The sequence below is a fragment of the Flavobacterium sp. genome (assembly GCF_027484945.1).
Classification (GTDB): domain Bacteria; phylum Bacteroidota; class Bacteroidia; order Flavobacteriales; family Flavobacteriaceae; genus Flavobacterium.
Map to the genome: position 1 here is coordinate 57672 of NZ_JAIXRZ010000063.1, position 54266 is coordinate 111937.

A 54266-nucleotide genomic window follows, 5' to 3' on the forward strand; every position below is an offset into this window, starting at 1 on the left:
GAATAGTTTGAAGAATTTGATTGTTAAGTTTTTTTATATAGTATCTCGAGTTTACAGTTCAAATGCAACAATACTTTTTGCTGAAAAGTTACAATTTTTGGCGTTTTCAAAGCATAAAATAACCCGATCGTATATTGAACTCCTAAAAAAAGATCAACCCAATTTGGTCTTTTTTACTCACCAACGGCCGTCGTATTTAGCACCATTTTTATATGCTGCCCAACGCGTGAAAATTCCAACGTGTTCATTTATTTTTAGTTGGGATAATTTGGCTTCCAAAGGGCGAATGTTGGGAACATTTGATTATTTTTTAGTTTGGAGTCAATTGATGAAAGATGAATTGATTCAATTTTATCCCAATACCAATCCTGATGGCGTGAAAATTGTAGGTACACCTCAATTTGAGCCCTATTTTTTATCCCAATACCAAACGGATCGCGCTTCTTTTTTAAATCGATTTCAGTTGGATGAGTCAAAAAAAATTATCTGTTTCAGCTGCGCCGATAAATCAATCGGTGGAAATGACCCACTTGTAATTCAAATGATAGCTGAAGCGATTCGACAAGAAAAATTAGCCGTGAGCGCCCAATTGATAGTACGCACCTCACCAGCAGAAGAGCCTACGCGTTTTGAAGCTATTCGGAAGGACTATCCCGAAATTAGATGGAATTATCCCCATTGGATACAAACCCGCTCGAATCATGATCAGATGTGGTCGCAACGGATACCAGCGGTTGAAGATATTTTTGATTTACGGGCAATTATTGAACATTCCGATATTAATGTCAATATGTTGTCTACTATGAGTTTGGACTTTATGCTTTTCGGCAAGCCGGTAATTAATACGGTAATGGGTACTGAAACAAACGGACTGTACAATGACAGTCGCTTTTTGAAATATGCCCACATCAAAACCGTTTTAGATTGTCAAGCAACCCAAATCGCAAGAAATGAAACAGATTTAATTGCAGCGCTCAACCGGTATCTTTCTCATCCCGAATATGATGCAGCGGCTCGTGAAAAGTTGATTGAAATTGAAGTTTGCAAACCAATTGCGGGCATAAGCAAACGCATAACCGATGAATTATTACAATGGATGTAGTACGAAAGCAATTTTTTAATAAATGCTGCATTCAAGTAATTAAGCCAATTATTACCTTTTAGTAAATGAAAAAAATAGCGGTACTTTGTAACTACCGATTACTACCAGAGCGTGTTGGAGGTATGGACCATTTTTTTTGGTTGTTTGATGCCCAATGTAAGACGGCGGGCTATCAGATCGATTGGTTTTTTCCTACAATCTCAAGACATCAGGGGTATGCAAATTTGGATTTGTTTTCTAGTCAAGAGGGTAATGTAGAAATGTATTTTTTAAATCATTTCGCTCAAAATAATTACACTCACGTATTTACCCATTTCATTGAGATTAGCACTTCGTTTTTTAAACGTTTCAAGTCGACGTATGATGCTAAAGTAATTGCGGTCGATCACAATCCGCGACCAGTGGGAGGGTATTCGCTAAAAAAAAGAATTGAAAAACGATTAAAAGGTTGGCTTTATTCAGGCGCTATTGATCAGTTTATTGGTGTTTCGGAATATTCACGTCAACAACTAATCAAAGAATTAGGAAATCAAATACAATCCCGAACCCATGTAATTTTTAATGGATTACCTACAGCACAATTGGTCAAACGTACAGACACGCATTTTCGTGGATCATTTATTGTCGCTTGTCATTTGCGAAAGGATAAGGGGATTCAAGACCTAATTGAAGCCATTCGTATTGTAGTTCATCGTTTACCCCAAGTTCCATTTTCAATTGAAATTTATGGCGAGGGTTACTATGGTGATTCATTGAAGCAAATGGTGCTAGACTATCAATTAGAAAACTATATAACGTTTAAGGGAAGTGTGTCCCATTTGTATGCTTTATATGCACAATATGATTATTTAATTCATCCTTCTCATGGTGAAACCTTTTGTTATTCGGTTGTAGAGGCCTTATTATGCCGCCTACCGGTTATTACAACAAAAAATCAGGGAAATGTACTCGGATTGGTTGAAGAACCAATCAACGGATTTTTGTATGACGTTGGAAATGTAGATCAATTGGCTACCCTTTTACAAAACCTAATTGCCAATCAGAAAGTTTTAGATAATTCGGTAACTTACAACACTAAAGTTGATGCATTGACATTGGCGCAAATGGTTCATCATTATTTCCAATTAACGCAATGAAAATAGGCTTCCTTACAATAGAATATCCCCATCCAAAAATTGGAAATTCAGGTGGAATTGGAACGGCAATTTACAGTTTGGTGCGCGGTCTTCAAGCCCTAGGCCATCAAATTACAATTATTGTTTACGGTCAACCTCAGGATTTGATTTTTGAAGATGAGGGGATTTTGTTTTATGTGGTAAAAAACAAGGAAGTCAAAGGATTGTCTATGTATTTGACTCAAAAAAAATTGCAACGTCTTCTCAATACGTTGTATTACGAAAAGCAAATAGAAGTCTTAGAAGTCCCCGATTGGCAGGGTGTAACCGCATATGTAAATACCCAGTGCCCAATAGTTATGCGTCTGCACGGGAGCGATACCTATTTTTGTGCTCTCGAAAATAGAAAACTAAAATGGCGCAATCAGCTTTATGAAAAGTTAGCGTATAAAAAAGCGACTGGAATTATTGCGGTGAGTGATTATACAGGAAATAAGTCCAATCAAGTATTTGGTCGTTCACGTCAATATCGGGTTGTTCCTAATGGAATCAATTTAGAAAATTTTACTCCTTCTACTACCTCAGATCCGCATACGATTTTGTATTTTGGGACCTTAATACGTAAAAAGGGATTATTAGAATTACCTTTAATTTTTAATAAAATCCATGAAAAACATCCAGAGGCTCAGTTAGTATTGGTAGGTAAAGATGCTGCAGATGTTCTAACAGGCAATCGATCGGTTTGGAAAATGATGCAGCCTCTGTTTACAGCAAGTGCCTTGCGTAAAGTACAATATGTAGGCGCTGTTCCTTATGATGAAATGCGTCAATGGATTGCTAAAGCAACGGTTTGTGTTTTTCCTACTTTTGCCGAAGCCTTACCCGTTTCGTGGTTGGAAGCTATGGCCGTTCAAAAGCCTTTAGTGGCCTCAAATATCGGTTGGGCCTCAGAGATTATTACACATGGTATTGACGGTTTTTTGGTGCATCCTACCCATCATCAAGAATATGCCGACATGGTGGTTCAACTTTTGGAAAATCCCGCATTAGCAAAAACGATGGCTCTTGAAGCCCGAACTACGATTGAAAAGAGGTTTCGTATTGAAAAAGTGGCCGCTCAATGGGTTGCAACGTATCAAGAGTTACTGTAATAATAACTGTTGAAATATATAAAAATCGTTTCATAACCCAATAGCCTATAATTTTCTATTGGTTTTATAGCGCTCAAAAATTATCTTTGCTACTATTCCTTTAGAAATGAAAGAAAATAAATCATCCGAGATTAAATTTAAAGAACATTGCACTCCTTCGGGTGAAGTGATACTCTACAGGGGTACACCTAACTTAGAAAGATTAAACCATTTGGCCGAAGGGTATGGCGATATTTGGCATTCTTCTTTTGAACAGGGATATAAAAATGCATTCCAGGACATAGTTTATCAAACCGTTGTATTTTTTTGGTATATCAATGATTTTGATGGACTCGATGCGTGTGTCAGTTGGCGTATTAATCCCAATTGTTTTGCTATTCGTAAATCTGTTTGGGAGGCATTAGGAGGCTTTGATTCCGATTATTCCAATTTACAATTGGCTGCCTTGGATTTTGGGTTTAATGCCCTTCGTAATCAAGGAGCTATCCCTATGTATGTGAAAGGTTTGTATACTGAAACGGCTAAGGATGCCCTATTAATTTCGCGCCAGGAACGGTATGATTTTTACATCAAAAATTTCAAAATTGATCATGCGGTATTTATGGCGTACCGAAAAGGTTGGTGGAATCCGTTGGAATGGACTGCATTGTTGAAAGCCCAATCTAAATTCAAATTGCGTAAAAATTTGCCTTCAATTCCACCGCGTGATCTCAAACCTATTCAAGGGAAACCTACCGTAAGTTATATTATCCCAACCATGTTACGTCAGGATTATACACTTACATTATTGGATGATTTGAAAAAGCAATCCTACCTGCCATCGCAAGTGGTGGTCGTTGATGCCACTCCATCCGAATCGCGTGATGAATCATTGTATAACCCCAGCGCTTACCCTTTTGAAGTAGTTTTTAAATGGCAAACAACCCAAGGAAGTTGTCGCGCACGTAACGAAGCTATTGCTTTGTGTACCGGTGAATTTATCGTTTTTGGCGATGATGATATTCGGATTCCTTCTGATTTTATTGAAAATCATATTCGACTATTACAAACCTATCAAGCCGGTGCGGCCAATGGTTTGGACATTCGTGCGGATCATCAACAACAAAATTTAACAGATCTTGTTCAAAAATTGAACAACTACGAGGGCAACCGATGGATGGTTGGTTTATCAAGTAATTTTAGTAATGCCAATTCGTGTGTGCGTCGTGAATATGTGATGCAACTAGAAGGCAATGACATCAATTATGATGGAGGCTATGGTGAAGATAGTGACTTCGGGATTTCATTAACTAAAATTGGTGTTCCGGTTTTATTCAATCCTTTTTCAACCAATTTGCACTTAAAACCACCTCAAGGAGGTTACCGATTTTGGGGAAAACAAGCCAAAATCATGGGAAAAAAACGCAAAAAACAACCCTGGGAATTGGATGTTCCTGTGAAATGGATTCGACCTGTGCCAAGTCCGACCATCATGTACCAAATCCTAAAGCAATTTAATTCGGAACAATTTACGGAATACAAGTATAAATATTTTTCCATGTATTTGTTTAAAAAGGGGAGTAAATGGGAAATTCCATTGAAATTACTTAAGTTGCCCTACCGTATTTTACAATTCAAGAAATCAGTTTTTTACGCAAAAAAATTAAATGCATTAGGAAAACGGACGCAATAAATGATTAGTTCAGCATACATTCAACACCAATTAGAGCAATTGCCGGTTACCATAAATTGTATTGGCGCTCATAAATGTGTGCTAACTTCAGCTACGATTCCGCATCGTTTTACTTTGGTGCTTACATTTGACCAACCATTGATGCGTTTTCGAAATCACAATTACCAATGGATTTCTAGTAAAAAAGAGGGAAGTATACCAGAATTTGCCAATAAAATCCTCCAACTCGAAGACGGAACATTTGTACAAAGTTCAACAAACCAAGGAGTTTGGGAGTGGTTCAATGCTACGCCAAATAAATTGTATTGGCATTTTCATCCCGAAGATGCCGAGGCATTAACGGTATATACCGATTCAAAAAATTTTAAATCCCGAGAGGGAGCAAAGTCGGTTCCTTTAGCTAGTTTGCCCGCTTTGTTGTTTTCCAAAACGGGAGCATTAGAATTGAGTCGTACCCCATTACCATTTGTGGGAGTCGTTTGTTTTACGGATCATTGCGACTATGATACGGCTGAAAATTTGAAAATGCAACGTGAGTTTTTCAAATCCAAAGGGATTAAGGTTACCAAAGGTTTTTTTCTTCATCATTTTTCCAAACGAAAAGATAATGCTTCGTGGCAATACCAATCAGATGAATTGTTGAATTGGGCTAATGATGGGCATGAGTTGGCTTATCATTCGTTGTCGCAATCCATAAAAAACGACTCGGAAAGCAAAAATGACTTTCTCAATTTTAAGGCTCCATTGCCTACTATTTCGGTTTGGATTGATCATGGGTTTCAGCCCTACAATTGGTCGATGTATCGAAATTCATTATATGCAACATCCGAATTTCAAAACGTGATGGAGCACAATTCGATATCTCTTTTTTGGAATTATAATGATAGCGGTAGAGTTTCTAATGGGGTTATAAATCAGCTGGATTGTCAGCAGTTTACCTTTGCTGCATTTCAACAATCTATTCGACCGTTGTCATTTAAAAAGCGCTGGGAAAATAGACTTAAAAATGTAGTTTTTTATGCCGATAATTCCAAACGCCGAATCCGCTTTTATATTGACGCATTGGCTGCATTGCGTCAATTTAAGCAAAGTAAAAAGCCACAACACTTGGTTCGGTTTATTTTCTGTTTTACTCCGATTATTTTCAAACTACTTCAATTTTATTTTGGAGGTAAACAACGGGTTAACCAACCGTATCCGTTAGCTCGATTTGCCCCCGTTTTTTTTAAGCATCAATTAGGTAATCATACGTATACGGTTTTCCAATCTCTTGAACTTGTGGATTTTGCCCAAGGCTTAAGTAAAGATAACTTAGCTAAACTCCAGGATGATGCGGGTATACTCATAGCCCACACCTATTTTTCTGTAGCCATGAAGCATCATGACGGTCGTTTTTTGGAAAATGAAACCACTGTTGCGCCAATTCCAGCTCAAAATTTCAACCATTTAGCAATACTGATTCAGGCGCAAAAACTATGGAACCCTACGATAAGTGAGTTGGCAGCGGCCTGGGAAAAGTTTTCTGCGGTTACATTGGATAGCGATACGCAGGGCACTATTTTTGTAACTAACGGCTTTGATATGCCCGTGCGCGTAATCTCATGATAGTCTACCAATTTTCAAATTCGTCTGCTGATTTAGCCGCTTGGGATACCTTTTTGCAATCCCATCCCCGAGGGTTGTACAATCAATATTCCGATTGGGTTCAATCGTATGCATCGTATGGATTTCGAACGGGTTTTGTTTTTTTGAAAGATGGTGATATATTGGTGGGTGGTGCCGGATATGTAGTTGCTCAATTTTCTTTTTTTAAATTTATGGTCGTCCCATGCGGTCCCGTTTTACTGCCAGGTTACGAAATGGAAATTGACCCGTGCATTCAAAAATTGCATCAAAAAGCAAAAGAAACTGGATGTTGTTATTTTCAAATCAGTTTGCCTTTATGCAAGGAACATAATGCGCAAGATATCTTTTCGTTGCACTCATTACCACCTTCTAGTTTTTTTTATCAAGGTAAAGAAGGGACCCGATTTAAATTTATTATTCCGTTGTATGGAATGCGTCCGATAGCATTAGAAGAACCTACTTTTGCGGGTATTCGTAAAGGTTATTCAAAAAACCATTTGCGCAATGTAGTGAAAGGTGAAAAATTCGGATTACAATTTCGATGGATTTCCCATGAGGAGCAGCAATTGTTGGCTGCAGCCTATGCATGTTTTGAGCAAAATGCAAAAGATAAGGGCTATCCCATTCGTAGTTTTGACGCCATTGGCGATACTTTGACTACTTATTTAGCAAAAGGATTGGCTCGTATTGGGGTATGCTTTTTGGGAAAAACTTTAGTTGGTGCGCTCTATGTTATGGAATGCGGCGGTCGGTATATTTATATCAATGGAGGTGTGTTTAAAGAACACCAAGATAAAGGAGTGTCCCATTTTATGCACGATTGGGTAATTCGGGAGGCCCATCAAAAAGGGCATTTGCATTATGATATTTCCGTTGGCGGTAGTGCAGGGGTTATTCGATTTAAAGAAGGATTTGGCAGCCGATTAATTGCCTTTGAATCGCCGCGCTATTGGGTTTTAAACCGACCAGTTTTTGCTTTGTATCGTCTTTTTGAAAAAAGTATAAAAAAGCATAAGCGATTGGTAGCACAGTTCCTTTATTTGTTAAAAAAGAAAAAATAATTCCTTTTTAAGTATTGTTGAATTGGGTTATATTTGTTATTTGATAACCTAATTAAGTCGGAATGAAAACCAAAGAACAAATTCTGGAAACCAACGTCAAGCAAAAGGAATTCTATAATCATAAGAAGAAAAATTTTGCCACCCGAATTTGGTCTTCAATTCGAGAAAAAACCTTAAAAAAAATCCGTAAAAATATTGGGATATTAGATGAATCCTATGCATTGCATAAACAATGGTTTGGTGATTTGTCGCAAAAGAAAGTACTTGATTTAGGTTGTTATGCAGGAAATAGCTTATCCATGCATTTAGCGCGTAATGCAAAACAATATATTGGCGTTGATTTGAGTGATGTTGCTATCGAAAAATTAAATCAACGTTTGGTTGAAATTCCTACTGCTCAAGCTTTGGCAGTTGATTTTCTTTCGGATGAATTTGAAGAAAAAGATTTTGATATTATCTACGCCTACGGTGTGTTGCACCATTTCCCAAATGTTGATGTTTTGATTGCCAAACTTCAAGAAAAACTAGCGCCCGAAGGTGTGGTTATCAGTTATGACCCGTTGGAAACCAGTTTGCCCATAAAATTGATCCGAATGCTCTACCGTCCCTTTCAATCGGATGCTGCATGGGAATGGCCATTTACGCGTAAAACATTTTACAAATACGATAAAGCATTTCAAATAGAGGAGCGTCGTGGATTATTAGGGAAATCAAAATGGTTTTTTCTACTTGGATTTTTACCTATGTCTGAGGAGAAACGCTTGGAAATTGGCAAACGTTGGCACCGAAATGACTGGGAGTTGTCGGCTACTTCAACTTCGCGTTTGTTTTCTTGTATGCATGTAACCATGTTGATGCGTAAACGAAACTAAATGAAAATCGATAATAAATCTTTTTGGGAGAAAAGCACCATTATTGCAACTCAGGAAGTCTTGCAACAAGCTTCTGATTTTGAGTTGTATCTCTTTGACGAAGCCAAAAAACGCACTCCTTCTACTATACAAAATATAAAGATATTTGGTTGTGGAACCGGTCGTGAGATTCATCCAGCGGCAACTTTTTTTAATCCTCAGTATATTTTGGCTTCGGATATTTCAGAAAATATGATTCTAAAATGTCAGGAGAATTTAGAAAAATGGGGGATTGCTGCTATTACCGAAACCGTTGTTGCTGATGCAGTTGTTCTTAATCAACCTCGAGAATCGTTTCAGTTAGTAACCCTTTTAAACAGTATGCTCACCTATGTTCCTCAGCACGAATCGCGTCTACAAATTATGCGAAATGCTCATGAACTTTTGGTGCCTGGAGGTCAGTTTATAGGAGTGGTTCATCATCAAATTGGAAGCCCAATGAAAACAGTATATTTTCGTTTACGTTCGTTATTTCGTCCATTTTTAGGGGTAAAGGTTGGTAATCGTATGACCGGATTTAATGGGTTTCAAGTTCCAGGATATTATTATGCAGTTGCAGATTTAAAAAAGGATCTTTTAGTCTCGGGATTTAAAGAGGTGGTTATTCTATCATTGGAAGAATTTTATCACCAAAAAGGACAGCCCTACAATCGAAAAACAGGATACAATAACTTAATTTTTATAGCAACTAAACCCGAGTAAATCGAAATGGTTTGGAACAAATTTTGAATTACTAAGTCAAACGCCGTATGGCAATAGCACGACCAAATTTTACGTTAATTATATGCACCTATATGCGCCCGGTGCCGCTAGTTACTTTACTCGATTCTGTAGTAAAGCAAACCTGGTATCCGGATGAAATAATTATCGTTGATGGTTCTTTAAATACGGCAACTGAAGCGGCTTTAGAATCTAAGCACTATAAAAATTTACAGTATTACCGTGTCGATGCATCCAATCGAGGATTAACCAAACAGCGGAATTATGGTATTCAAAAGGTTAGTGCTGAAGCAACGATTGTTTGTTTTCTTGATGATGATACGGTGGTAGAACCCGATTATTTTGAGCAATTGGTTGCAACCTATTCGGTTTTTCCCGATGCTTTGGGTGTAGGTGGTTTTATTGTCAATGTGGGGCCGTGGACAAAAGTTAGTCCCGGATACGTCCCTAAAGAGAATGAATATTATTTTGATGGTTGGAAGCGCAATGATAGTAGTCGATTTGTCATTCGGAAGAAACTAGGACTCATGACTACAAATTCGCCCTGTTTTATGCCCCCCGAGTCCCATGGCCGAAGTGTTGCTTTTTTACCGCCTTCGGGCAAGATTTATGCCGTTGAGCAATTTATGGGTGGTGTATCTTCTTTTCGCAAATCGGTTTTAGATACCCATAAATTTTCTACTTTTTTTGAGGGATATGGTCTTTATGAAGATGCCGAGTATACGCTGCGACTGTCTAATTTAGGTCCGTTATATTTAAATACCAATGCGCGGTTGTACCATTATCATGATACTTCGGGACGTCCAAATTTTTTCAAGTATGGTAAAATGGTTATTCGAAATGGTTGGTTTGTTTGGCGAACAAAATATCCGCATCCTACTTTCAAGGCCCGATTGAAATGGAATACAATTGCTTTTTTATTAACAGCAATACGCGGGATAAATATAATTACAGCAACCGATAAGAAAAGCGCATTTTGGGAAACTTTAGGTCGTATAGCGGGCTGGTGGAGTTTAGTTTATAACCAACCTAAAATGCCAAAATCATGACTTTTTGTATCGTTTCTCATGTAAACCACACAGCTAAAGATGGTCGGTATTATGGATATGGGCCGTATATCAAAGAGATGAATATATGGCTGAAATATACCGATAGTGTTATTGTGGTTGCTCCCTTGAACGAACAAAAATTAGATGCAATACAATTAGCCTATGATCACCCCAACATCACTTTTATTTCGGTTCCTCATTTTTCATTTACCTCATTCAGAAATAGTTGGAAAGCACTAATTGTCATCCCGTTTATTTTTATTAAAATTCTTCAAGCTTATCGAAAAGCAGATCATTTGCATTTGCGTTGTCCGGGTAATATGGGGTTGTTGGGTGCCTTGGCTCAATTATTTTTTCCAAAAAAAGTTAAAACCGCTAAATATGCTGGAAATTGGGATCCGAATGCCAAACAACCGCTTACGTATAAATGGCAAAAGGCACTCTTGGCTAATTCTTTTTTAACCAAGCGTATGCAGGTATTGGTCTATGGTGATTGGCCCAATCAAAGCAAGAATATTAAATCATTTTTTACCGCCAGTTATCCTGAAAGCGAACCATGGCCTGCGCATAACAAAACCCTTTCAAACCCGATGCAACTGATTTTTGTAGGAAGTTTAGTGCAGGGAAAAAATCCTCTATATGCTGTAAAAATTTTGGAATTCATTTCTGCCTTGGGGTATAATGCAAAATTGAATATCTACGGTGAAGGAATTTTACGAGGAGAATTAGCCGATTATATTATACAAAACGACTTAGACCAGCAGGTTTATTTACAGGGTAATGTTGATGCAGCTTCGCTAAAGGCGGTATATGAACAATCCCATTTTTTACTGCTACCCTCTCAAAGTGAAGGTTGGCCCAAAGTTGTAGCCGAGGCAATGTTCTGGGGTTGCATACCTGCGGCGACAGCTGTATCTTGCGTTTCAAATATGTTGGATCACGAAAACCGGGGAATTATACTTTCCATGGATCTCAATCGCGATGCTGAGAAAATTGTGGCAATCTGGAATAATTCATCACATTATCAACAAATTCGCACACATGGCATTGAATGGTCACGGAGATATACCACCACGGCATTTGAAGATGCCATAAAAAAATTAATGCAAGTATGATGCGTGTAGCCCAAATTATTGATTCATTGGATATAGGTGGTGCCGAAAAAATGGCAGTCAATTATGCTAACGCATTGTATGATACGTTATCGTTTTCAGCGCTTGTGACAACGCGTAAGGAAGGTCCGTTAAAAGCGCATTTGCATCCGAATGTTTCCTATTTTTATATGCAGCGTTCTTCCAAATTGGATTTGCGAGCAATTATGCGTTTGCGTTCCTTTTGTAAAAAACATAAAATCAATTATTTGCAAGCGCACAGCAGTTCGTTTTTTACCGCTTTTTTATTAAAGTTGACCCTGCCTTCAATTCAAATAATTTGGCACGACCATAATGGAATGAGTGAATTTATCGGTTCTCAAAAAACACGTGTAATTTGGTTGTGTTCTCATTTTTTTAGGGGTATTGTTGTAGTGAATTTTAAATTGAAAGATTGGGCTGAGCGCACATTGAGTTGCAAAAATGTTCGGTATTTACCCAACTTCACAACGCTTGATTTTTCAGATTTGGGTGCGCTAGAATTAAAAGGTACTTCGGGTAAGCGTATTGTTTGCTTGGCTAATTTACGGTTTCAAAAAAATCATTTTCTACTTTTGGAAGTGGCCGAAAAAATGCAAATTTCCCATGCCGATTGGACGTTTCATTTGATTGGGAAAGATTTTGAAGATGCCTATTCAGATCAAGTGAAAGCAGCAATAAAGGATAAACAATTAGAGCACTCGGTTTTTTTATATGGTTCCCAACAACATGTTGCACCTATTTTAAAACAAGCTACAATTGCTGTTCTCACTTCGCAATCAGAAGGTTTGCCGGTGGCCTTGTTGGAATATGGATTAATGCAGTTACCTTTGGTGAGTACAGCAATTGGTGAAATTCCGTTAATTATTCAATCGGGTGAAAATGGGTTTTTAGTGCCTAATTATGATGCGACTACTTTTTATCAACGGTTGGTCGAATTGGTGGATAATCCCGAACTTCGCAAACAATTTGGGAACCAATTACAAAAAACAATAGAAACCAAACATTCAGAACAAGCCATAGTGAATCAGTTTTTAAATTGGATTAAATCAATTTGATGGAAAACAAAGTAAAAAATTATCTTTTTCTCATCCTTTTCCATGTGCTTCTGGGAGTGGTTATTTATATGGTACCCTTGCTTTCAAAAGCCTATGGGATTTTAATTTTTTTGGTTAGTCTTTACTTTATTATAAAAACCCGTAATAGAAATAATGAAGTGCTTTATGCAGCTGCTTATGTGGTAGGGAGTGAGGTTTTTTTGCGAATGACCGATGGAAATCCTAACCACGAATTTTCTAAGTATTCGGTGATTATATTTATGATAATGGGTATGATTTATAGTGGATTTTCAAAAAATGCTGTCCCGTATTGGATATTTTTGATCTTACTAATTCCAGGAATTGTAATTGCCACGCAATCATTGGGTTATGCTGTTGCCAACGTTCGTAAAACGATTTTGTTTAATATTTCTGGCCCGCTAACATTGGGAATTGCTTCCTTGTATTGTTATTATAGGCGCCTTACCATATTTGAACTTAATAATATTTTACTCCTTATGGGATTACCTATTATTTCGTGTTCTATATATTTAATTCTCTATACACCCGATTTAAAGGAAATTTTGACAACTACTGTTTCCAATAGTGAAACTTCTGGAGGGTTCGGTCCAAATCAGGTTTCAACAGCGCTTGGATTAGGGATGTTTATTTTCTTTACGCGCGTATTTGTGGCTTCAAAAAACAAATTGTTTTTTTTCTTAAATATTCTATTGGCCATTACGATTAGTTATCGGGGTTTAATTACATTTTCACGAGGTGGAATGGTAACGGGAGCTTTGATGATTGCGTTGTTTATGATGGTGGCGTATATGCGCTCCAATAAAATTGTTCGCACACAGTTAATTCAATTGGTAGCCGTTTTGTTGGTCGCTTTTTCATTAATTTGGGTATATGCCGAGACGGAAACCAGCGGATTGATTGGTAAACGATATGCCAACAAGGATGCATTAGGTCGTGAAAAGGAAAGTAAATTTACCGGTCGTGAAGCGTTGGCAGCGGGTGAGGTTGAAATGTTTTTAGAAAATCCTTTTTTTGGAGTAGGAGCTGGAAAAGGGACAGAAATACGAACGGAACAAATGGGCTATTTGGTTGCTTCTCACGATGAATTAACCCGCATGTTGGCCGAACATGGAATGCTAGGGATTTTGGCATTACTAATTTTATTGTTTACTCCAATTATATTGTATTTAGATAACAAGCAACATTTGTATCTTTTTTGTTTTATAGCGTTTTGGTTTTTAACCATAAACCATGCAGCAATGCGAACGGCTGCTCCTTCGTTTGTCTATGCATTGGCACTACTAAAAATTCGATTTACCGATGAAGAAGAGGTTGTTATACGTAGGAAATAAACTTTCTAAGCACGGTAATACGGCTACTTCGGTAGAAACCTTGGGCGCTTTTTTAGAGCAAGAGGGTTATACCGTTTATTATGCCTCATCAATAAAGAACAAAGTTTTTCGGTTACTTCACATGATTTTTGCAACGCTTTATTATAGCAAAAAAGTAGACTATGTAATGATCGATACCTACAGTACTCAAAATTTTTGGTTCGCCTATATCGTTTCTCAATTATGCCGTTGGACAAAGGTGCCTTATATTTCAAAATTACACGGTGGAGATCTCCCTCGACGCCTTAAGAAAAGTACAAAACGCTGCAATCAATTGTTCAAAAATGCTCGTATTATTACGGCTCCGTCGGATTATTTGTATGAATCATTTTTACCCTATTATCCCGAAAATTTATTGTTAATTCCCAATTCAATCGATTTAGAAAAGTATCCATTTCAACTGCGAAGTGTAAGCGGTCCTCGGTTGTTGTGGGTGCGTTCTTTTTCAAAAATTTATAATCCCAAAATGGCTATTGATGTATATGCGCTTTTAAAGAAAGATTTTCCAAACGCCGAATTATGCATGATTGGTCCAGATAAAGAAAATTCTATTGAGAAGTATATAAAGTACAGCCAAGATTTAGGACTTGATGTTACATTTACCGGTAAGTTATCAAAAGAAGAATGGATTGCGCGCGCCGCAGATTTTGATGTTTTTATCAATACAACCCATTTTGATAACACGCCTGTAAGTGTAATTGAAGCTATGGCATTAGGGTTGCCCGTAGTTTCTACCAATGTAGGCGGTATTCCCTTTTTAATTGAAAATCGAAAACAGGGTTTGTTAGTTGAAGATTCGGATACTCTAGGGATGGTCAATGCCATTCGTCAGTTGCTTAATGATCCCCATTTAGTTCTTACTATCCAAAAAAATGCGCGCGCCAAAGTTGCCCATTATGATTGGCAAGTAATCAAAAATTTTTGGGTTGCGCTTTTAAGTTAAGGACTGTTAAAAAAATTGTTAAATTGCATCGGAATTAACCATGTGATGAATAGCAACAAAAAAATACACTTCGAAGTATCTGAACGTAAAATTCTTTTACGCATTTTTGATGTGTTCCTTGTGCTTTTATCCCTCTATTGTGTGAGTTCGCTCCTGGATTTTAATTATTTTACTTTTTCAGAGAATAATTGGTATTGGATTATTGTTCTGGGTGTGTATATCAATGTATTTGGGACTGTTTTTGAAATGTATAATTTACAAGTCGCAAGTAGTCAGCATCAAATTATACGAAGTATTGTACTAACGACCTCTGTTACCGTTTTGTTTTATTTACTTACCCCTATTTATACACCGGTATTGCCCTCGAGTCGGATTCAAATTATCATTTTCTTTATTACAATTTTTGCAACATTAGTACTTTGGCGGCTGCTGTATGTTAAATTTTTAGCCTCTCATCGATTTGTTAAAAAAGCAATTTTAGTTTGTGATCAAGACCAATTGGACGAACTCATTTCTGGAATTGAAAATGTTGATCCCCATTATAAATTTATTGCTTTTGTGAACTCAGATGCTGCCCAAATTGCAAACCCAACAAATATTACTATTGAACCTATTCATACTGATGATTTGGAGAAATTTGTTCGTAAAAACTCCATTTCTGAATTGGTTATTGCCTCACAAAAAACAGATGGAATTACGGTCAATTTATACAATCAACTGATACATATGCTCGAAAACGGTATTACGATTCGTGAATATACCCAAGTATATGAAGACAGCACCAAACGAATTCCCGTTCAATACGTTTCGCGCGATTTTTACCGGTATTTTCCCTTTAGTCGCAGTAATCAAAATCATTTGTATTTGTTGTATTCGCGTATTTTTGATCTACTTTTTTCCATTTTTGGATTACTTTTAGGGCTCTTATTTTTACCAATAATACTTATCGGAAATGCCATTGGTAATCGTGGTCCCTTGTTTTATAGCCAAGAGCGTGTTGGGAAAAATGGTGAAACCTTTCGTATTTACAAGTTTCGAACCATGGTTAAGAATGCTGAAATGAATGGGGCAGTGTTTACTAGTTTAAATGATACACGAATAACGCTCTTTGGAAAATTCATGCGTAAAACCCGATTGGATGAATTTCCTCAATTTATCAATATTTTAAAAGGGGATATGGGCATAATCGGTCCACGTCCAGAGCGCCCTGTTTTTGTTCAGCAAATCGCTGAAAATATGCCTTTTTATGAAACGCGGCATGTGGTTAAGCCTGGACTTACCGGTTGGGCTCAAGTTAATTATACTTATGGCGATTCTATTGATGATAGTTTGGTTAAATTACAATACGACTTGTATTATATAAAACACCGAAGTATTTTCTTGGATATCAATATTTTACTTAAAACTGCAAGTACCGTTTTATTTTACAGAGGGCAATAAATGTGCGCGTTCTTGACGAAGTAAATGGCGCAGCATAAATAAATGCGCACCTAGAAACGGCAATAGAAGTAACAAATGGGGTTTGTTAAATAATAGAATACCATAAACAAGTAATGCGACTAGACTTGTAATGATTAGTAAGCTTCGAACGCGTCCTTTTTTAAGAAAAGGCAAAATCAAAAATAAGGGATTGAATAATAATACATTATAATTCCATAATACTTCTTGATGTTGGGAATACAATCCAACACAACATAAAAATGCACCCAAAGTTCCTATTGTCAATCCATATACCATATATACATATCTATTTCGCGAAAATGCAATGGCAACAAGAAAGAGCACTACAAACCAAGGGCTATTAACAAAAGAATAATCGTTTGGAATCGGTTGGCCCGTTACCCATGTTTTTTCTTGTACTACAAGAGGTTTTCCTTGCCATTGGGTTTGCTTTAAGCTGTGTGATAATTCAACCGGTAAAAACATCTTTTCAGCCGCTTGATCGGTTTTTGCTCCAAATAGTATGTTGATTCCCAGTTTGAAATAAAAATGATTGTCAAAATAAGGATACAACAGTTGACGGTACGAAATTGAGGTATCATCTACTTTTTTAAGGAGGGGCTTTCCTAAAATTGTATTGATTTTTTCATAAACCATTGTGGTGCAATTTCGGTCGATGAATTTGTAGGTATAATAGCGCTCATCAGAATATAAAGAGCCGTTTAAAGCTTCAAATAATTCCTGAACTTTGGCTTGTGGAAGTGCTAACGTTTGTTCAATTACCGTTCGCTCGGTCATTTGATACTCCATTAAAAAATCTTGAAATGAACAAGCCGCAACAAAATACTGTAAATCACCCTTTACAAACTTTAGATAAAAATTAGGCGTTTGAAAGTCAAACATCCCATAATTATAAACAATATCTAATTGATTGATAGAATCGTGAACCCGAATTGCAGTATGTCCAAACGTGGTGTATAATTCATCCCCGCGATCACAAGTTAAAATACTTACTTTTGCATTTTTTGAAAGGGGTGTCATTTGCGACCAACATAGAATAGGGAAGAGCAGAAAGAATAGCTTTTTTGCCATATTATCGGAATACACTAAAATCAACTTTTATCGAAAAAATATTGGAATACAATGCCGCACTTTGATCGCCTAAATCGGTTAAAGCATAGTCCACCTCTATCCCTTTGTATTTAAAGCCAATACCAATATTGGGCTGAAATCCTAATCGTGTACCGCCGTCAATTTGGGTAATTCTTTGGAAATTTCCAAAACCAGCACGTACGAAGACTAAATCGGTATAATTATATTCAGCACCCAAAGCAGGATCTATACTTATAAAGTCGGTAGCTAGAAAATCATTGGTTTTGGCAAATTGCATGTTTAGATTACCCGAGAAACGTAAATAGGTTTCATTATGCAAATCAAATTCGCGCGATACCCCAAATTGAGCTTTTGGGGCTGTAATTTCTGTGCTTTCGGGTAAATCTTGATTTTGTCCGGGTATCGCTCCTTTTATCGAATTGTATTCTTCTTCATTTATCGCCCAAACGTTGTAAGTGGTTGTGATATCGCGAACCATTAGACCTAACTTCCAATTGTCGCGATCCCATTGAATACCAGCATCAAAGCCGAAACCCCAAGAATTGGCAAACTTTCCAATAATACGGCGTATAACTTTCGCGTTGACCCCATATTGAAATCCTGGAATTTTTAGTTTTCGGCCGTAGGACAAGGTTAAGGCGTAATCTGCAGTTGAAAATTTTTGTATGCGGTTGTAGTCAATATTCCCTTCGCTGTCAATTAATTGAGTCGTATTTAGGATATCGTCAACACCAAAACGCATCAATGAAATTCCCCAAGCACTTTCGGTATCAATCGGTTGGGCATAAGCCGCAAAATCATATTGGGCAATATTTGCAAAATAGTTGGCATGCATAAAAGAGGCTTGTCCGTCTTCCAAATGGACCAATCCAGCAGGATTCCAGTAAACAGCATTGACATCATTGGTATGTGCTACCATTGCATTGGCCATGCCAAATGCGGCTGCATCAACTCCAATATTCATAAATTCATTGGAATATTTACGCACCGATTGGGCCGATAGTTGTCCTATCGTTAAACCTATACAAAAGAGGACTACTTTTTTCAAAGTCAATTTTTTTTCAAAAATAGCAATTTAGAAAGGATTTCAAGCATTTAGCTTTTGAAAAACTCTGTTTTAAACGTGTTTATTCATTCACTTATTGTGCTAACTTTGTGATTTAAATTTTTATTCATGTCGGTAAAAAAACACATTCCCAATTTGCTTACACTTTTAAACCTTTTTTGTGGTTGTGTTGCAATCGTTTTTGTCGCGAATTTCAATTTTGAGTATGCCTTTTATTGGGTATGTCTCGGTATTTTTTTCGATTTTTTCGACGGTTTTTTTGCAAGAAAATTTGGAGTTGCTGGCCCCTTAGGAGTCCAATTGGATTCGCTTGCCGATATGGTTACTTGTGGTGTTGTTCCGGGATATGCAATGGTACTTTTGTTAAGCGGACAGCAATTTGCCATGCCTGTAGTGAATTATTTGCCTTATTTGGGTTTTTTGATAACGCTGGGCGCCTGCTATCGGTTGGCCAATTTTAATATTGACACCCGCCAAAGCGATTCGTTTATTGGGCTGCCGACACCTGCAAATGCTTTGTTTATTATGAGTTTACCCTTGGTTGCTAAAGACGCATTTTGGGGTCAATTTTTAGTGCAACCATCAGTGTTATTAGGTATAACCGTTTTGAGTACCTATGTAATGAATGCTGAAATTCCTTTATTTTCATTAAAAATCAAAAACTTTAGTGTGTCCAAATACAAGTTGCAACTTGGATTTACATTGTATGCAATTGTGTTACTTGTTTTCTTAAAAGTGGTTGCAGTGCCGCTAATAATCGTATCTTATGTTTTACTTTCAGTGGTGCATACTATTTGGTCAAAAAAAGCGTTCGATTGATTAACGAACTATGGCAACATCAACTCGAAAAAAAACAACCCCAAAAAGCAAATCTTCTTTCAAATTCTCTTGGGGGAAAGTATTGTTAGTCGGTATTTTGCTCCTTGGACTACTCGTCACTGTGGTGCGTTACAAAAATGCTATACTGTACTATTTTAGCTTCAAATCCAAGCATTCGAGTCAGCGTCAAAAAGTAGAGAAAGCGCGTATCAACCAAATTTTCAAAGACCATCCCCATCACTCGGCGGGTATTGATATTTCAGAATACCAAGGAACTATAGATTGGGATGCAGTTGATTCGCTAGAAGGGCGCTCAATTCGATTTGTTTTTGTTCGCGCTACCTGTGGAAAAAACCGAAAAGATCGAAAGTTTACTGCCAATTGGAATGGTGCTAAAAAATTTGTTCGTGGGGCCTATCATTACTACCGACCCGATGAAAATTCAATGGAACAAGCGCAAAAATTTTGCAAAACAGTTCGATTAGAACCGGGCGATTTACCTCCGGTATTGGATATTGAAAAATTACCCAAAAATCAATCCCTTTCGCGCTTAAAAGTTGGATTGAAAAAATGGTTGGATGCCGTAGAAGCGCACTACGGTGTTAAGCCGATTATTTATACTTGTGAAAATTACTATGCCTCGTTTTTGAAAGATGAGTTTTCAGACTATTCTTTTTGGATCGCCAATTATAATTTTTATGTTGCCGAAATAGAAGATAATTGGCTATTTTGGCAGTTTTCAGAAAGGGCTATTGTTGAGGGTATTCCAGAGAAAGTCGATGTGAATCTCTATAACGGGACGCCAAAAATGTTGGGCTATTTAACGCAACGTTAGTGGATAAACCACACCGGGAGTAACGCAACGATTAGTAGTACTATAAAGGCTATCACCGATTTTGGATTGGCGAAATTTATAGTCCAACCCATCCATTCTATGGGTTTCGGAGGGAAAATTCGCGGATCTTCTGGATTGTAGTAAACCATACCCCATAATTTCCAGTTTGAAGGATCTTCCTTCCAGCGTTTAGGGGTTTCAGGATCTATTTTTTTCATTTTATTTTTGGGCGTGCCCCACGTTGCAAAAACTCGTTTTCTAAAAAACTCGTTTTTTCACCGGGGTCAGGCTTTTCGCAGTACGCACCTTCCTATTGTCTGGTGGGTACTTGCGGCAATCCTTCACGCATAGGAAGTAATCGATTAAAATTCTAGTTTCTTTTTACGTAACTCAAAATTTTGCCCCAAATAGACCTTACGCACCATTTCATCGGCAGCTAAATCTTCTGGAATCCCAGCCTTTAAAATTCCACCTTCAAACATTAAATAGGTTTTATCGGTAATGGCTAAGGTTTCTTGCACATTATGATCGGTAATCAATATGCCAATATTTTTATTCCGCAATTGCGCTACAATCCGTTGAATATCCTCTACAGCAACTGGATCAACACCAGCAAAAGGTTCGTCCAATAGAATAAATTTAGGATCAGTGGCCAAGGCTCGTGCAATTTCTGTCCGACGGCGTTCCCCTCCGGATAATAAGTCCCCGCGATTAGTTCGAATATGCTGTAAACTGAATTCATCGAGCAAACTTTCCATTTTGGCTTCTTGTTGCTCTTGGGTTAAGTTGGTTAATTGCAACACACTCATAATGTTGTCTTCCACACTCAGTTTCCGAAAAACCGAAGCTTCTTGAGCCAAATAGCCAATTCCGTGTTGCGCGCGCTTGTACATCGGATAATCGGTAATATTTAAATCATCGAGATAGATGTTTCCCGAGTTGGGTTTAACCAACCCCACAATCATATAAAACGAAGTGGTTTTACCAGCACCATTTGGACCCAACAGTCCGACAATCTCTCCTTGGTTAACTTCTACAGAGATTCCTTTGACTACCGCACGTTTTTTGTACGTTTTAATTAAATTTTCGGCACGTAATTTCATAGTACACTCAGTTTGCAAGGCAAGGTACTACAATTTTAAAAGTCGTCTTGCCTAAAAGCTGTTAAATGATTATTTTCCGTTTTCCTCCAAGGCTTCCCAAAATTCGTAAGCACGTCGCAAATGCGGGATCACAATAGTTCCACCAACTAAAGTAGCAATACTCATCACTTCCATCATTTCTTCACGGGTGGTTCCTTCTTTGTAAGCGGTTTCTAGATGGTATTTAATGCAATCGTCACAACGCAAAACTGCTGAGGCAACCAAACCTAAAAGTTCTTTTGTTTTTACATCGAGCGCTCCGGCACTATACGCATTCGTATCCAAATTGAAAATCCGTTTGAGTACTAAATTATTGTCAGCACTTAGCTTTTCGTTCATGCGCGAACGGTAATCGTTGAATTCGTTGACTAAATTACTCATGCTTTTTTCCTTTTTTCAACAAGAGCCGCAATTAATACGCTGGCCTCAAAAATTAATAACATTGGGATTGCTACGGTTATCTGACTCACCACATCGGGAGGAGTAACAATAGCGGCTATAATTAATACAATGACTATAGCATATTTACGGTATTTACGTAAAAATTCAGCCGAAACGATTCCTAGTTTTGCCAAGAAATAGATGATAACCGGTAATTCAAAAAATAAACCACTCACGATAACCGAGGTTTTTATCATGCTGATATAAGATTCTAAATTGAATTCATTTTTGACAACATCACTAATTGAAAATGTGGCTAAAAAATTTAGGGTCATTGGCACAATTACAAAGTAGCCAAAGAGCACGCCTAAAAAAAATAGAAGGGAGGATACAAAAAGGAATACTCTTACATTTTTCCGCTCTTTTTCATACAGTGCTGGTGCAATAAAATTCCAAAACTGCAGCAGTATATAAGGAAAAGCCAAAATAAATCCGGCGGTGATGCAAATCCAAATAAATACATTCACTTGGCCTTCCATTGCGGTATTTTGAATCACGAAATTTAATTCGGTAATACAAATGCTTTCTGCAAAACCAACATAATGGGAAGCTTCACAAAACAATCGATAGGTGATAAAATTAGGGTCAGTGGGCCCAAAAATAAGGGTATTGAAAACAAAATCTTGAAAAAAGTACACCCCAATAGCCATAAGAATTATCGCTAAAGTGCTGCGAACCAAAACCCACCGCAGTTCCTCCAGATGCTCCATGAAGGACATTTCTTTGTGTGCCTTTTTTGCCATTATACGACGCCTTCTTTTAAGATATCATGCAAATGGATCACCCCTTTATAATTTCCTTCATCAAGAACAATAAGCTGTGTGATGGAATAGTTTTCCATGGTGTTCAAGGCATCCACGACCAAGGAATCCGAGTGAATATGTTTCGGGTTAACCGACATAATATCTTGTGCCGTTAAACCGGTAATGGTTTCAGTAGTATTGAGCATGCGACGAAGATCACCGTCGGTTATGATTCCTACAATTTTTTGTTCCGAAAGTACCGCGGTAACTCCCATACGTCCTTCCGAGATAGAAACAATTACATTTTTAATGCTGGTATCTGGAGTCACGGCTGGTCGCCTTGAAGTATCCAATAAATCGTTGACTTTGAGTAATAATTTTTTGCCCAAAGCACCTCCAGGGTGATACAAGGCAAAATCAGCTGCTGTAAAGTTGCGCATTTCAATTAAACATACTGCCAAGGCATCGCCCATAGCTAGTTGTGCAGTAGTGCTATTGGTTGGAGCTAAATTATTGGGATCTGATTCTGCAGCTACCCAAGTATTTAAAACAAAGTGCGAAGCTTTACCTAAATACGAATCGGGGTTGCCGGTCATTCCAATTAAAATATTGCCGTTTCGTTTTAATAAGGGTGCCAAAACTTTAATCTCTGGACTGTTTCCGCTTTTGGATATACATAAGATAGCATCAGCAGCTTGTACCATACCTAAATCGCCGTGAATGGCTTCAGATGCATGTAAAAATAATGCTGGAGTACCGGTAGAATTTAATGTAGCAACTATTTTTTGAGCGATAATTGCACTTTTACCTATACCCGTTACTACCAAGCGTCCTTTCGATTGATAAATTAATTCGGCTACCTTAACAAAGGTATCGTCAATAAAATCAGTCAGTTTGGCAATAGATTCACTTTCGGATATAAGTGTCCGTTTTGCACTGTTTAGGATGGCTTCTTTCGTTATCAAAATGAAATGTTATAAAATTTGTACGTACAGAAGATTGTTGTATATTTATGGTTGCAAATTTAGATAAAAATACCCGTAACTTAAGAATGAATTCAAACGAAATTGATATCCATGGTGCATTAAAAAAGTATTTTGGTTTTTCACAGTTTAAAGGATTGCAAGAGAATGTAATCCGAAGTGTGATTGGTAAACAGAATACCTTTGTTATCATGCCTACCGGTGGCGGAAAGTCATTGTGTTACCAATTACCAGCATTACTGCAAGAAGGTACTGCTATTGTAGTTTCTCCCTTAATTGCCTTGATGAAAAATCAAGTAGATGCCATTCGAAGTTTGTCAGCAACCGAAGGTGTTGCCCATGTATTGAACTCCTCATTAAATAAAACAGAGGTCAATCAAGTAAAAAAAGATATCCTTAATGGCGTCACAAAATTATTGTATGTGGCTCCAGAATCGCTAACAAAAGAGGAATATGTTGCATTTTTACAATCGGTTCCTATTTCGTTTGTCGCAATAGATGAAGCGCATTGTATTTCTGAGTGGGGGCATGATTTTCGTCCAGAATACCGTAATTTACGTTCAATAATCAAGCAGTTAGGCAACGTTCCGGTGATTGGTTTGACCGCTACTGCTACTCCAAAAGTACAGGAAGATATCTTGAAGAATTTAGACATGACGGATGCTGCCGTGTATAAAGCTTCGTTTAATCGCCCCAATTTATACTATGAAGTGCGAACCAAAACCAAAAATGTAGAGGCCGATATCATTCGTTTTATTAAACAAAACAAAGGAAAGTCAGGAATTATCTATTGTTTGAGTCGCAAGAAAGTAGAAGAAATTTCAAATGTGCTTCAAGTTAATGGGATTAGCGCGGTTCCGTATCATGCAGGGTTGGATGCAAAAACGCGCGCCAAACATCAAGATATGTTTCTTATGGAAGATGTTGAATTGGTGGTGGCAACCATTGCATTTGGAATGGGGATTGATAAACCCGATGTGCGGTTTGTTATTCACCACGATATTCCCAAGTCACTTGAAAGTTACTATCAAGAAACGGGTCGAGCAGGTCGTGATGGTGGAGAAGGACATTGTTTAGCCTATTATTCCTATAAAGATGTTGAAAAGCTCGAAAAATTCATGGCGGGTAAGCCCGTTGCTGAACAGGAAATAGGGTATGCCTTATTGCAAGAGGTAGTTGCTTATGCCGAAACCTCCATGTCGCGGCGTAAGTTTTTACTCCACTATTTTGGGGAAGAGTTTGACTCTGACACCGGAGAAGGTGCCGACATGGACGATAATGTTCGTAATCCAAAGTCCAAAATCGAAGCAAAAGATCAGGTAAAAATGCTGTTGGAAGTAGTACGCGATACCAAACATTTATACAAATCCAAAGAAATCGTTTTTACGTTAATTGGTCGTGTAAATGCTACAATTAAAGCTCATCGTACGGACTCTCAACCATTTTTCGGATGTGGAAAAGCCTTTGATGAACGGTATTGGATGGCGTTAATTCGTCAGGTTTTAGTTGACGGGTTTTTGAACAAAGACATAGAAACGTATGGGATTTTAAAGGTGTCTGAATTAGGGCACGCATTTATTGAAAATCCCAGCTCATTCCTGATGTCAGAAGATCATGAATACAGTGAAAGTGAAGACGATACGATAGTGGCTGCTGCAAAATCTTCAGGAACTTCCGATGAAGTTTTAATGGGTATGTTAAAAGAATTACGTAAAAAAGTAGCCAAAAAATTAGGGGTACCCCCATTTGTGGTATTCCAGGATCCTTCGCTTGAAGATATGGCTTTAAAATACCCGATAACCATCGATGAATTGACAACTATTCATGGGGTAGGTGAAGGAAAAGCAAAAAAATATGGAAAAGACTTTATTGAATTAATCGCACGTTATGTTGAAGACAATGATATCATTCGTCCCGATGATTTGGTGGTAAAGTCTACGGGAGCCAATTCGTCGAATAAGTTGTATATCATTCAAAATATTGACCGAAAGTTATCACTCGAAGATATTGCTTCAGCGAAAGGGATGAATATGGATGCTTTATTAAGGGAAATGGAGCAGATCGTGTATTCGGGTACCAAACTAAATATAAATTATTGGGTTGATGAAATTTTAGACGAAGAGCAACAGGAGGAAATCCATTCTTATTTTATGGATTCTGAAACCGATCATATTGAAGAAGCTCTACGCGAGTTTGATGGCGATTACGATATTGAAGAACTCCGATTAATGCGAATAAAATTTATAAGTGAAGTGGCTAATTAAATAGCAATTTGGCACATTGTTTAAACCGTAATTTGAGTAATCGAGTTACGGTTTTTTTAATTCGTTTCGGAGGAAGTTGAATTGAAAAGGTGTCTAAAAAAGCAATTCAAAATTCAAAATTTATAATTTAAAACTTATAATTCATAAACCACTCCTCGATGAGGTTTTAAGCTGTCCCGTATCGAAATCATATCGGTTTCTTCAACAACCATATAAGCGATTGCATGCATTTCATTTACGATTTCAAAACCCGTAAGGTTACAATCGAATTGTTCCAGTTCAATATATTCTTTCAAATGTTTTTCATGATGCTCAGCTGTTTTGGCCCCAGCAGGTCCACGGAAATCCCAAATAAGTTTTATTTTTCGTGTCATTGTTTAACGAACGGTTAGCAAATGTTTCGTATTTTTTGTATGTTTGGAACGTAAACATAAAAAGATGAAACAAAAGTACATATTATTCGCATTGATTGCTACAATCACTCTTAATCTAGGGCAAGCACAACAAAATTATGTTGTAAATTCAATTCCCTACGTGCCCTATCAAGCAGCAGCGAATACCTTGAATACGTCAGATGATTTGCATTCATCAATAATTGCTTTGCCATTTACATTTGATTTTTACGGTTCCCAATACACTAGTATTGTAATTAGCACTAATGGATATATCACATTTAACACTGGATTAGCCAATACGTCATCGCAGTGGTCGTTTAATGCAGCAATTCCTACTACGTTAATTACGGCGCGCAATGCCATTTATGGAGCCTACCATGATATGTACAATAATTTTCCTAGTTCATTTGGTTCGATAACTTATGGGGTATACGGAACAGCTCCCTACCGAAAGTTTATCGTGTATTTTAACCAAAATCCATTGTTTTCTTGCAATACAATAAAAAGCTCATTTCAAATGGTATTGCATGAAACCTCCAATTTAATTGATGTGATTCTTGTCGATAAACAAAGTTGTCCAACTTGGAATAGTGGCAATACCGTTACTGGAATTATGAATACAACCGGTACAATGGGACTCACACCTCCGGGTAGAAATACAGGAAATTGGACCGCTTTTCAAGAGTCTTGGCGCTTTAGCCGCCCTGGTTATTATTCAAATTATATGTATGTAGTTTGTGATCCTAATAACGATGGAATCGGCGAATACAATACAGCAACTATTCAAAACGACTTATTTGCTGTAAGTCCGAATACCGTTCAATTATTCGCTACTCAAGCAGATGCTTCAACGCAAAGCAATCCAATTTCGGGTCCGGTTTACACTTCGCTTTCGAACCCGCAAGTTATTTACGCTGTTTTTAATGGACAAATAAAATCGGTAATTTTAAATGCGGTTGATTGTACGCAAGATTTTGATTTGGATACCGTGCCAACCGATCTAGAAGATGCTAACAATGATGGGAATTTAAATAATGATGATACCGATGGAGATGGAATTCCGAACTATTTAGATAATGATGATGATGGCGATTTTATATTAACGAGTGTAGAATATGTTTTTATTCGTTCAACAACCACGGCATCTTTAGATACTGATAATGACGGAACACCCAATTATTTGGATAACGATGATGATGGCGATGGTGTTTTAACCTATTTAGAAGACTATAATGGTAATGGAAACCCCGCTGATGACGATACCAACGCCAATGGGGCTCCCGATTACCTAGAAAGTGGAGTTGCATTGGGGCTTACACAAAATCAAACCCAACTTTTTTCTATCTATCCTAATCCGGTTGATCATGTATTGACCATACAAAATGATCATGCTGCAACCCTTGAGTCGGTAATGATTTATAATAGTAACGGGGTTTTGGTCAAACAATGGACTGATAGCACTTCATTAACGTCAATTCCTGTAAGTGATTTAGCTGCGGGTTTGTATTTGGTTCAAGTTAAAACCAGCGCAGGTACCCAAGCTTTGAAATTTATTAAACGATAAATTGAATTTATAATTTCTTATAGAAGGCCGATAGTAGTATCGGCCTTTTTTTTACCTTGAGATAAAATTTACTTCCACGAAAACCCGTTTAATTCTCCTGTTTTTAGGATTTTGTATGTTAGCTAATTCCCAAAAGCTTACCCTGGAACGCGCCAATGGATTAGCACGCTTACCCAAGATGAAGCTTGCCCCTTTGTTTGGGAACCGAGTGGCACCGATTTTCTTTCACCAGGTGTTGTAAGTAATCGTACCGATGGGCATTTGGTGTATTTAGACCGATTGAATTTTGGTCGGGCGTGGAATTTATATCGGTTGGCAAATGATTATCCCAAAGATTTTGGTCACCTTAAATTCGTGGCACAAACGCATTTCAATTATTCGTTATCCGTAATAGTAGATGGGAATTATGAGGGTGAGCACTGGTTGGCCTCTTTTGCGCTCCTAGCTTTTGACGCAGCAAAGGAGTAGCATTTTTCAATAGAAATAAAAAAACTACTTTTGTGGTATGCCAAGAGAACTTCAATTTCAAGTTACCCCCGAAGTAGCTGCACAATCCGAGTTGCTGCACAATCAGGTAGCGCGATTAATACATGTTGCAGCCGATGATATTCAAAAAGTCATCATTTTAAAACGCAGTATTGATGCACGGCAACGCACGGTTAAAGTTACGATTAAGGCAACCATTTATTTTAATGACGAATCGATTCCTTCATCCGAAGTTTCCTTACCCGATTATACGGATGTAAATCATAAAAGGCCTGTATTGGTTGTGGGAGCTGGACCCGCAGGCTTGTTTGCTGCTTTGCATTTAATTGAAAAAGGGTTAAAACCCATTGTCATTGAACGCGGAAAAGACGTTCGTGGGCGTCGTCGGGATTTGAAAGCCATTAATCGCGATCATGTAGTTGATACCGATTCTAATTATTGTTTTGGCGAAGGGGGCGCAGGAACCTATTCAGATGGTAAATTGTATACGCGTTCAAAAAAACGAGGAGATATCGATCGAATCCTCCGTTTATTGGTCGGATTTGGTGCTTCGCCCGAGATTCTTGTTGAAGCGCATCCTCATATTGGAACCAATAAACTTCCTCAAATCATTCAAAAAATTCGCGAAACCATAATTCACTTTGGGGGTGAAGTACTTTTTGACTCACGGGTGACGGATATTTTAATTGCCAATGGCGAAGTGCAAGGTGTTGAACTCCAGAATGGACAACGCATTGAAGCTAAAAAAATGATTCTGGCTACCGGACATTCTGCTCGAGATATTTTTGAACTCTTGAATCAAAAACAAATTCTTATTGAAGCGAAACCCTTTGCGCTAGGGGTGCGCGCCGAACATCCCCAAACGCTAATTGACCAAATTCAATATTCCTGTGACTTCCGTGGTGAATATTTACCACCTGCGCCGTATTCTATTGTGAAACAAGTGAACGGTCGAGGGATGTATTCGTTTTGTATGTGTCCGGGTGGGGTAATTGCGCCTTGTGCGACGAGTCCTGGAGAAGTAGTTACCAACGGATGGTCGCCCTCTAAGCGTGATCAAGTAACTGCCAATTCAGGTATTGTTGTAGAATTGCGCTTGGAAGATTTTAAACCTTTTGCTCAATTTGGTGCGTTGGCAGGATTGGAGTTTCAGAAAGCGATTGAACAACGCGCTTTTCAGTTGGCAGGTCAATCCCAAAAGGTACCTGCGCAACGTATGGTCGATTTTTCGCAAAAGAAACAATCTTCAGATATTCCGAAAACATCCTATGTCCCGGGAACCACATCAGTAGAATTGGGAGCGGTGTTCCCGCCCTTTTTAACACAGATCATGCGGGAAGGATTTGTGCAATTTGGAAAATCCATGAAAGGCTATTATACCAACGAAGCAATTTTGCATGCGCCCGAGAGTCGCACTTCATCACCCGTTCGAATTCCGCGCGATCCTCAATCACTAGAACATTTGCAAATCAAAGGCTTATATCCTTGTGGTGAGGGTGCAGGTTATGCGGGTGGGATTCTTTCTGCAGCTATTGATGGCGAGAAATGTGCGCAAAAGATTGCGGAACTCTATGCCTAAAAAAAGCCCAAATTAATGGGCTGATTTATTTTTTAAGCGTGCTTTAAATATTTTTTCAAATTTTTCAACTTTGGGTCGCACCACCATTTGGCAGTACGGTTTGTCGGCGTTGTTGGCGTAGTAATTTTGGTGGTACTTTTCTGCAGCCCAAAATTCGTTCAAAGGTTCTAGTGTCGTCACTATTTTTGAGGGGTAGACCTTTTCTTCATTTAAGGTATGTATTAACGATTCTGCTGCTTTTTTTTCTGCTGCATCTTTGTAAAAAATTACCGAACGGTATTGTGTACCCACATCAGCACCTTGACGGTTTAAAGTAGTGGGGTCGTGGACGGTAAAAAAGACTTGATAAATTTCGTCTAAATTGGTTTCGTTTGGATTGTATGTGATTTCAACTACTTCTGCAGCACCTGTTTTACCCGTACAAACTTCTTCATAACTCGGATTGTTAACGGAACCACCAGCATATCCTGAAACTACTTTTTCAACACCTTTTAAATTCTGGTATATGGCTTCTACACACCAAAAGCATCCACCACCTAATACGACGGTTTTTAATTGTGCTGCTTTTTCAGCAGCATCGGGTAAAAAATCCAGCGAAACAGCGTTCATGCAATACCGTTTACCGGTAGGTTCGGGGCCATCGTCAAACAAATGACCAAGATGGCTATCACAACGGCTGCAAAGAGCTTCAACGCGCTGCATTCCGAAAGAATTATCAGATCGAAACCATATACTTTTGGGATTGTCTTGTTCAAAAAAACTGGGCCATCCACAGCTGCTCACAAATTTTTGATTGGAACGAAATAATTTGTTGCCACAGGCTGCACAATAATAGGTGCCTTTGGTTTCACTCTTCCAAAGGGAACCTGTAAAAGCCCGTTCAGTATCTGCATGGCGCGCTACCTCATACAAATCGGGTGGCAGTACTTTTTTCCATTCTGCATCGGTAAGTACTAATTTATGGGTGTCTGTATTTGAATAATACGGATTTTCTGGTTTTTGAATTGCATTTTCCATGGTTTTCGCAGTGTTATTTGTTGCCTTTTCTGAATGGGATTGACCACAAGCAGCGAGGGTAATTAGTAGGCATAGGGTTAATAAGTAATAGCATGTTTTCATAATATTGGAAGTCAAAGTGAACAAAGTTATAGTCTATTTCTTTACAAAAACGTTTGTAAGTACTCCTAGCGTATAGTTTAAGGAAAGTTTAACGCTTGTTTTTAAAACTTCAACACTTTTCGACCATAAAAATTGTACATTTGACCATTATCACCTTTTATGAAAGAGGAACAAGTAGTTTTAGTTACCATCAACGATGAGCCCATTGGCTTAATGAATAAGTTGGAAGCTCATGAAAAAGCAGTTTTGCATCGGGCATTTTCCGTTTTTGTTTTGAATGACAAAAATGAAGTAATGTTGCAACAACGCGCGCAGCACAAATACCATTCGCCGTTATTATGGACCAACACCTGTTGTAGTCACCAACGCGCTGGTGAAACCAATATCGAAGCGGGTAAAAGACGTTTGGAGGAGGAAATGGGTTTTGTGACCGAACTCAAAGAATTATTCCACTTTATTTATAAAGCGCCCTTCGATAATGGATTAACAGAACATGAGCTTGATCATGTGATGATTGGTTATTACAATGGCGAACCTGCAATCAATCGCGATGAGGTGGAGCATTGGAAGTGGATGGATATTGAAGCTATTCGGGTTGATATGAAAAGCAATCCTGAGCATTACACTGTATGGTTTAAAATCATATTTAACGAGTTTTATCATTACCTAGAAGACCATAAATTATAATCATGCGTGTAACCGTTTCTCGTAAAGCTCATTTTAATGCCGCTCACCGCCTTTATCGTAAAGATTGGACGATGGAGCAAAATGACGCGGTTTTTGGCAAATGCAATAATCCAAATTATCACGGGCACAATTATGAATTAATTGTATCGGTAACCGGTGAAATTGATCCCGAAACAGGCTATGTAATTGATGTGAAAATTATCTCCGATTTGGTGAAAACCTTGGTAGAAGATGCTTTTGATCACAAAAACTTGAATTTAGACGTTCCCGAGTTTTCTAATTTAAATCCAACCGCTGAAAATATTGCCGTAGTAATATGGAACAAACTTCGTCCCCATATTAGTGCCGATAAAGCATTAGAAGTTGTTTTATATGAAACTCCACGCAATTATGTAACTTACAAAGGGGAATAAGATGGCATTAAAAGTTGGTGATACCGTATCTCAATTTTCTGGTCTTGATGCCTTTGGAAAGACCTTTGATAGTTCGACTTATTTCGGAAAAAAATGGCTTGTCGTTTATTTTTATCCCAAAGATGATACCCCAGGATGTACTACCCAGGCGTGCTCGTTTCGTGATGCCTATCAAGATTTTACCGATTTAGGGGTTGCAGTAGTTGGAATCAGTTCTGATAGTGTACCTTCACATTTGAAATTTCAATCCAAATTTAATTTACCTTTTATATTATTGGCCGATACCAAAAAAGAAATTCGCAAACTCTTTGGTGTGCCGAATGATTTTATGGGGTTACTCGATGGTCGGGCTACATATGTTATCGGATTAGATCAGAAAATTCACTACATTTTTGATTCTATAGGAGGTAAACGGCATATGGAAAACGCGTTAGCCTTTTTAAAATCGGTAATTTAGACCTTCTCCAGTACATTTTTGCCGAAAACCCTGTATTTTTGTAACTTAAACAATTTGCATGGATTGGTATCCCTTTGTTTTTCAACCTATTCTAAAAGAGCGTATTTGGGGCGGCACGAAACTTCGTGATCTACTGCATAAGCCTATTACCTCTGCTTTAACGGGTGAAAGTTGGGAAATTTCGACTGTTCCAGGTGATGTGAGTGTGGTTGCCAATGGTGTTTTAGCTGGAGTGGATTTAAATACACTGATACAGCAAAATCCAGAAGGACTATTGGGTAAAAAAGTGACGGCTCAATTTGGTTCGCAATTTCCCTTGCTTTTTAAGTTTTTGGATGCGCGCGAAGATTTATCGATTCAAGTTCACCCCAATGATGCCCTAGCAAAAGCGCGCCACAATTCATTTGGAAAAACAGAAATGTGGTATGTAATGCAAGCTGATGCCACGGCCCAACTCATCGTTGGATTTAAAGAAGATTCAAATGCAACAGCCTACCAAAATGCCTTGAATCATCATCAGGTAGTTGATTTATTGCAACAGTATCCCGTGCAAAAAGGCGATGTGTTTTTTCTAGAAACGGGAACAGTTCACGCTATAGGTGCTGGAACGCTAATTGCCGAAATTCAGCAAACTTCAGATATTACTTATCGCATTTACGATTTTGACCGACGGGATGCGCAGGGCAATTTACGTGAATTGCATACTGAATTGGCTCTAGATGCTATCAATTACAATAAAACGTCAAGTAAACAAAACTATGACCGTATTCCAAATGTTGCGAACGTCATGGTTGATTGCCCATTTTTCACAACAGCGTTACTTCCGTTAAATGGCAAAGCTTCCTGTAACCGTTCTGGAGAATCATTTACAGTTGTAATGGTTGTTGAAGGTGAGGCACTTTTAACCTATTGCACTGGTTCAATGCCTATTCATAAAGGAATGACGGTTTTGCTTCCGGCTGGTTTGGGATTAGTGCATTTGGAAGGACAAGCAGAACTATTAGAAATTACAATTTCCTAACGGCAATCCGAAGATTATCCTTAACTTTGCAAAAAATTTAAAAATACTAAGCGTTATGGCAAGTGTACGAAACTTAAAGAAAGACATTAATTATGTATTGGGTGATATCATCGAAGCGGTTTATTTATTAGAAATGACTACTGCGGGTAAACCAACCGAACCAACTCAAGTAATTATTACCGAGGCATTAGTGGCTTTTGACGATTTAATGACAAAAGTAAATGCTAAAAATGTAGCGAATAAAAAAGCGCATTTCAAGCAAATTAATACAGAATTGGAAGCTACTGCTAATCAATTGGTTGACAAAATCAACGCATTGTAAGCCGTTTTTTCCAAAAAAGTGACCAAAATATTTTGGTGAATTAAATTTCACTTTTATATTTGTAGCACTGAATACCGCCGGTGTAGCTCAGCTGGCTAGAGCAGCTGATTTGTAATCAGCAGGTCGTGGGTTCGAGTCCCTCCATCGGCTCAGTTTAAGGAACACTTTTGTGTTCCTTTTTTTATATGTGAAAGGGACGAGAAGTTTATCCCGATTAGCGTAGCGGATTCGGGGAGTCCCTCCATCGGCTCAGTTTAAGGAACACTTTTTTGTGTTCCTTTTTTATATGTGAAAGGGACGAGAAGTTTATCCCGATTAGTGTAGCGGATTCGGGGAGTCCCTCCATCGGCTCAGTTTAAGGAACACTTTTGTGTTCCTTTTTTTTATTTGAAAGGGACGAGAAGTTTATCCCGATTAGCGTAGCGGATTAGGGGAGTCCCTCCATCGGCTCAGTTTAAGGAACACTTTTTTGTATGCTACTATTCAAAAAAAAAGCTCCTTTACAGGAGCCTTTTCAAGTGAAGTATAGGGGTTTTACTTTCGTTGCATTACTTTTTCACAAGCAGCAATTATCGAAGTACTCGTTAAACCATATTTTTCCATCAATTGTTCAGGTGTGCCACTTTCACCAAACGAATCGTGCACGGCTACAAATTCTTGTGGAGTCGGCTGATGCATCGCTAAAGTTCGGGCAACACTTTCACCCAATCCTCCCAACATATTGTGCTCTTCAGCGGTTACTACACAACCGGTTTTTGCAACAGATTTCAAAATTGCTTCTTCATCCAAAGGTTTAATCGTGTGAATGTTAAGCACCTCTGCCGAAATACCTTTTGCTTCCAAGGCTTCTGCTGCAAGCAACGCTTCCCAAACTAAATGACCTGTAGCGATAATCGTAACATCGGTTCCTTCATTCATCAGAATCGCTTTTCCAATAATAAACGGTTCGTCTGCTGGTGTAAAGTTAGGTACCACTGGACGACCAAAACGCAAGTACGCAGGACCGTGATGTTCGGCCAAAGCAATCGTTGCTGCTTTCGTTTGGTTGTAATCGCAAGTGTTGATAACGGTCATACCCGGGAGCATTTTCATCAAACCAATATCTTCTAAAATTTGGTGGGTGGCCCCATCTTCGCCCAAGGTTAAACCCGCATGCGATGCACAAATTTTTACATTTTTATCCGAATAAGCCACCGATTGGCGAATTTGATCATACACACGCCCGGTAGAAAAATTGGCAAAGGTTCCGGTAAACGGAATTTTACCCCCAATCGTCAATCCTGCCGCTATACCAATCATGTTGGCTTCGGCAATACCAACTTGGAAAAACCGCTCGGGGTGATTTTTTTTAAAATCGTCAAACTTTAACGAACCAATTAAATCGGCACACAAAGCGACTACATTTTCGTTTTTCTGACCCAATTCGGTCATCCCAGCTCCAAATCCGGAACGGGTATCTTTACTTCCTGTATTTTCGTATTTTTTCATCGTGTGTCGCGTATTAATAGTCTCCTAACGTTTCTGGATTTTGTGCCAATCCACTTTCCAATTGCGCATCGTTGGGGGCTTTGCCGTGCCATGCATGGGTGTGCATCATAAAATCGACACCGTTACCCATTTCTGTATACAACAACACCGCAACGGGTTTTCCTTTACCAGTTTTCGCTTTGGCTTCTTTCATGCCAGCTAAAATCGCTTCAATAGTGTTCCCTTCTTTGATTTCGAGTACTTCCCAATCGAAAGCTTCAAATTTGGCACGTAAATTTCCTAACGAAAGCACATCATTCGTAGATCCGTCAATTTGCTGGCCGTTGTAATCTACCGTTGCAATTAGATTGTCTACTTTTTTGGCCGATGCATACATAATGGCTTCCCAGTTCTGACCCTCTTGCAATTCCCCGTCACCGGTTAAAATGTAAACGAGTTTATCATCCTGGTTTAATTTCTTAGCTGCTGCTGCGCCTATCGCTACCGATAATCCTTGACCGAGCGAACCCGATGCCATGCGAATACCGGGTAATCCTTCATGTGTTGTGGGGTGTCCTTGTAAACGTGAGTTTAATTTACGAAAAGTTGCCAATTCCGATACTGGAAAATAGCCACTCCGTGCTAAAACGCTATAAAAAACAGGAGAAATATGCCCGTTGGATAAAAAGAATAGATCTTCACCTATTCCGTCCATAGCAAATCCATCGTTGCGGTCCATTAATTCTTGGTAAAGACAAACTAAAAATTCAGCACATCCCAAAGAACCTCCCGGGTGACCCGAATTTACGGCATGTACCATACGAAGAATATCCCGACGTACTTGTGTTGTAAAATCGTGTAGTTGTTGTGTGTTAGACATTGAAATAAAATTATGTTGTGTGGCAAAAGTACACCGATTCTATGGCTTATACAAATCTTGAAATTTAAATCGTACAATTCAGCTCTAAAATTGGCGAATTGACTTATTGTACCATCGTTAAACGAAATCACAAACACTACCGCTCTATCCTAAAAAAAAGTATCTTTGTGGGCTGAAATACCAGCTCATGAAATTTGATCTCTTACATACCGATTTGCATTCGCAAGCCCGAGCGGGAAAAATCACTACAGATCACGGGGTAATTGAAACCCCGATTTTTATGCCTGTAGGGACTGTTGCCTCTGTAAAAGGGGTACACCAACGGGAATTGCGTGACGATATTAATCCCGATATTATCCTAGGAAATACCTACCATTTATACCTTCGACCTCAGCTCGATATTCTCGAAAAAGCTGGCGGATTACACAAATTCATGAACTGGGACCGTAACATTTTAACCGATAGTGGGGGGTACCAAGTCTATTCGCTTTCGGCTAACCGAAAAATCAAAGAAGAAGGGGTGAAATTTAAGTCGCACATCGACGGTTCGTATCACTTTTTCTCTCCCGAAAATGTTATGGAAATTCAGCGTACAATTGGCGCAGATATTATCATGGCTTTTGACGAATGTACGCCCTATCCATGTGACTACCGCTATGCCAAACGCAGTATGCATATGACCCACCGCTGGTTGGATCGGTGTATCGCCCACTTGGAAACACTTCCACCCAAATATGGCTATGAACAAACGTTTTTTCCTATTGTGCAAGGGAGTACCTACAAGGATTTACGTCAAATGTCGGCCGAATATATTGCCAACGTAGGCGCAGAAGGAAATGCGATTGGGGGGTTATCTGTAGGCGAACCTGCCGAAGAAATGTACGCAATGACCGAAGTAGTAACCGCGGTTTTACCCAAAGACAAACCTCGTTATTTGATGGGGGTGGGGACTCCAATTAATATTCTCGAAAATATTGCCTTGGGTATTGATATGTTTGACTGCGTAATGCCTACCCGAAATGCCCGAAACGGCATGTTGTTTACGGCGAATGGAGTGATTAACATTAAAAACAAAAAATGGGAGGATGATTTTTCTCCAATTGACGAAATGGGAATTACTTTTGTCGATACCGAATATTCCAAAGCCTATCTTCGTCATTTGTTTGCCGCCAATGAATACTTGGGGAAGCAAATTGCTACCATTCACAATTTAGGATTTTATATGTGGTTGGTTCGCGAAGCTCGAAAGCATATTATTGCCGGTGATTTTCGCGTTTGGAAAGATAAAATGGTCCTACAAATGAGTCAGCGCCTCTAATGAAAATTATCGATAAATATATTTTAAAACGGTACATGATGACTTTTGTCACCATGTTGTTACTATTTATTCCAATTGGGATAACAATCGATGTGGCGGAAAAGGTGAACAAAATGGTCGAGAATAATGTGCCCTTTCCAGCAATTGCTGCGTATTATGTCGATTTTACCATTTATTTTGCAAACCTCCTTTTTCCCATTTTCTTGTTTCTTTCAATTATTTGGTTCACTTCCAAATTGGCCAATAATACCGAAGTAATAGCGATTTTAAGTTCGGGCATTTCGTTTCAACGTTTTTTAAAACCCTACATAATTGGTGCAACAATTGTTTCAATTTTTGCCTTGTTGATGGGTTTCTTTTTGGTGCCCAAAGCCAGTGAAGGGTTTAAAACTTTTCGCTACATGTACCTTATTGGAAATGGTCAAAATGAAATGCGCGACAATTCCGATGTGTACAGTCAGGTGAGCGAAAATGAATATGTATTTGTGAATTCCTACAATCCTGATTCCAAATTAGGATTTAAGTTTTCAATGGAACGCTTTGAAGGGGACAAATTAAAGTACAAGATTACTGCCGATCGGATTAAGTACAATGAATATAATCGGACCTTTTCTTTATTTGATTACAAGAAACGAAAAGTAGGGGAGTTGGGCGATCAAATTGAAGTTGGGATAAAAAAAGATACGATTTTACCATTAGAGCCCAATGAATTAACTCCGGTGGTTTATATTGCAGAAACGCTGAATTATTTTGATTTGGTTCAATTTATCGAACGAGAGAAAAAGCGGGGATCAAGCAATATCAACACCTATTTGGTGGTTTTGTATAAAAAATACAGCGTGCCAATTTCGGCCTTTATACTTACGATTATTGCCGTAGCGGTTTCGTCGATGAAACGGCGTGGAGGTATGGGAATCAATTTGGTGATCGGAATTGTCATTGCCTTTGGTTTTGTATTCATGGATAAGGTATTTGGGGTTTTGGCCGAAAAAGCCAGTGCGCCCCCCATACTTTTGGTTTGGTTGCCCAATATCATTTTTGGTATCTTAGCGGTCTATTTACTTCGTAATGCCAAACGATAAATTTCGCAGTCAGCTGCTCTTGCATGGGATAGTCTTTATTTGGGGCTTTACCGCTATTATTGGAAAGTTAATTTCCCTTGAAGCATTAGCGCTGGTTTGGTTTCGTATGCTTTTTGCGGTGTTTTTTATCTGGGGATATATCGCTTATAAAGGAATTGAATGGCGGTATTCCCGCAAGCAAATCGCTGTTTTTTTACTAGCAGGTACGGTTATTGCCTTGCATTGGTTTACATTTTTTAAAGCGATTAAAGTTTCCAATGTTTCAGTTACCTTAGCGTGTCTATCCACGGGTGCTTTTTTTACTTCGTTAATCGAACCGATGGTGAGCAGAAAAAAAATAGTCGGGTATGAAATTGTATTTGGATTACTTGTTGTAGGCGGTTTAGCACTTATTTTTAATGTAGAAACCCAGTATGTTGAAGGTATTGTTTTGGCGCTGGTATCTGCCTTTCTTTCGGCCACATTTGCGATTATCAATGCAAAGCTAGTTATCAAACATGAACCTGTGGTATTATCCTTATTTGAATTAATTGGAGGGGTGTTGTTTTTTACCCTTTTACTTGCATACTCGGGTAGTTTTTCAACGGCGTTTTTCCAACTTTCGGCATCCGATTTAGTGTATTTACTCCTATTAAGTTCGGTATGCACCGCTTTTGCGATGATTGCCTCTACAGCTTTATTACGGGTGTTGGATGCCTACACCGTTATGCTCACCATTAACTTGGAACCGGTGTATGGAATTCTATTAGCAATGCTGCTATTTGATCAATCCGAGACTATGAGCGGTACCTTTTATTTGGGTGCCCTTGTAATTTTACTCACCGTTATTGCAAATGGCATACTAAAGTCAAGAAAGTCAGCCGACTAGCTATTTTGTTTACAACTTATCGTTATTTTTTATTTTCCTAGAAAAAGGAAAGCTATATCTTTGTAGTTCGAACGATTACTAAACCTCGTATTCTATGGAATATTTAGATTTTGAGCTTCCGATAAAAGAGTTGGAAGATCAACTTGAAAAATGTGAGTTAATTGGCCATGAATCCAATGTGGATGTCTCCAATACTTGCAAGCAGATCGAGAAAAAATTAGAAGAGACCAAGAAAAAAATCTATAAAAACCTTACCGCTTGGCAACGGGTACAATTGTCGCGTCATCCCAATCGTCCGTATACGTTGGAGTATATTACAACCTTAACAGACGGAACATTTTTGGAATTGTTTGGCGACCGTAATTTTAAAGACGACAAAGCTATGATAGGCGGTTTGGGTAAAATTGGTGGACAATCGTTTATGTTGATTGGTCAACAAAAAGGAATTAACACCAAAATGCGTCAATACCGAAACTTTGGTATGGCCAATCCTGAAGGGTACCGAAAAGCCTTACGTTTGATGAAAATGGCTGAGAAATTTGGGGTGCCGGTTATTACATTTATCGATACGCCGGGTGCCTATCCAGGAATGGAAGCTGAGGAGCGCGGTCAAGGAGAAGCGATTGCCCGTAATATTTTTGAAATGTCCCGCCTGCAAGTCCCAATTATTTGTATTATCGTTGGGGAAGGAGCCTCTGGAGGTGCGTTAGGAATTGGGGTTGGCGATCGCGTATTTATGTTGGAAAACACCTGGTATTCGGTTATTTCACCCGAATCGTGTTCGTCTATTTTGTGGAAGAGTTGGGATTTCAAAGAGAAAGCCGCCGAAGCTTTGAAATTGACCTCTACCGATATGAAAAAACAAAAATTAGTAGATGATATCATTCCCGAACCACTAGGAGGTGCGCACTACGATAAAGAAACCACATTTGCTACCGTAAAAGAATATATTCTCAAATCCTTTAACGAATTAAAAGATTTATCAACAACCGAGCTGGTGGCCAAACGAATGGATAAATACAGCAAAATGGGAGAGTATAAAGAGTAATACACTAAACTTTTAGAAGTATAGGTAAATCCGAAGCCCTTGGTTTCGGATTTTTTTTTGGTTTTCAACAAAATTTCACAATTTATAAACAGCTGCTGGTAATAAGTCGTCAATCGATTTCAAGCAGAATTCGTTACTTTCGCATTATGGAAAATGTACGTAATATTAACCCGGTCAAAGTAGAGAAAACGACCCTAATCAATCTTGAAAAAGGAAAACTTCCTCCACAAGCAGTTGACTTGGAAGAGGCCGTTTTGGGAGCCATGATGATTGACAAAAAAGGGGTTGATGAAGTCATTGATATACTACAACCTGAGGCTTTTTATAGAGATGCCCATCAGTTTATTTTTGAAGCGATTTTTCAATTATTTACCGATTCCCAGCCGATTGACTTATTAACGGTTTCAGCGCAATTAAAAAAGAACGGTAAATTAGAAATTGCCGGTGGGGATTATTATTTAATTCAGCTTACTCAAAAAATTGCTTCTTCTGCGCATATTGAGTTTCACTCGCGCATTATCCTGCAAAAATACATTCAACGCTCATTAATTAAAATTTCTTCCGAGATTATCGAAGAGGCCTATGATGAGTCGACCGATGTTTTTGATTTATTAGACCATGCAGAGTCGCGGTTGTATGAGGTAACGCAGGGCAACATTAAGCGCAGTTCAGAAACCGCCCAGAGTTTGGTGATGCAAGCCAAAAAACGCATTGAGGAAATTTCAAATAAAGACGGATTAAGCGGGATACCCACTGGTTTTCATAAATTGGATCAAGTAACCTCAGGGTGGCAACCTTCAGATTTAATTATTATTGCCGCTCGTCCGGGTATGGGTAAAACCGCATTTGTATTGTCGATGGCGCGCAATATGGCAATCGACTCTCAAAGTCCAGTAGCGATCTTCTCCCTTGAGATGTCCTCCGTACAATTAATCACCCGTTTGATTTCTTCCGAAACGGGTTTGTCTTCGGAGAAATTGCGTACCGGAAAATTGGAAAAACACGAATGGGAGCAATTGAGTGTAAAAGTGCGCGATCTTGAAAAAGCACCGTTGTATATTGACGATACGCCCTCCTTATCCATTTTCGATTTGCGAGCAAAAGCCCGTCGATTGGCCTCCCAACACGGAATCAAATTGATCATCATCGATTATTTGCAATTGATGACTGCAGGGGGTGCAGGTAAAGGAGGCGGGAACCGCGAGCAAGAAATTTCTACAATTTCTCGAAATCTAAAGGCCTTAGCCAAAGAATTGGGTGTTCCTGTTATTGCGTTATCGCAGTTATCCCGTGCCGTTGAAACCCGAGGTTCGAGCAAAAGGCCGTTGTTGTCTGACCTTCGTGAATCGGGAGCAATTGAGCAAGATGCCGATATCGTTTCGTTTATTTATCGCCCAGAATACTACAAAATCGAAGAATGGGATGATGAAGGACATTTGCCAACTCAAGGACAAGCCGAATTTATCATTGCCAAGCATCGTAACGGTTCGTTGGAAAATATCCGGTTGAAGTTTATCGGTAGTTTGGGTAAATTTGATAACCTTGACGAATTGGGTAGCGGTTTTGATGATTTGCCTTCAAAAATGAACTTGGATGAAAATCCGTTTTTTACCAAAAACTTACCTTCTGCCAATGAGGCATTTGGCAGTAATCATCCACCAATGGAGGACGACAGTGAAGTTCCATTTTAAATAAAAGAAAAGTAAAACAGGTAATTGCGCCTGTTTTTTTTAATGCAACAATTAACAATTCCTTGTTTCCAATTTTCTTTGAATAATTGTACCTTCGAAACCAATCTAGTTTAAACCGCATGAAATACCGTTTTTCAGTTTGTGTTGTTTTGTTTTTCGTGAGTGTTTTGCACCTTCGGGCCAATTTTATCCTATTGCCCATGGACGATACGTCCCAAAAAAACCATTTGAAAGCCTACGGCATTACCTATTGGGTTTTGTCTAAAGAATACAAAGCCAGTTGGTTATTAAATTATCGTGGAGGTTCTTTTTTGTTGCCCGATGCTACCGAAATTCGAAAAGAATGCCAAATTCGCGGTGTGAGTTTTGAAATACTCTCCGATGGCGAAGCCAATCAGCTGTTGGACGAAATCGCTAGTCCGTCGCAAAACATGGAGACGGTAGTGTTGGAAAAAGCACCCAAAATTGCCGTGTATACTCCCAAAGGAAAACAACCCTGGGATGATGCGGTAACTTTGGTTTTGACCTATGCCGAGATTCCCTTTACTCCCATTTATGACGAAGAAGTGCTTTCCGATCAACTATTGTTGTATGATTGGCTCCATTTACATCATGAAGATTTCACAGGACAATACGGTAAATTTTACGGAGCCTACAGGAATGCGCCTTGGTATATAGAGCAAAAAAAGGAAGCCGAAATCCTGGCCGCTAAACTTGGATATGCTAAAGTTGCCGAAGAAAAACTAGCGGTGGCCAAGAAGATTCGCGATTTTGTGATCGGTGGCGGATTTATGTTTGCGATGTGTTCGGCTACGGATAGTTTTGATATTGCGTTGTCTGCAGAGGGAGTAGATATTTGTGAACCCATGTTTGATGGTGATGATAGTGACCCCAATTACCAATCGCGTATTGACTATTCCAGAACCTTTGCGTTTAAAGAGTACATTCTTGAGCGTCGCCCGGAGCGCTATGAGTTTTCTGATATTGATATGACCGAAAAACGCAAGGTTCCTTTTGAAAAAGACTATTTTACGTTGATGGAATATTCGGCCAAATGGGATGTGATTCCGAGTATGTTATGCCAAAACCATACCCAATTGGTGAAAGGTTTTATGGGACAAACCACGGCTTTTGATCGCACTACGATAAAATCGAATGTGTTGGTGTTGGGCGAATGCCAAATTAATGAAGAAGCACGATACATTCACGGACAAAAGGGGAAAGGATTTTTTACTTTTTTTGGTGGACATGATCCCGAAGATTACCGCCACCAAGTTGGCGACGAGCCCACGGTGTTGGACTTACACCCGAATTCGCCTGGTTTTCGTTTGATTTTGAACAATGTTTTGTTTCCCGCGGCTAAAAAGAAAAAGCAAAAAACCTAAGATTAGCGCTGCACGTTTTAATACTAAAAAAACCACAGCTTTGGCTGTGGTTTTTTAGTATATTTTTTATTGATTTATTGTAAAATAATCTTTTTAACATCAACAACGACTCCATTGGCGTTTACGATTTGCACATAATACATCCCGTTGCTTCCCCAAGTATTAAGGGCCATAGAAGTATTGGTACCAGAAGCTGTTATTGGAGTAGTAGCCACTTGTTGCCCCAATGCATTAACCACATTTATCGTTCCTCCGGTGAGGTCGGTAATGTTGTTAAAACTAATGGTAATTTGGGTGCTGGCTGGGTTGGGCGAAATAGTAATGTTGTTGGCATAAGTAACCGGGTTGGTAAATGACAATTGCCCAACATTGATAATCAACGTATCGGTAACCGTAATATTGGTGAAGCATTGGTTTTGGTTGTATAGTTGCGTAACCTCTTGCTGAGTCAAGTCACGATTCCAGATACCGATGTCGTCTAGTTTTCTTAAATTTAAATTTGAATTATTAGTATTTCCATTATTTCCTATGTAGAAATTTTGATTAGCATAACTAATATTAAAATTTGAAGCGGGAACATTATTTCTTAATACTCCATCTACGTATAAAATAAGATTACTTGAATCATAAACTCCAACAACATGATGCCAATTTTGTAAACTATTATTGTTGTAATTTGAATTAACTAAACTTGTGCCGTTTGCCATTTGAACTCCTAATTCACCCCCATTTAAGTTGGCATATATTCTGTACCCTCCATCTGTAGAGCCTTGTGGAATACTTCCAAATTTAAAACAATTCAATGTTGTATTGTTCATTCCATCAATCCAAACCCATAAACTCACTGAAAATTTAGTTCCGTTTAAATTATTTGAAACACCACTAATATATTCTGAATTAGTTGAAAATACATACGCACTATTCACATTCCCAAAGCGGTCTGTAGTTAAAGTAGCCCCATTCACTATCCCATGGTTTCCATTGCCACTATCGTCATTGGCATTGCCACAAAATGGCCAATAGCCCACCAGCCCTTGAGTCAAAGAACCACTTACGTTGTTGCACGTATCTGTATAGCTTGAAATTTGACTACTGTTATACAGGTTAACTATTTCGGTTTGAGAGAGTGCTCGGTTCCAGATGCCTATGTCGTCGATTTTTCCTGTGAAAAAATTAGTTAAAGGGTTTGTAGAATTTTGGATATAACGTGCACCAAACGATAAAAAGTCGCCAGTTTGAATGAAATCAGAATTAACTGTAAAAGTGTCTACTAATATTCCATCCATATAGATTTTTATATTATTTGAGTTAAGAACAGCTACTAAATTTACCCAACTAGAAAAATTAAAATTTGTGTTAATATTGTACATCTCATAATAAGTCGGGGGAACTGTACTTTTTTCAAATGCAATTTGATTTATAGAGTTTGAGTTAGAAAGTCCTATACTAAAATCGCAATAAGCTGTAGGTTGGTGTTGAGTCCCTTGACCTATAATTTGTGAACCCGTGGGAGGATGACCAGTCGTTGGATTAAAAACAGAGTTTTCACTAACTTTATACCAAACAGATATAGTTATGTCAGTAAAATTTATTGAATTTGCTGTTATTATATCATTTCCATCAAAACTATAAGCACAATTATTGTTCCCAAATCTATCTGTTGTCAATGTTGCTCCATTAACTGTGCCATTATTTCCATTACCACTTGCATCATTAGCGTTGCCATTGAAAGGCCAATAACCAACAAGCCCATTGGTAGGAACATACGAAGGGACTTGTGCAAAAAGGGCCTGGGTAGCAAAAGCAATACCCATCACGAATAAAAGTATCGATTTTTTCATACGATTTTGATTTTTAATGCACGCAAATGTATTTTAAATTATACAAATATGGATGATAATAAGTTATGAAATGTAAAAAAAGCCATTTAATCCCAGTATAGCAAACGCATTTTCCTATGTAATTCGCTAATTAATTTCATAAAAAAATCCCAAGGAATTCCTTAGGATTTTAGTTTTTGAGTGGGTGCCTTTTATCGGTTATTGTCGAGAATATACTGCAATACTTTGGTCATTAAATGTACGCGTTCTTTGCCTGTAACATTGTGTTTGTGCATCGGGTAGGGGAAGTAATCAAATGGTTTACCCGCTTCGATTAATTTTTTTGCCAATGCTAGGTTGTGTTGTTCTACCACTACATCATCGGCGGTGCCGTGAATGAGCAATAATTTTCCTTTTAAATCCTTTGCATAGTTGGCCACACACGCCGTTTCAAATCCTTGCGCATTTTCTTCGGGCGTGTCCATATACCGTTCACCATACATTACTTCATACCACTTCCAGTCAATTACGGGTCCGCCAGCCACCCCAACTTTAAACACATCGGGTTGGCGCAACAGCAATGAAGTCGTCATAAATCCACCAAAACTCCAACCGTGAACCGCCAATCGGTTGCCATCGACATAGGGTAAGGATTTTAAGTATTCAATCCCTTTCAATTGGTCGTCGATTTCATGCTTCCCTAAATTGCGGTGAATAATACTCTCAAAAGCAAATCCCCGGTTGTCTGAGCCCCGGTTGTCTACCGTAAATACCAAATAGCCTTGCTCGGCCATCCAATACATCCATAAATTGGCACCGTCCAAATAGGAATTGGTAATCATTTGCGCATGGGGACCACCGTAGACATAGACCATTACGGGGTATTTCTTAGCTGGGTCAAAAGTGCTCGGCTTGATTAAACGCGTATACAAGTCGGTTACCCCATCGGCCGCTTTAATCGTTTTGATTTCAGCCGTTCCTAGCGCATAACCCTCGTATTTGTTTTTACTTACCAAAACCACTGCCGCATTTCCTTTTTGGTCCAAAATAACCGATTTGGAGGGGGTTGTATGGTTAGAATATTCGTCAAAAATAAAATGGCCATCGGGCGATACAACGGCATTGTGTACCCCATCTTCACGACTAACCAAGGTTTGTTTGCCTTTTAAGTTTACGCTATAAACCAACATATTGGTTCCGTTTTCCCCCGTTGCTTTAAAATAAATTTCGGTACCCTCAGCATTGGTCCCAATAATTTCGCGGGCTGGGAATTTGTTTTGGGTGAGTTGCTTGATTAGTTTTCCATTCCAATCATAATAGTATAAATTTTGGAACCCGTCTTTTTCACTGAACCAAATAAAATTATTCGATTTTTTAGACGGGAAATAGACTTCGTGCTCAGGTTCTACCCAACGTTCGTGGGTTTCATTGAGCAATGTGCGCACAAAATTGCCGGTAGCGGCTTCATAAACGTTTAAATTCATGTTGTTTTGCCCCCGGTTTAACTCGGCTATTACCACATACTTTCCGTCGGGAGTCCATGATAGATTGGTAAGGTAATCATCGCTAGCGCCACTTCTCGGACGGATAAAAACCGTAGTTCCATTGGCAAGATTGTAAATACCTACACGAACTTTTTCAGAGACTTGTCCGGCCATTGGGTATTTAATCGGGACTAATTGCCCGGGTGTTTTGGTGATATCCAAGAGCGGGTAATCGGCCACTTGGGTTTCATCTTTTTGATAAAAAGCCAAATACGACGCATTGGGCGACCAAAAAATACCTTCTTTGATTCCAAATTCGTTACGCGAAATCGACTGACCCGAAACGATTCCCTGATTGGTTTCTTGGGTAATCGCGGTTTCTTTTTCCCCGTTTTTAAGGTATAAATTATTAGCGATAGTATAGGCCAAAAGCGTTTTTGTGGCATTAAATGTTGCATTTTCACTCGCATCAGGACGCGTCATATATAAAACACCGGTTCGGGTATTCACGTCAAATGAATAATATTTTCCAGCATCAGTAATCAAAAGGTGAGTTCGGTCAATCCATTGCAGACCAAACCAGTTGGTTAGTTGCGTGCCTAACGCTTTGTTGATTTCGGCCAAACTGATCCACTCTTTTGCTTCGGATTGTGTTGCCGAAGCTTTCATTAGTTTTGTCCAGGATTGGGTAGTATAGACATAATCTGAAGTTCCAGGAATCCATTGAAATCCCGTAAGTCGATCGGCCCCAAATTTGCGATTTTGTTGCAAGACGCTTTCTTCTAGAGTAATTGTTTTTAGTTGTGCATTTGAATAGCCGAAGGCTAAAAGAAACCCTCCGATAAACATCCATTTTGTATTCATAGTAGTCGATTTATTTGTAGTAAAAATAGCCATTTCTTGATGAATAGGTGGTGCAACACTTCATTTTGTTACAAAAAAAAAGGACAACTTTTGGGTTGTCCTTTGGGGTAGCATTGACGGATTATTTTATTTGGTATACGGCATACTTGCAAAATAAAAACTATTGGGTTTATCAGAGCGGGCTATGGTTAGCATTCGCGTATCGTTATTGTACCAAAACAGTTGATTCACATTTCGGCAATATACGTTGTTGGTAATGTTGTAATTCGGACTATAATTGGCAATCGATTTGGTGTCTTGCGCCACTTTATAAATCGTACTGTATTCAGAAAATCCACCGGTTTGTACCAAATAATCGTTCATAATTTTAACAACACCCATTGAGTGGTAAAAGGGATAATCGCCATAATAACGGTTGTCAAAATTAACTGTTGATTTGTAATCGCCTTCAGTATTGAAAATCAATAATCGACATGGACCAAATGCATATTTAGGATCGCCCATGTTGGGATTGTTGGGAAACGATTTGCTTGGAATAATTCCATTCTTAAATTGTCCCTCTACAAAAAGATGAATTTCGTTGTTTTCAATAAACACCTTATCGATAGCAATTGCGGTCATTTCGGTTGAGGATTTAAAATCTATAGGTGTGTTTTTAAGCACGCGGCCGTTTTCAAAATCATAGAATACAATGTGGGTATAATTGCCACGAGGATAGCGTTTGTCGGCATAATTAAAAGCAACCAAATATTCCATACTGCCAATTGAAATCATTTTTGGATTATCAAATCCTAGGGCTTCTTCAACCGTTTTGTTGATTTGATTTGCGCCATCTACACACGTTAAATACTTTTTTTCTTTGTTGCTATTCGGATAGCGCACAAGGATGATTTTTCCCGTATTGGTAACGGTAAATCCATGGGCTTCGGATGCATCGGTGTAGGTAATCGTTTTTTTGAAAACTTCATTTAACGATTGGCTATCCAAAACCATACAATCGATTTCTTCGGCTTCTTTTCTGCTGTGGTATTTCTCAAAAACAACACCTATAAAACTGCCGTTTTGGGAGCGATTAACTCGAAAAGTTCCCATTTGTAATAAATTGGCTAATGGATAGGAAGCCACCACTTTTGTCGAAAACTCGCCCGTAGTTTTATCAAATACATATTGGTATAATTCTGTTTTTTTAGATTTGTTGGCATACGATTCAATATAAACCGCTACTTTGTTATTATCCAATTCAAACGAACCCAAATGATTGTGTAGGGTACTAATATCAATCTTAAAATCTTTAGTGTAAGTGTTTACCAATTGATTTTTTTGATCAAACTTTCGAAACGTAATTTCATGTTTGGCCAACATTCCGAAGGTGTTGGTAACGGTATGCAAATAAAAATTGTAGTTATCGCGCAATACTATTGTCGGATTTAACTCTGTTTCGGGATTTAACTCAAATTTTTCTCCAATAATTGGAGTTTCTTGTGCCTTTATAGTAGGGCAAACCAACGTAACGAGTACGAGTAAAAATAGCTTTTTCATTTTTTTATTTCATTTTATAAATCTGCGATTCCAATACTTTCAATTCATCGGTATCTTCCCGATTTAAATCCATATAAATTAAATTTTCTTGCAGTTCATTTAAGCTTTTTTCTGCATCTCCTTTTTGATTTAAAGCAACCTGCAAACGCATAAGGTTTAAATAGATTGAAGCGGCAACTTTAGCATTATAGTCGGCTTTTTTGTCTTTATAATCTACTTTAGTGAGACAGGTTTTTAATAAATCAACCCCTTTTTGAATTCCAGTGCGCGCTGCTGTTGAAATTTCTGGATTTTGAGGATCTAATTTGCGAAGGTTGGTGCTAATATAGATATAGGCTTTTTCCATATCATCATATTTGCCTTTATTTTTGATGGTTGCTAACTTTAGTTTGCGAACTTCCGATTTGTAGCCAAATTGTTCATTCAGATAGCGGTTGATTGAAGTCATTACTTCTGCAAGAAAATTTTTCTCGGCCAAAGGTTTGTTGATGTTGTTGCTAGGAGAGGAGGAAATAAATTTAAACTCTTGAAACAAAAGCGTACTTGCTTTTTCAACTCCATTGAGTTTAGCGCTAATTTTTGTCGGTTGTTTGGCATACGTTTGACCCGCATTGTCCTGAAAAGCAATTTTCTGAATAGCAACATCGATGTCTAAAACATTCTGCCCACGCGTAAATCCGTCTACATTAATTTGAGTGGCCAAAACATCATTATTAACAATAACATAATTGTTTAAATTAGGTTCTTGGTAAACAGGAGGATAAGGTTTAATATAGACCGGTTTGTTGGGCGTAACCAAGCGGGGACCTTTGCCTTGCTCGGTCATCGACATCCGTTCTAACAAAGTCAATTTTTTGAATTCTGCCGATTCCAGTTCAAATTTAGCTTTGGCATCGGCTACTTCTTGATCGTAATTCTTTAATTTAACTTGGTATTCTTTTTCACTATTGGCTACAACAGTGGCATAGTTTTTTACTTCGTTTTCAAAATCGACTTTCGATTGTGCAATAATGCTCTCTGCGGTCACATTATAGGGAGACGTAACAGTAACCTTGAAAAAACGCTGGGTGTCTTCCGTTTGATTCTTAGGCAAATTAACAATGCGGTACTCAATCCATTCTTCGTTAAAACTTTGCGCCCATGTGATTGCACTAAATGCGGTGAACAGAACAAGCGTGTACAATTTTTTCATGATTTTATTTAAATTTTATAATTAGCGATTACTTTAAAATCCGTCTGCAAAAATATTTTATTTTCTGTTAACTATAGCATAATACCGCGATTAATCGAAAGGGAATTTCGTTACAACGGAAAGTAACCTATCTGGTGGTTTTTGGGTGTAACTATTGGCTGAGTGAAATAAAAAATCCCAATCGTTGGATTGGGATTTGATATAGTGAGTAAATTGAATCGGGTTGTACAAACGTTTTTATTTTACTTTTTTCACGATAGCTTTGAAAGCATCAGGATGATTCATCGCTAAATCAGCCAATACTTTACGGTTCAATTCGATACCGTTTTTCTTCACTAATCCGATGAATTGTGAGTAACTCATTCCTTCTAAACGAGCTCCAGCGTTAATACGCTGAATCCATAAAGCGCGGAAGTTTCTCTTTTTCTGCTTTCGATCGCGGTATGCATAAAGCATTGCTTTTTCTACCGCGTTTTTAGCAACTGTCCAAACGTTTTTACGACGGCCAAAGAAACCTTTAGCCTGTTTCATCATTTTTTTTCTACGTGCTCTTTTAGCAACTGAATTTACTGATCTTGGCATAATTTTAAATTTTTTTGAAGTAGGCGTACGGCTTAGCGTATCTTAATGAGCCCAGCTCCAGGGTTATGAAATAATTTTAACCGTAAAGGCAATTAAATAATACGTAATTGCTCTTTTACACTACGCTCGTCGCTTGGGTGAACCAAAGCAGCATGCGTTAACGCTAATTTGCGTTTTTTAGACTTTTTAGTCAAAATATGACTTTTAAAAGCGTGCTTTCTCTTAATTTTACCAGAGCCCGTCACTTTAAAGCGCTTTTTGGCACTGGATTTAGTTTTCATTTTAGGCATAATTTCCCAAATTTATTGCGATTCAATTTACTCAATGTGCTACTGCAAGCTCGTGTTTGATTGGTTATTACCAAAATTGACAACACGAAGATGCAATTTATTTTTTCTTTTTAGGAGCGATAAACATAATCATTCGCTTTCCTTCTAAAACAGGCAGGGCTTCCACTTTTCCGTGCTCTTCTAGGTCTTGTGCCAAACGCAACAACAAGATCTGACCTTGCTCTTTATAGATAATCGAACGACCTTTGAAGAAAACAAACGCTTTTAGTTTTGAACCCTCCTTCAAGAACTTCTCAGCGTTCTTTTTCTTGAACTCATAATCGTGTTCATCGGTTTGTGGTCCGAACCGAATTTCTTTTACGGTAATTTGCGTTGATTTTGCTTTTAATTCTTTCTCCCGTTTTTTCTGTTGGTATAAAAATTTACCATAATCCATTAACTTACATACCGGTGGATCGGCATTCGGAGAAATCTCTACTAAATCAACTTCCAATTCTTCCGCTAAACGTAAGGCGTCCATTATTTTGTACACACCCGGTTCAACGTTATCACCTACTAATCGAACTTCAGGCACACGAATACCGTTATTGGTTCGGTGTGCATCCTTTTTTTCTTCGCGAGGTTTATAACTACCTCTGTTGTTTCTAATTGCTATGGCTAATTTATTTTATCCTGTTTCCAGGGGGTTATACTTCAAATGATTTTAATGACTTTCCGATTTCTGCCTGAACAAAGGCAACAAATTCATCAATAGTCATTGTACTATTGCCTTTGCCTTCTTGGCCATGACGGCGCACAGCAACCGTTCCGTTTTTCGCTTCTTCTTCCCCAACAATCAACATAAAAGGCATTTTTTGAATTTCCGCTTCACGAATTTTCTTGCCTATTGTTTCATTCCGATTATCAATTAGGGCGCGAATTTCGCTATTTTCCAGCAAAGTTAAAACTTTTTGAGCATAATTTTCATATTTATCACTCAAAGACAGGATGATAGCCTGCTCGGGCATTAACCACAACGGGAAGTTGCCCGCGGTGTGTTCAAGCAAAATCGCAATAAATCGTTCCATCGATCCAAAGGGTGCCCGGTGAATCATTACAGGACGGTGCAACTTATCGTCAGAACCTTTGTAGGTTAAATCAAAACGCTCGGGTAAATTGTAATCCACCTGAATGGTTCCCAATTGCCAACTACGCCCTAGGGCATCTTTAACCATAAAATCAAGTTTTGGACCATAAAAGGCGGCTTCTCCACTTTCAATTACATAGTTTAATCCTTTGTCACGTGCGGCATTGATAATTGCGTTTTCTGCTTTTTCCCAATTTTCAACACTACCTATATATTTGTCGGGATTGTTTAAATCGCGCACCGAAACCTGTGCGGTAAAGTTTTCAAAACCTAAGGATCCGAAAACATACAGAACCAAATCAATTACTTTTTTAAACTCACTGTCTAATTGTTCAGGCGTACAAAATATATGGGCATCATCTTGAGTAAATCCGCGTACACGAGTCAATCCATGCAATTCGCCCGATTGTTCATAACGGTAAACCGTTCCAAATTCGGCATAACGCTTCGGTAAATCTTTATATGACCAAGGTTTGGTGTTGTATATTTCACAGTGGTGCGGGCAATTCATGGGTTTTAACAAAAACTCTTCCCCTTCTGCAGGTGTGTGAATCGGTTGGAAACTATCCGCGCCATACTTTGCATAGTGCCCCGAAGTAACATACAATTCTTTTTGACCAATGTGGGGAGTTACCACTTGTTCGTAGCCTGCTTTTTTCTGAGCCCGTTTTAAAAATTGCTCTAAACGATCGCGCAAAGCCGCTCCTTTGGGTAACCATAGTGGCAACCCTTGTCCAACGCGTTGGGAGAAAGCGAATAAGTCCAACTCTTTTCCTAGTTTCCGGTGGTCGCGACGTTTTGCTTCTTCCAATAACTCCAAATACTCGGTTAAATCTTTTTGTTTTGGAAACGAAATTCCATAAACCCGAGTCAACTGTTTATTCTTTTCATCACCCCGCCAATAGGCTCCAGCTACACTCATTATTTTCATCGCTTTGATCAAGCCAGTATTCGGAATATGTCCCCCACGGCAAAGGTCAAAGAAATTAGAATGGTCACAAAAGGTGATAGTTCCGTCTTCTAAATTGGAGATTAACTCGGTTTTGTATTCATTGTCTTTGTAAATCGCCAAAGCTTCCGATTTGGAAACCGAACGCATTTTGAATTCATGTTTCTCTCGGGCAATTTCTAAAACTCGATCCTCAATTTTTTTGAATTCTGCATCCGTGATTTTATGTTCCATGAAATCGACATCATAATAGAATCCGTTATCGATTGCAGGGCCCAAGGTTAATTTAATCCCGGGATAGATTTCTTGCAACGCTTGTGCCATGACATGCGAAGTCGAATGCCAAAATGCTTTCTTGCCTTCCTGGTCGTTCCAAGTATACAATACCAATGCGCCGTCTGTAGTCAAGGTGGTTTCTGTTTCCACCGTGGTGCCGTTAAAAGAAGCCGAAATTACATTTCGCGCCAATCCTTCGCTAATACTTCGAGCAACATCCATTGGGGTCACGCCCGATGAAAACGCTTTTATTGAACCGTCAGGTAAAGTAATATTAATCATTCCTTTGTTTTTATTGGAGTGCAAATATAATAGATTGCGATTGCATCACAAAAAATAGACCAATATAATAGGTAGACAATTACGGTTTTTTATCATTTTATAGAAAGGATTATCTTTTTTTCTTTTTTTGGAGCGGCATTAACTGCGTTTTAGGGTGTTTCTTCCCGCTCTCCGCTATACACAACCTTCGGCTAGCGCCTTGGTTGGGGTGCCGCTTCGATCGGGGCTAAAAGACCACTATTTTGGTGCTATTGTATGGTTGCTTATCGTTTTTTTGGTGTTCCCAATAAGAGTTGGAATGAATA

General features: G+C 38.5%; 50 protein-coding genes and 1 tRNA gene (1 of these 51 only partly in view). 32 read left to right on the plus strand and 19 right to left on the minus strand.

Annotated features, from left to right (window positions below; genetic code table 11):
• From Q0039_RS09110 to Q0039_RS09175, 14 genes are all read left to right on the plus strand, one after another.
• On the plus strand, positions 1-1102 hold the 3' portion of the coding sequence (locus Q0039_RS09110) for a hypothetical protein (protein WP_297511887.1). The gene continues 293 nt to the left of window position 1, outside the view; the window shows 1102 of its 1395 coding nt (coding positions 294-1395); its start codon lies off the left edge, out of view; the stop codon is at positions 1100-1102.
• Between the two features lie 65 nt (positions 1103-1167).
• On the plus strand, positions 1168-2238 hold the full coding sequence (locus Q0039_RS09115; RefSeq protein ID WP_297511889.1) for a glycosyltransferase family 4 protein: 1071 nt from the start codon (positions 1168-1170) through the stop codon (positions 2236-2238).
• Positions 2235-3368 (plus strand): glycosyltransferase family 4 protein, encoded by a 1134-nt coding sequence (locus Q0039_RS09120; protein WP_297511891.1) that lies wholly within the window; start codon positions 2235-2237, stop codon positions 3366-3368. The genes Q0039_RS09115 and Q0039_RS09120 overlap by 4 nt, the downstream gene beginning before the upstream one ends.
• A 106-nt stretch (positions 3369-3474) precedes the next feature.
• Entirely contained in the window at positions 3475-5040 is a 1566-nt protein-coding gene (locus Q0039_RS09125; RefSeq protein WP_297511894.1) for a glycosyltransferase family 2 protein, read from the plus strand.
• The gene (locus Q0039_RS09130; protein WP_297511896.1) at positions 5041-6645 is read left to right on the plus strand and encodes a hypothetical protein; all 1605 of its coding nucleotides are present in this window, start codon (positions 5041-5043) and stop codon (positions 6643-6645) included.
• Entirely contained in the window at positions 6642-7727 is a 1086-nt protein-coding gene (locus Q0039_RS09135; RefSeq protein ID WP_297511898.1) for a GNAT family N-acetyltransferase, read from the plus strand. The genes Q0039_RS09130 and Q0039_RS09135 overlap by 4 nt, the downstream gene beginning before the upstream one ends.
• Positions 7728-7789: 62 nt before the next feature.
• Positions 7790-8599: a class I SAM-dependent methyltransferase gene (locus tag Q0039_RS09140; protein WP_297511900.1), complete on the plus strand. Its 810-nt coding sequence runs from the start codon at positions 7790-7792 to the stop codon at positions 8597-8599.
• Positions 8600-9340 carry a class I SAM-dependent methyltransferase gene (locus Q0039_RS09145; RefSeq protein ID WP_297511903.1) on the plus strand — a complete coding sequence of 247 codons (741 nt, stop codon included), beginning with the start codon at positions 8600-8602 and terminating at the stop codon, positions 9338-9340.
• A gap of 47 nt (positions 9341-9387) precedes the next feature.
• Complete coding sequence (locus tag Q0039_RS09150; RefSeq protein ID WP_297511905.1) at positions 9388-10407, plus strand: glycosyltransferase family 2 protein; 1020 nt, start codon at positions 9388-9390, stop codon at positions 10405-10407.
• Entirely contained in the window at positions 10404-11522 is a 1119-nt protein-coding gene (locus Q0039_RS09155) for a glycosyltransferase family 4 protein (RefSeq protein WP_297511907.1), read from the plus strand. Before Q0039_RS09150 ends, Q0039_RS09155 begins: the two co-directional genes overlap by 4 nt.
• Positions 11519-12595, plus strand: coding sequence for a glycosyltransferase (locus Q0039_RS09160; RefSeq protein ID WP_297511909.1), 1077 nt, complete (start codon positions 11519-11521; stop codon positions 12593-12595). Before Q0039_RS09155 ends, Q0039_RS09160 begins: the two co-directional genes overlap by 4 nt.
• Positions 12595-13947, plus strand: coding sequence for an O-antigen ligase family protein (locus tag Q0039_RS09165; protein WP_297511911.1), 1353 nt, complete (start codon positions 12595-12597; stop codon positions 13945-13947). Before Q0039_RS09160 ends, Q0039_RS09165 begins: the two co-directional genes overlap by 1 nt.
• On the plus strand, positions 13916-14929 hold the full coding sequence (locus Q0039_RS09170) for a glycosyltransferase family 4 protein (protein ID WP_297511912.1): 1014 nt from the start codon (positions 13916-13918) through the stop codon (positions 14927-14929). Before Q0039_RS09165 ends, Q0039_RS09170 begins: the two co-directional genes overlap by 32 nt.
• A gap of 45 nt (positions 14930-14974) precedes the next feature.
• Positions 14975-16369, plus strand: a complete 1395-nt coding sequence (locus tag Q0039_RS09175) for an exopolysaccharide biosynthesis polyprenyl glycosylphosphotransferase (protein WP_297511913.1) — start codon at positions 14975-14977, stop codon at positions 16367-16369.
• Here the strand turns inward: Q0039_RS09175 and Q0039_RS09180 are convergent.
• Together Q0039_RS09180 and Q0039_RS09185 are read right to left on the minus strand one after the other, a co-directional pair.
• Complete coding sequence (locus Q0039_RS09180; protein ID WP_297511915.1) at positions 16349-17461, minus strand: DUF4105 domain-containing protein; 1113 nt, start codon at positions 17459-17461, stop codon at positions 16349-16351. The two genes, Q0039_RS09175 and Q0039_RS09180, sit on opposite strands and share 21 nt — an antisense overlap.
• Position 17462: 1 nt before the next feature.
• Positions 17463-18446, minus strand: a complete 984-nt coding sequence (locus tag Q0039_RS09185) for a PorV/PorQ family protein (RefSeq protein ID WP_297511981.1) — start codon at positions 18444-18446, stop codon at positions 17463-17465.
• A 210-nt stretch (positions 18447-18656) separates the two neighbouring features.
• Between Q0039_RS09185 and Q0039_RS09190 the strand changes: the two genes are divergently transcribed.
• Positions 18657-19367, plus strand: a complete 711-nt coding sequence (locus Q0039_RS09190) for a CDP-alcohol phosphatidyltransferase family protein (RefSeq protein WP_297511917.1) — start codon at positions 18657-18659, stop codon at positions 19365-19367.
• Positions 19368-19377: 10 nt separating this feature from the next.
• Positions 19378-20202: a GH25 family lysozyme gene (locus tag Q0039_RS09195; RefSeq protein ID WP_297511919.1), complete on the plus strand. Its 825-nt coding sequence runs from the start codon at positions 19378-19380 to the stop codon at positions 20200-20202.
• On the opposite strand, the gene Q0039_RS09200 is transcribed toward Q0039_RS09195, so the two are convergent.
• From Q0039_RS09200 to Q0039_RS09220, 5 genes are all read right to left on the minus strand, one after another.
• On the minus strand, positions 20199-20420 hold the full coding sequence (locus tag Q0039_RS09200; RefSeq protein WP_297511921.1) for a DUF5808 domain-containing protein: 222 nt from the start codon (positions 20418-20420) through the stop codon (positions 20199-20201). The genes Q0039_RS09195 and Q0039_RS09200 overlap by 4 nt on opposite strands.
• A gap of 144 nt (positions 20421-20564) precedes the next feature.
• Complete coding sequence (gene lptB / locus Q0039_RS09205; RefSeq protein WP_297511923.1) at positions 20565-21305, minus strand: LPS export ABC transporter ATP-binding protein; 741 nt, start codon at positions 21303-21305, stop codon at positions 20565-20567.
• Positions 21306-21374: 69 nt separating this feature from the next.
• Positions 21375-21725 (minus strand): carboxymuconolactone decarboxylase family protein, encoded by a 351-nt coding sequence (locus Q0039_RS09210; RefSeq protein ID WP_297511925.1) that lies wholly within the window; start codon positions 21723-21725, stop codon positions 21375-21377.
• Positions 21722-22528 carry a twin-arginine translocase subunit TatC gene (tatC, locus tag Q0039_RS09215; protein ID WP_297511927.1) on the minus strand — a complete coding sequence of 269 codons (807 nt, stop codon included), beginning with the start codon at positions 22526-22528 and terminating at the stop codon, positions 21722-21724. The genes Q0039_RS09210 and tatC overlap by 4 nt, the downstream gene beginning before the upstream one ends.
• Complete coding sequence (locus Q0039_RS09220; protein ID WP_297511929.1) at positions 22528-23493, minus strand: KpsF/GutQ family sugar-phosphate isomerase; 966 nt, start codon at positions 23491-23493, stop codon at positions 22528-22530. Before Q0039_RS09220 ends, tatC begins: the two co-directional genes overlap by 1 nt.
• Before the next feature lie 86 nt (positions 23494-23579).
• Here Q0039_RS09220 and recQ point away from each other — a divergent pair, with 86 nt between their 5' ends.
• The gene (gene recQ, locus Q0039_RS09225; RefSeq protein WP_297511931.1) at positions 23580-25775 is read left to right on the plus strand and encodes a DNA helicase RecQ; all 2196 of its coding nucleotides are present in this window, start codon (positions 23580-23582) and stop codon (positions 25773-25775) included.
• Positions 25776-25909: 134 nt separating this feature from the next.
• On the opposite strand, the gene Q0039_RS09230 is transcribed toward recQ, so the two are convergent.
• A complete protein-coding gene (locus Q0039_RS09230) occupies positions 25910-26149 on the minus strand; it encodes a hypothetical protein (RefSeq protein ID WP_297511933.1) in 240 nt (79 codons plus the stop codon).
• A 64-nt stretch (positions 26150-26213) separates the two neighbouring features.
• Between Q0039_RS09230 and Q0039_RS09235 the strand changes: the two genes are divergently transcribed.
• The 3 genes from Q0039_RS09235 to Q0039_RS09245 all read left to right on the plus strand — a co-directional run bounded on the left by Q0039_RS09235 (position 26214) and on the right by Q0039_RS09245 (position 29799).
• The gene (locus tag Q0039_RS09235) at positions 26214-27734 is read left to right on the plus strand and encodes a T9SS type A sorting domain-containing protein (protein WP_297511935.1); all 1521 of its coding nucleotides are present in this window, start codon (positions 26214-26216) and stop codon (positions 27732-27734) included.
• Positions 27735-27893: 159 nt separating this feature from the next.
• On the plus strand, positions 27894-28202 hold the full coding sequence (locus Q0039_RS09240) for a DUF2891 family protein (RefSeq protein WP_297511982.1): 309 nt from the start codon (positions 27894-27896) through the stop codon (positions 28200-28202).
• A 37-nt stretch (positions 28203-28239) separates the two neighbouring features.
• On the plus strand, positions 28240-29799 hold the full coding sequence (locus Q0039_RS09245; RefSeq protein ID WP_297511937.1) for an FAD-dependent protein: 1560 nt from the start codon (positions 28240-28242) through the stop codon (positions 29797-29799).
• A 12-nt stretch (positions 29800-29811) separates the two neighbouring features.
• On the opposite strand, the gene Q0039_RS09250 is transcribed toward Q0039_RS09245, so the two are convergent.
• Entirely contained in the window at positions 29812-30918 is a 1107-nt protein-coding gene (locus tag Q0039_RS09250; protein WP_297511939.1) for a bifunctional methionine sulfoxide reductase B/A protein, read from the minus strand.
• Between the two features lie 159 nt (positions 30919-31077).
• Here Q0039_RS09250 and idi point away from each other — a divergent pair, with 159 nt between their 5' ends.
• The 6 genes from idi to Q0039_RS09280 all read left to right on the plus strand — a co-directional run bounded on the left by idi (position 31078) and on the right by Q0039_RS09280 (position 33968).
• Positions 31078-31605 (plus strand): isopentenyl-diphosphate Delta-isomerase, encoded by a 528-nt coding sequence (gene idi / locus Q0039_RS09255; RefSeq protein ID WP_297511941.1) that lies wholly within the window; start codon positions 31078-31080, stop codon positions 31603-31605.
• A gap of 2 nt (positions 31606-31607) precedes the next feature.
• Complete coding sequence (locus Q0039_RS09260) at positions 31608-32018, plus strand: 6-carboxytetrahydropterin synthase (RefSeq protein ID WP_297511943.1); 411 nt, start codon at positions 31608-31610, stop codon at positions 32016-32018.
• A gap of 1 nt (position 32019) precedes the next feature.
• Entirely contained in the window at positions 32020-32475 is a 456-nt protein-coding gene (locus tag Q0039_RS09265) for a peroxiredoxin (protein WP_297511946.1), read from the plus strand.
• A 58-nt stretch (positions 32476-32533) separates the two neighbouring features.
• Positions 32534-33496 (plus strand): type I phosphomannose isomerase catalytic subunit, encoded by a 963-nt coding sequence (locus tag Q0039_RS09270; RefSeq protein ID WP_297511948.1) that lies wholly within the window; start codon positions 32534-32536, stop codon positions 33494-33496.
• Positions 33497-33551: 55 nt separating this feature from the next.
• Positions 33552-33818, plus strand: a complete 267-nt coding sequence (locus tag Q0039_RS09275) for a hypothetical protein (protein WP_297511950.1) — start codon at positions 33552-33554, stop codon at positions 33816-33818.
• Positions 33819-33894: 76 nt separating this feature from the next.
• Positions 33895-33968, plus strand: a tRNA-Thr gene (locus tag Q0039_RS09280).
• Between the two features lie 384 nt (positions 33969-34352).
• On the opposite strand, the gene Q0039_RS09285 is transcribed toward Q0039_RS09280, so the two are convergent.
• On the minus strand, positions 34353-35306 hold the full coding sequence (locus Q0039_RS09285) for a transketolase C-terminal domain-containing protein (RefSeq protein ID WP_297511952.1): 954 nt from the start codon (positions 35304-35306) through the stop codon (positions 34353-34355).
• Between the two features lie 13 nt (positions 35307-35319).
• Positions 35320-36165 (minus strand): transketolase, encoded by an 846-nt coding sequence (locus Q0039_RS09290; RefSeq protein WP_297511954.1) that lies wholly within the window; start codon positions 36163-36165, stop codon positions 35320-35322.
• A 187-nt stretch (positions 36166-36352) separates the two neighbouring features.
• On the opposite strand from Q0039_RS09290, the gene tgt reads away from it, so the two are divergent.
• The 6 genes from tgt (at position 36353) to Q0039_RS09320 (ending at position 43557) form a co-directional block, all read left to right on the plus strand.
• Positions 36353-37483, plus strand: a complete 1131-nt coding sequence (gene tgt / locus Q0039_RS09295) for a tRNA guanosine(34) transglycosylase Tgt (RefSeq protein WP_297511956.1) — start codon at positions 36353-36355, stop codon at positions 37481-37483.
• Positions 37483-38565: an LptF/LptG family permease gene (locus Q0039_RS09300; protein ID WP_297511958.1), complete on the plus strand. Its 1083-nt coding sequence runs from the start codon at positions 37483-37485 to the stop codon at positions 38563-38565. Before tgt ends, Q0039_RS09300 begins: the two co-directional genes overlap by 1 nt.
• Positions 38552-39433 (plus strand): DMT family transporter, encoded by an 882-nt coding sequence (locus Q0039_RS09305; RefSeq protein WP_297511961.1) that lies wholly within the window; start codon positions 38552-38554, stop codon positions 39431-39433. The genes Q0039_RS09300 and Q0039_RS09305 overlap by 14 nt, the downstream gene beginning before the upstream one ends.
• Before the next feature lie 94 nt (positions 39434-39527).
• Positions 39528-40481 (plus strand): acetyl-CoA carboxylase carboxyltransferase subunit alpha, encoded by a 954-nt coding sequence (locus Q0039_RS09310; protein ID WP_297511963.1) that lies wholly within the window; start codon positions 39528-39530, stop codon positions 40479-40481.
• Between the two features lie 146 nt (positions 40482-40627).
• Positions 40628-42172: a replicative DNA helicase gene (gene dnaB, locus Q0039_RS09315; RefSeq protein ID WP_297511965.1), complete on the plus strand. Its 1545-nt coding sequence runs from the start codon at positions 40628-40630 to the stop codon at positions 42170-42172.
• A gap of 119 nt (positions 42173-42291) precedes the next feature.
• A complete protein-coding gene (locus Q0039_RS09320; protein ID WP_297511967.1) occupies positions 42292-43557 on the plus strand; it encodes an asparagine synthetase B in 1266 nt (421 codons plus the stop codon).
• 74 nt (positions 43558-43631) lie between these two features.
• Here the strand turns inward: Q0039_RS09320 and Q0039_RS09325 are convergent, their stop codons facing one another.
• The 8 genes from Q0039_RS09325 to thrS all read right to left on the minus strand — a co-directional run bounded on the left by Q0039_RS09325 (position 43632) and on the right by thrS (position 53961).
• On the minus strand, positions 43632-45398 hold the full coding sequence (locus Q0039_RS09325; RefSeq protein WP_297511969.1) for a LamG-like jellyroll fold domain-containing protein: 1767 nt from the start codon (positions 45396-45398) through the stop codon (positions 43632-43634).
• A gap of 191 nt (positions 45399-45589) precedes the next feature.
• Entirely contained in the window at positions 45590-47725 is a 2136-nt protein-coding gene (locus Q0039_RS09330; RefSeq protein ID WP_297511971.1) for a DPP IV N-terminal domain-containing protein, read from the minus strand.
• A gap of 126 nt (positions 47726-47851) precedes the next feature.
• Complete coding sequence (locus tag Q0039_RS09335; protein ID WP_297511973.1) at positions 47852-49264, minus strand: hypothetical protein; 1413 nt, start codon at positions 49262-49264, stop codon at positions 47852-47854.
• Positions 49265-49268: 4 nt separating this feature from the next.
• Complete coding sequence (locus tag Q0039_RS09340; protein ID WP_297511975.1) at positions 49269-50456, minus strand: hypothetical protein; 1188 nt, start codon at positions 50454-50456, stop codon at positions 49269-49271.
• A 237-nt stretch (positions 50457-50693) separates the two neighbouring features.
• Positions 50694-51038 carry a 50S ribosomal protein L20 gene (rplT, locus tag Q0039_RS09345; RefSeq protein ID WP_297511977.1) on the minus strand — a complete coding sequence of 115 codons (345 nt, stop codon included), beginning with the start codon at positions 51036-51038 and terminating at the stop codon, positions 50694-50696.
• A gap of 92 nt (positions 51039-51130) precedes the next feature.
• On the minus strand, positions 51131-51328 hold the full coding sequence (rpmI, locus tag Q0039_RS09350; RefSeq protein WP_297511978.1) for a 50S ribosomal protein L35: 198 nt from the start codon (positions 51326-51328) through the stop codon (positions 51131-51133).
• Between the two features lie 97 nt (positions 51329-51425).
• Positions 51426-51977: a translation initiation factor IF-3 gene (gene infC / locus Q0039_RS09355; protein WP_297511984.1), complete on the minus strand. Its 552-nt coding sequence runs from the start codon at positions 51975-51977 to the stop codon at positions 51426-51428.
• 37 nt (positions 51978-52014) lie between these two features.
• Entirely contained in the window at positions 52015-53961 is a 1947-nt protein-coding gene (thrS, locus tag Q0039_RS09360) for a threonine--tRNA ligase (RefSeq protein WP_297511980.1), read from the minus strand.
• Positions 53962-54266 lie beyond the last annotated feature (305 nt).

Coding starts and splice junctions, on each gene's coding strand:
- Q0039_RS09250 (WP_297511939.1), bottom strand. CDS start 30,918: ATGAAAACATGCTATTACTTATTAACCCTATGCCTACTAATTACCCTC.
- idi (WP_297511941.1), top strand. CDS start 31,078: ATGAAAGAGGAACAAGTAGTTTTAGTTACCATCAACGATGAGCCCATT.
- tgt (WP_297511956.1), top strand. CDS start 36,353: ATGAAATTTGATCTCTTACATACCGATTTGCATTCGCAAGCCCGAGCG.
- Q0039_RS09260 (WP_297511943.1), top strand. CDS start 31,608: ATGCGTGTAACCGTTTCTCGTAAAGCTCATTTTAATGCCGCTCACCGC.
- Q0039_RS09245 (WP_297511937.1), top strand. CDS start 28,240: ATGCCAAGAGAACTTCAATTTCAAGTTACCCCCGAAGTAGCTGCACAA.
- Q0039_RS09300 (WP_297511958.1), top strand. CDS start 37,483: ATGAAAATTATCGATAAATATATTTTAAAACGGTACATGATGACTTTT.
- Q0039_RS09130 (WP_297511896.1), top strand. CDS start 5,041: ATGATTAGTTCAGCATACATTCAACACCAATTAGAGCAATTGCCGGTT.
- Q0039_RS09335 (WP_297511973.1), bottom strand. CDS start 49,264: ATGAAAAAGCTATTTTTACTCGTACTCGTTACGTTGGTTTGCCCTACT.
- Q0039_RS09325 (WP_297511969.1), bottom strand. CDS start 45,398: ATGAAAAAATCGATACTTTTATTCGTGATGGGTATTGCTTTTGCTACC.
- Q0039_RS09160 (WP_297511909.1), top strand. CDS start 11,519: ATGATGCGTGTAGCCCAAATTATTGATTCATTGGATATAGGTGGTGCC.
- Q0039_RS09330 (WP_297511971.1), bottom strand. CDS start 47,725: ATGAATACAAAATGGATGTTTATCGGAGGGTTTCTTTTAGCCTTCGGC.
- Q0039_RS09290 (WP_297511954.1), bottom strand. CDS start 36,165: ATGTCTAACACACAACAACTACACGATTTTACAACACAAGTACGTCGG.
- Q0039_RS09150 (WP_297511905.1), top strand. CDS start 9,388: ATGGCAATAGCACGACCAAATTTTACGTTAATTATATGCACCTATATG.
- Q0039_RS09285 (WP_297511952.1), bottom strand. CDS start 35,306: ATGAAAAAATACGAAAATACAGGAAGTAAAGATACCCGTTCCGGATTT.
- lptB (WP_297511923.1), bottom strand. CDS start 21,305: ATGAAATTACGTGCCGAAAATTTAATTAAAACGTACAAAAAACGTGCG.
- Q0039_RS09120 (WP_297511891.1), top strand. CDS start 2,235: ATGAAAATAGGCTTCCTTACAATAGAATATCCCCATCCAAAAATTGGA.
- Q0039_RS09185 (WP_297511981.1), bottom strand. CDS start 18,446: ATGAATATTGGAGTTGATGCAGCCGCATTTGGCATGGCCAATGCAATG.
- Q0039_RS09170 (WP_297511912.1), top strand. CDS start 13,916: ATGAAGAAGAGGTTGTTATACGTAGGAAATAAACTTTCTAAGCACGGT.
- Q0039_RS09305 (WP_297511961.1), top strand. CDS start 38,552: ATGCCAAACGATAAATTTCGCAGTCAGCTGCTCTTGCATGGGATAGTC.
- Q0039_RS09140 (WP_297511900.1), top strand. CDS start 7,790: ATGAAAACCAAAGAACAAATTCTGGAAACCAACGTCAAGCAAAAGGAA.
- Q0039_RS09210 (WP_297511925.1), bottom strand. CDS start 21,725: ATGAGTAATTTAGTCAACGAATTCAACGATTACCGTTCGCGCATGAAC.
- Q0039_RS09155 (WP_297511907.1), top strand. CDS start 10,404: ATGACTTTTTGTATCGTTTCTCATGTAAACCACACAGCTAAAGATGGT.
- Q0039_RS09230 (WP_297511933.1), bottom strand. CDS start 26,149: ATGACACGAAAAATAAAACTTATTTGGGATTTCCGTGGACCTGCTGGG.
- Q0039_RS09265 (WP_297511946.1), top strand. CDS start 32,020: ATGGCATTAAAAGTTGGTGATACCGTATCTCAATTTTCTGGTCTTGAT.
- Q0039_RS09165 (WP_297511911.1), top strand. CDS start 12,595: ATGGAAAACAAAGTAAAAAATTATCTTTTTCTCATCCTTTTCCATGTG.
- Q0039_RS09235 (WP_297511935.1), top strand. CDS start 26,214: ATGAAACAAAAGTACATATTATTCGCATTGATTGCTACAATCACTCTT.
- Q0039_RS09320 (WP_297511967.1), top strand. CDS start 42,292: ATGAAATACCGTTTTTCAGTTTGTGTTGTTTTGTTTTTCGTGAGTGTT.
- Q0039_RS09125 (WP_297511894.1), top strand. CDS start 3,475: ATGAAAGAAAATAAATCATCCGAGATTAAATTTAAAGAACATTGCACT.
- rpmI (WP_297511978.1), bottom strand. CDS start 51,328: ATGCCTAAAATGAAAACTAAATCCAGTGCCAAAAAGCGCTTTAAAGTG.
- Q0039_RS09310 (WP_297511963.1), top strand. CDS start 39,528: ATGGAATATTTAGATTTTGAGCTTCCGATAAAAGAGTTGGAAGATCAA.
- Q0039_RS09175 (WP_297511913.1), top strand. CDS start 14,975: ATGAATAGCAACAAAAAAATACACTTCGAAGTATCTGAACGTAAAATT.
- Q0039_RS09145 (WP_297511903.1), top strand. CDS start 8,600: ATGAAAATCGATAATAAATCTTTTTGGGAGAAAAGCACCATTATTGCA.
- Q0039_RS09115 (WP_297511889.1), top strand. CDS start 1,168: ATGAAAAAAATAGCGGTACTTTGTAACTACCGATTACTACCAGAGCGT.
- Q0039_RS09275 (WP_297511950.1), top strand. CDS start 33,552: ATGGCAAGTGTACGAAACTTAAAGAAAGACATTAATTATGTATTGGGT.
- Q0039_RS09195 (WP_297511919.1), top strand. CDS start 19,378: ATGGCAACATCAACTCGAAAAAAAACAACCCCAAAAAGCAAATCTTCT.
- Q0039_RS09135 (WP_297511898.1), top strand. CDS start 6,642: ATGATAGTCTACCAATTTTCAAATTCGTCTGCTGATTTAGCCGCTTGG.
- Q0039_RS09180 (WP_297511915.1), bottom strand. CDS start 17,461: ATGGCAAAAAAGCTATTCTTTCTGCTCTTCCCTATTCTATGTTGGTCG.
- recQ (WP_297511931.1), top strand. CDS start 23,580: ATGAATTCAAACGAAATTGATATCCATGGTGCATTAAAAAAGTATTTT.
- Q0039_RS09270 (WP_297511948.1), top strand. CDS start 32,534: ATGGATTGGTATCCCTTTGTTTTTCAACCTATTCTAAAAGAGCGTATT.
- Q0039_RS09200 (WP_297511921.1), bottom strand. CDS start 20,420: ATGAAAAAAATAGATCCTGAAACCCCTAAACGCTGGAAGGAAGATCCT.
- thrS (WP_297511980.1), bottom strand. CDS start 53,961: ATGATTAATATTACTTTACCTGACGGTTCAATAAAAGCGTTTTCATCG.
- tatC (WP_297511927.1), bottom strand. CDS start 22,528: ATGGCAAAAAAGGCACACAAAGAAATGTCCTTCATGGAGCATCTGGAG.
- dnaB (WP_297511965.1), top strand. CDS start 40,628: ATGGAAAATGTACGTAATATTAACCCGGTCAAAGTAGAGAAAACGACC.
- rplT (WP_297511977.1), bottom strand. CDS start 51,038: ATGCCAAGATCAGTAAATTCAGTTGCTAAAAGAGCACGTAGAAAAAAA.
- Q0039_RS09340 (WP_297511975.1), bottom strand. CDS start 50,456: ATGAAAAAATTGTACACGCTTGTTCTGTTCACCGCATTTAGTGCAATC.
- Q0039_RS09190 (WP_297511917.1), top strand. CDS start 18,657: ATGTCGGTAAAAAAACACATTCCCAATTTGCTTACACTTTTAAACCTT.